This window comes from Endoryza foliicola (assembly GCF_050589245.1).
Classification (GTDB): domain Bacteria; phylum Bacteroidota; class Bacteroidia; order Chitinophagales; family Chitinophagaceae; genus Endoryza; species Endoryza foliicola.
Genome location: NZ_JBOBEW010000006.1, coordinates 1 through 57,671, shown reverse-complemented (window position 1 = coordinate 57,671; position 57,671 = coordinate 1). Strand labels below are relative to the sequence as shown.

Annotated in this window: 51 protein-coding genes (1 of these 51 running past the window's edge); 28 read left to right on the top strand and 23 right to left on the bottom strand. The window is 41.7% G+C overall.

Annotated features, from left to right (window positions below; all coding sequences use genetic code 11):
• On the bottom strand, positions 1-146 hold the 5' portion of the coding sequence (locus ACQ2HE_RS14355; protein WP_430900249.1) for a c-type cytochrome domain-containing protein. The gene continues 568 nt to the left of window position 1, outside the view; only the first 146 of its 714 coding nucleotides appear in the window; the start codon lies at positions 144-146; its stop codon lies off the left edge, out of view.
• A 1,119-nt stretch (positions 147-1,265) separates the two neighbouring features.
• Entirely contained in the window at positions 1,266-1,760 is a 495-nt protein-coding gene (gene bcp / locus ACQ2HE_RS14350) for a thioredoxin-dependent thiol peroxidase (protein WP_430900253.1), read from the bottom strand.
• A 324-nt stretch (positions 1,761-2,084) separates the two neighbouring features.
• Between bcp and ACQ2HE_RS14345 the strand changes: the two genes are divergently transcribed.
• The 15 genes from ACQ2HE_RS14345 (at position 2,085) to ACQ2HE_RS14275 (ending at position 19,987) form a co-directional block, all read left to right on the top strand.
• Positions 2,085-2,300, top strand: coding sequence for a hypothetical protein (locus ACQ2HE_RS14345; protein ID WP_430900255.1), 216 nt, complete (start codon positions 2,085-2,087; stop codon positions 2,298-2,300).
• A gap of 570 nt (positions 2,301-2,870) precedes the next feature.
• Positions 2,871-5,693 carry a carbamoyl-phosphate synthase large subunit gene (carB, locus tag ACQ2HE_RS14340; RefSeq protein ID WP_430900257.1) on the top strand — a complete coding sequence of 941 codons (2,823 nt, stop codon included), beginning with the start codon at positions 2,871-2,873 and terminating at the stop codon, positions 5,691-5,693.
• Between the two features lie 281 nt (positions 5,694-5,974).
• Entirely contained in the window at positions 5,975-8,044 is a 2,070-nt protein-coding gene (locus ACQ2HE_RS14335; RefSeq protein WP_430900259.1) for a ComEC/Rec2 family competence protein, read from the top strand.
• A gap of 55 nt (positions 8,045-8,099) precedes the next feature.
• On the top strand, positions 8,100-9,611 hold the full coding sequence (gene purH, locus ACQ2HE_RS14330; protein ID WP_430900261.1) for a bifunctional phosphoribosylaminoimidazolecarboxamide formyltransferase/IMP cyclohydrolase: 1,512 nt from the start codon (positions 8,100-8,102) through the stop codon (positions 9,609-9,611).
• Positions 9,612-9,682: 71 nt separating this feature from the next.
• Complete coding sequence (locus ACQ2HE_RS14325) at positions 9,683-10,057, top strand: hypothetical protein (protein ID WP_430900263.1); 375 nt, start codon at positions 9,683-9,685, stop codon at positions 10,055-10,057.
• Between the two features lie 76 nt (positions 10,058-10,133).
• Positions 10,134-11,759 carry a SulP family inorganic anion transporter gene (locus tag ACQ2HE_RS14320; protein ID WP_430900265.1) on the top strand — a complete coding sequence of 542 codons (1,626 nt, stop codon included), beginning with the start codon at positions 10,134-10,136 and terminating at the stop codon, positions 11,757-11,759.
• An 18-nt stretch (positions 11,760-11,777) separates the two neighbouring features.
• The gene (locus tag ACQ2HE_RS14315) at positions 11,778-12,413 is read left to right on the top strand and encodes a carbonic anhydrase (protein WP_430900267.1); all 636 of its coding nucleotides are present in this window, start codon (positions 11,778-11,780) and stop codon (positions 12,411-12,413) included.
• 92 nt (positions 12,414-12,505) lie between these two features.
• Positions 12,506-13,609 (top strand): glycoside hydrolase family 130 protein, encoded by a 1,104-nt coding sequence (locus ACQ2HE_RS14310; RefSeq protein ID WP_430900269.1) that lies wholly within the window; start codon positions 12,506-12,508, stop codon positions 13,607-13,609.
• A 23-nt stretch (positions 13,610-13,632) separates the two neighbouring features.
• Positions 13,633-14,544: a gliding motility-associated ABC transporter ATP-binding subunit GldA gene (gldA, locus tag ACQ2HE_RS14305; protein ID WP_430900271.1), complete on the top strand. Its 912-nt coding sequence runs from the start codon at positions 13,633-13,635 to the stop codon at positions 14,542-14,544.
• 2 nt (positions 14,545-14,546) lie between these two features.
• Positions 14,547-15,026, top strand: a complete 480-nt coding sequence (locus ACQ2HE_RS14300; protein ID WP_430900273.1) for a GNAT family N-acetyltransferase — start codon at positions 14,547-14,549, stop codon at positions 15,024-15,026.
• 112 nt (positions 15,027-15,138) lie between these two features.
• On the top strand, positions 15,139-16,431 hold the full coding sequence (eno, locus tag ACQ2HE_RS14295; protein ID WP_430900275.1) for a phosphopyruvate hydratase: 1,293 nt from the start codon (positions 15,139-15,141) through the stop codon (positions 16,429-16,431).
• 64 nt (positions 16,432-16,495) lie between these two features.
• Positions 16,496-16,789 (top strand): FtsB family cell division protein, encoded by a 294-nt coding sequence (locus ACQ2HE_RS14290; RefSeq protein ID WP_430900277.1) that lies wholly within the window; start codon positions 16,496-16,498, stop codon positions 16,787-16,789.
• Positions 16,790-16,944: 155 nt separating this feature from the next.
• Positions 16,945-17,178, top strand: coding sequence for a hypothetical protein (locus ACQ2HE_RS14285; RefSeq protein WP_430900279.1), 234 nt, complete (start codon positions 16,945-16,947; stop codon positions 17,176-17,178).
• A gap of 42 nt (positions 17,179-17,220) precedes the next feature.
• Positions 17,221-17,874, top strand: coding sequence for an endonuclease III (gene nth / locus ACQ2HE_RS14280; RefSeq protein WP_430900281.1), 654 nt, complete (start codon positions 17,221-17,223; stop codon positions 17,872-17,874).
• 1,234 nt (positions 17,875-19,108) lie between these two features.
• Positions 19,109-19,987, top strand: a complete 879-nt coding sequence (locus tag ACQ2HE_RS14275) for a hypothetical protein (RefSeq protein WP_430900283.1) — start codon at positions 19,109-19,111, stop codon at positions 19,985-19,987.
• Here the strand turns inward: ACQ2HE_RS14275 and ACQ2HE_RS14270 are convergent, their stop codons facing one another.
• Together ACQ2HE_RS14270 and ACQ2HE_RS14265 are read right to left on the bottom strand one after the other, a co-directional pair.
• Positions 19,988-21,841, bottom strand: a complete 1,854-nt coding sequence (locus ACQ2HE_RS14270; protein WP_430900285.1) for a 2-oxoacid:acceptor oxidoreductase subunit alpha — start codon at positions 21,839-21,841, stop codon at positions 19,988-19,990. It abuts the gene before it with no gap.
• Positions 21,842-22,203: 362 nt separating this feature from the next.
• Positions 22,204-25,113, bottom strand: coding sequence for a glycoside hydrolase family 3 N-terminal domain-containing protein (locus tag ACQ2HE_RS14265; protein ID WP_430900287.1), 2,910 nt, complete (start codon positions 25,111-25,113; stop codon positions 22,204-22,206).
• A 104-nt stretch (positions 25,114-25,217) separates the two neighbouring features.
• Here ACQ2HE_RS14265 and mutL point away from each other — a divergent pair, with 104 nt between their 5' ends.
• Positions 25,218-27,068: a DNA mismatch repair endonuclease MutL gene (gene mutL, locus ACQ2HE_RS14260; protein ID WP_430900289.1), complete on the top strand. Its 1,851-nt coding sequence runs from the start codon at positions 25,218-25,220 to the stop codon at positions 27,066-27,068.
• 1 nt (position 27,069) lies between these two features.
• On the opposite strand, the gene ACQ2HE_RS14255 is transcribed toward mutL, so the two are convergent.
• The 4 genes from ACQ2HE_RS14255 to ACQ2HE_RS14240 form a co-directional block, all read right to left on the bottom strand.
• Complete coding sequence (locus tag ACQ2HE_RS14255; protein WP_430900291.1) at positions 27,070-28,578, bottom strand: porin family protein; 1,509 nt, start codon at positions 28,576-28,578, stop codon at positions 27,070-27,072.
• An 89-nt stretch (positions 28,579-28,667) separates the two neighbouring features.
• Positions 28,668-29,213: an RNA polymerase sigma factor gene (locus tag ACQ2HE_RS14250; RefSeq protein WP_430900293.1), complete on the bottom strand. Its 546-nt coding sequence runs from the start codon at positions 29,211-29,213 to the stop codon at positions 28,668-28,670.
• Between the two features lie 625 nt (positions 29,214-29,838).
• A complete protein-coding gene (dacB, locus tag ACQ2HE_RS14245; protein WP_430900295.1) occupies positions 29,839-31,161 on the bottom strand; it encodes a D-alanyl-D-alanine carboxypeptidase/D-alanyl-D-alanine endopeptidase in 1,323 nt (440 codons plus the stop codon).
• A 14-nt stretch (positions 31,162-31,175) separates the two neighbouring features.
• Positions 31,176-32,315, bottom strand: coding sequence for an arginase family protein (locus ACQ2HE_RS14240; protein WP_430900297.1), 1,140 nt, complete (start codon positions 32,313-32,315; stop codon positions 31,176-31,178).
• Positions 32,316-32,402: 87 nt separating this feature from the next.
• Between ACQ2HE_RS14240 and pheS the strand changes: the two genes are divergently transcribed.
• The 4 genes from pheS to ACQ2HE_RS14220 are packed head-to-tail and all read left to right on the top strand — an operon-like array spanning position 32,403 to position 36,544.
• Positions 32,403-33,434, top strand: coding sequence for a phenylalanine--tRNA ligase subunit alpha (gene pheS / locus ACQ2HE_RS14235; protein WP_430900299.1), 1,032 nt, complete (start codon positions 32,403-32,405; stop codon positions 33,432-33,434).
• 60 nt (positions 33,435-33,494) lie between these two features.
• Positions 33,495-34,343, top strand: a complete 849-nt coding sequence (locus ACQ2HE_RS14230) for a 3-hydroxyacyl-CoA dehydrogenase family protein (RefSeq protein WP_430900301.1) — start codon at positions 33,495-33,497, stop codon at positions 34,341-34,343.
• Between the two features lie 53 nt (positions 34,344-34,396).
• Positions 34,397-35,407, top strand: a complete 1,011-nt coding sequence (locus tag ACQ2HE_RS14225) for an NAD-dependent epimerase/dehydratase family protein (RefSeq protein WP_430900303.1) — start codon at positions 34,397-34,399, stop codon at positions 35,405-35,407.
• A 54-nt stretch (positions 35,408-35,461) separates the two neighbouring features.
• Positions 35,462-36,544: a carboxypeptidase-like regulatory domain-containing protein gene (locus ACQ2HE_RS14220; protein WP_430902461.1), complete on the top strand. Its 1,083-nt coding sequence runs from the start codon at positions 35,462-35,464 to the stop codon at positions 36,542-36,544.
• A gap of 36 nt (positions 36,545-36,580) precedes the next feature.
• Here the strand turns inward: ACQ2HE_RS14220 and ACQ2HE_RS14215 are convergent, their stop codons facing one another.
• Positions 36,581-37,519 (bottom strand): UDP-3-O-(3-hydroxymyristoyl)glucosamine N-acyltransferase, encoded by a 939-nt coding sequence (locus ACQ2HE_RS14215; RefSeq protein ID WP_430900307.1) that lies wholly within the window; start codon positions 37,517-37,519, stop codon positions 36,581-36,583.
• A gap of 496 nt (positions 37,520-38,015) precedes the next feature.
• On the opposite strand from ACQ2HE_RS14215, the gene ACQ2HE_RS14210 reads away from it, so the two are divergent.
• Genes ACQ2HE_RS14210 through ACQ2HE_RS14195 form a run of 4 tightly spaced genes read left to right on the top strand, consistent with a single transcriptional unit; the run spans position 38,016 to position 41,091 of the window.
• A complete protein-coding gene (locus ACQ2HE_RS14210; protein WP_430900309.1) occupies positions 38,016-38,891 on the top strand; it encodes a YicC/YloC family endoribonuclease in 876 nt (291 codons plus the stop codon).
• Positions 38,892-38,930: 39 nt separating this feature from the next.
• Positions 38,931-39,401: a gliding motility lipoprotein GldH gene (locus tag ACQ2HE_RS14205; protein ID WP_430900311.1), complete on the top strand. Its 471-nt coding sequence runs from the start codon at positions 38,931-38,933 to the stop codon at positions 39,399-39,401.
• A 2-nt stretch (positions 39,402-39,403) separates the two neighbouring features.
• The gene (locus ACQ2HE_RS14200; RefSeq protein WP_430900313.1) at positions 39,404-40,387 is read left to right on the top strand and encodes a sensor histidine kinase; all 984 of its coding nucleotides are present in this window, start codon (positions 39,404-39,406) and stop codon (positions 40,385-40,387) included.
• A complete protein-coding gene (locus ACQ2HE_RS14195; protein ID WP_430900315.1) occupies positions 40,384-41,091 on the top strand; it encodes a response regulator transcription factor in 708 nt (235 codons plus the stop codon). Before ACQ2HE_RS14200 ends, ACQ2HE_RS14195 begins: the two co-directional genes overlap by 4 nt.
• 59 nt (positions 41,092-41,150) lie before the next feature.
• On the opposite strand, the gene ACQ2HE_RS14190 is transcribed toward ACQ2HE_RS14195, so the two are convergent.
• The 3 genes from ACQ2HE_RS14190 to ACQ2HE_RS14180 are packed head-to-tail and all read right to left on the bottom strand — an operon-like array spanning position 41,151 to position 43,899.
• On the bottom strand, positions 41,151-41,348 hold the full coding sequence (locus ACQ2HE_RS14190; RefSeq protein WP_430900317.1) for a hypothetical protein: 198 nt from the start codon (positions 41,346-41,348) through the stop codon (positions 41,151-41,153).
• A gap of 38 nt (positions 41,349-41,386) precedes the next feature.
• Positions 41,387-43,144: a BatD family protein gene (locus tag ACQ2HE_RS14185; protein ID WP_430900319.1), complete on the bottom strand. Its 1,758-nt coding sequence runs from the start codon at positions 43,142-43,144 to the stop codon at positions 41,387-41,389.
• 53 nt (positions 43,145-43,197) lie between these two features.
• Positions 43,198-43,899: an SDR family oxidoreductase gene (locus tag ACQ2HE_RS14180; RefSeq protein ID WP_430900321.1), complete on the bottom strand. Its 702-nt coding sequence runs from the start codon at positions 43,897-43,899 to the stop codon at positions 43,198-43,200.
• Positions 43,900-43,963: 64 nt separating this feature from the next.
• Between ACQ2HE_RS14180 and ACQ2HE_RS14175 the strand changes: the two genes are divergently transcribed.
• Positions 43,964-44,671 carry a YjjG family noncanonical pyrimidine nucleotidase gene (locus tag ACQ2HE_RS14175; protein WP_430900323.1) on the top strand — a complete coding sequence of 236 codons (708 nt, stop codon included), beginning with the start codon at positions 43,964-43,966 and terminating at the stop codon, positions 44,669-44,671.
• A 247-nt stretch (positions 44,672-44,918) separates the two neighbouring features.
• Here ACQ2HE_RS14175 and ACQ2HE_RS14170 read toward each other — a convergent pair whose 3' ends face one another.
• The 3 genes from ACQ2HE_RS14170 to ACQ2HE_RS14160 are packed head-to-tail and all read right to left on the bottom strand — an operon-like array spanning position 44,919 to position 47,417.
• Positions 44,919-45,575, bottom strand: coding sequence for a phosphatidylserine decarboxylase family protein (locus ACQ2HE_RS14170; RefSeq protein WP_430900325.1), 657 nt, complete (start codon positions 45,573-45,575; stop codon positions 44,919-44,921).
• A gap of 31 nt (positions 45,576-45,606) precedes the next feature.
• The gene (locus tag ACQ2HE_RS14165; protein ID WP_430900327.1) at positions 45,607-46,503 is read right to left on the bottom strand and encodes a phosphatidate cytidylyltransferase; all 897 of its coding nucleotides are present in this window, start codon (positions 46,501-46,503) and stop codon (positions 45,607-45,609) included.
• A gap of 17 nt (positions 46,504-46,520) precedes the next feature.
• Positions 46,521-47,417: a CPBP family glutamic-type intramembrane protease gene (locus tag ACQ2HE_RS14160; protein ID WP_430900329.1), complete on the bottom strand. Its 897-nt coding sequence runs from the start codon at positions 47,415-47,417 to the stop codon at positions 46,521-46,523.
• 83 nt (positions 47,418-47,500) lie between these two features.
• Here ACQ2HE_RS14160 and dusB point away from each other — a divergent pair, with 83 nt between their 5' ends.
• A complete protein-coding gene (gene dusB / locus ACQ2HE_RS14155) occupies positions 47,501-48,541 on the top strand; it encodes a tRNA dihydrouridine synthase DusB (RefSeq protein WP_430900331.1) in 1,041 nt (346 codons plus the stop codon).
• Positions 48,542-48,688: 147 nt separating this feature from the next.
• Positions 48,689-49,861 carry an IS4 family transposase gene (locus ACQ2HE_RS14150; RefSeq protein WP_430900333.1) on the top strand — a complete coding sequence of 391 codons (1,173 nt, stop codon included), beginning with the start codon at positions 48,689-48,691 and terminating at the stop codon, positions 49,859-49,861.
• 366 nt (positions 49,862-50,227) lie between these two features.
• On the opposite strand, the gene ACQ2HE_RS14145 is transcribed toward ACQ2HE_RS14150, so the two are convergent.
• The 3 genes from ACQ2HE_RS14145 to ACQ2HE_RS14135 form a co-directional block, all read right to left on the bottom strand.
• Positions 50,228-50,899 (bottom strand): glutathione peroxidase, encoded by a 672-nt coding sequence (locus ACQ2HE_RS14145; RefSeq protein WP_430900335.1) that lies wholly within the window; start codon positions 50,897-50,899, stop codon positions 50,228-50,230.
• A 308-nt stretch (positions 50,900-51,207) separates the two neighbouring features.
• Positions 51,208-51,360, bottom strand: a complete 153-nt coding sequence (locus ACQ2HE_RS14140) for a hypothetical protein (protein ID WP_430900337.1) — start codon at positions 51,358-51,360, stop codon at positions 51,208-51,210.
• Positions 51,345-52,727: an aldehyde dehydrogenase gene (locus ACQ2HE_RS14135; RefSeq protein WP_430900339.1), complete on the bottom strand. Its 1,383-nt coding sequence runs from the start codon at positions 52,725-52,727 to the stop codon at positions 51,345-51,347. Before ACQ2HE_RS14135 ends, ACQ2HE_RS14140 begins: the two co-directional genes overlap by 16 nt.
• A 55-nt stretch (positions 52,728-52,782) precedes the next feature.
• Between ACQ2HE_RS14135 and ACQ2HE_RS14130 the strand changes: the two genes are divergently transcribed.
• Complete coding sequence (locus ACQ2HE_RS14130) at positions 52,783-53,226, top strand: nucleoside deaminase (RefSeq protein WP_430900341.1); 444 nt, start codon at positions 52,783-52,785, stop codon at positions 53,224-53,226.
• Between the two features lie 124 nt (positions 53,227-53,350).
• On the opposite strand, the gene ACQ2HE_RS14125 is transcribed toward ACQ2HE_RS14130, so the two are convergent.
• From ACQ2HE_RS14125 to ACQ2HE_RS14105, 5 genes are all read right to left on the bottom strand, one after another.
• Positions 53,351-54,067 carry a 3-keto-disaccharide hydrolase gene (locus ACQ2HE_RS14125; RefSeq protein ID WP_430900343.1) on the bottom strand — a complete coding sequence of 239 codons (717 nt, stop codon included), beginning with the start codon at positions 54,065-54,067 and terminating at the stop codon, positions 53,351-53,353.
• A gap of 19 nt (positions 54,068-54,086) precedes the next feature.
• Positions 54,087-55,463 carry a Gfo/Idh/MocA family protein gene (locus ACQ2HE_RS14120; protein WP_430900345.1) on the bottom strand — a complete coding sequence of 459 codons (1,377 nt, stop codon included), beginning with the start codon at positions 55,461-55,463 and terminating at the stop codon, positions 54,087-54,089.
• Between the two features lie 117 nt (positions 55,464-55,580).
• A complete protein-coding gene (locus tag ACQ2HE_RS14115; protein WP_430900347.1) occupies positions 55,581-56,147 on the bottom strand; it encodes a hypothetical protein in 567 nt (188 codons plus the stop codon).
• 463 nt (positions 56,148-56,610) lie between these two features.
• Positions 56,611-57,195, bottom strand: coding sequence for a Crp/Fnr family transcriptional regulator (locus ACQ2HE_RS14110; RefSeq protein ID WP_430900349.1), 585 nt, complete (start codon positions 57,193-57,195; stop codon positions 56,611-56,613).
• A gap of 372 nt (positions 57,196-57,567) precedes the next feature.
• Positions 57,568-57,663 carry a Fe-Mn family superoxide dismutase gene (locus ACQ2HE_RS14105; protein ID WP_430902468.1) on the bottom strand — a complete coding sequence of 32 codons (96 nt, stop codon included), beginning with the start codon at positions 57,661-57,663 and terminating at the stop codon, positions 57,568-57,570.
• Positions 57,664-57,671 lie beyond the last annotated feature (8 nt).

Genomic DNA, 57,671 nt, shown 5'->3' with positions numbered 1-57,671 from the left:
CTACAACTTTGTCCACCTGTACTGGTGGGCGGTGTTGTTCCTCCTGTTCCGCCGCCTGAAATTGGGATCGGCAATTCATGCTTACACGACACGTATAGCGTCGCGGATAGGCACAAGAATGCCATAATGGAAAGTAGCTTTCTCATGGGTTGGCTTTTTTAGTTTTAGAAATTTGGTTTGGTATTAAAACAAAGGCTAATACCATACCAGAAAGACCAAACCCATCGTATAAGTGGATAAATGACTGATTAAATTTTATTTGTTGACATAAATCAACTGAGATTCAGTAGGTTTCTGTGACTTAGGTCACACATAACCGAGAGTTTGCACTTGTTAATTCAAAATGTTTGATCATCAATGTTTTCACATCAATGGTAGTCTTTTTTAAACAACCCATTCTTCACTGATCAGGATTTACAGGATTAAAGGATGTACAGGATTGTTTCTTTAACTTCTACATTACCTCTTGTTCTTCCCTCACTCCTTTCTACACCGCAGCGGCGCAGCGTTGGCAGTCACCTTGGATATCATTTCCACATTCAAGAGTTGGCTGCTTTCCTCGTCTCCTCTCATCCTCGTTCCTGCATTCCAGCTGTTCCATTATTAATTCTTACTTCTTAATTATTAATTCACTCCCCTTGCTCCTCCTCTTGTTCTTTCTTGCCCTCCTCGTTCCTCGTCTCCTCTTATCCTCGCTCCTGTATTCCAGCTGTTCCATTATTAATTCTTACTTCTTAATTATTACTTCACTCCCCTTGCTCCTCCTCTTGTTCCTTCTTGCCCTCCTCGTTCCTCGTCTCCTCTTATCCTCGCTCCTGTATTCCGGCTGTTCCATTATTAATTCTTACTTCTTAATTATTAATTCACTCCCCTTGCTCCTCCTCTTGTTCTTTCTTGCCTTCCTCGTTCCTCGTCTCCTCTCATCCTCGTTCCTGCATTCCGGCTGTTCCATTATTAATTCTTACTTCTTAATTATTAATTCACTCCCCTTGCTCCTCCTCTTGTTCTTTCTTGCCCTCCTCGATCCTCGTCTCCTCTCATCCTCGTTCCTGCGTTCCGGCTATTCCATTCTTAATTCTTATTTCTTAATTATTAATTACCTCTCTCTCTTTTTACAAAAAACAAACCCCTCCTCGACTAGCGGGGAGGGGAACCAAACCCTAAAACTAAAAATAACCCATTTCTGGGGACGGGAACTTTCGTTCCCCTTTTAGTATAGTTACGCAAATGTAACGGCTCGGGTTTCTTTAAATATCAAGTGACTGTCATCTTTTTTTGGGTTTTACAGGAGCGGTAGGTGCATCAGCTGCCAAAATTTCTTCTGCATGCATTTTACTTTTCGGCTTTAAGAATACTTGTGTGATCACTCCTTTTTCATCAATTACAAAGGTAGTTCGGAGTACTCCCATGTATTTACGACCGTAGAGTTGTTTCTCATCCCAAACTCCGTATTTATTAAGTATGGTATGATCATCGTCAGCGATCAATCGGAAGGGAAGTGATTGCTTGGTTTCGAACTTTTTATGGTCTTTAACTGAATCGGGGCTAACGCCTAAAATCTCGTAACCTGCGGCTTTTAAGGCACTAAAATTGTCTCTTAAGTTACACGCTTGAACGGTACAAGTGGGGGTTCCATCTTGAGGATAGAAATAGAGCACTAGCTTTTTGCCTTTGTAGTCTTTTAAACTAATCTTCTTCCCGTCTTGATCTACCCCGGAAAAGGCGGGCGCTTTATCACCTGCTTTGAGAACTACTGCCATAGAATTGTTTCTAGTAAAACATTGATTTCTTCAAATAGTTGGCAAAATTACGTTCTATTTTCCGGGTGGCTACTTGACAATTTCAAGATCCTTTATTAGTTTAACAGTGAACCTAGCCCAATACCCCCAGTCGCTCCTACCGATAACGAAAATCAACCAAAACTTCTCAAATCGTGCATGAATTAAAAATGAATTAATTCATGAGTAATTGTTAATTGTTAATAAATACCCACTTAAGGGTAGGGTATTTTTTGAACTCTGGAACAGCATTTGACGTATATACATTGTCTAATTAATAATTGCTCACAAGTAAAACTTTTTGTTATGAAAACTTTTTTGAATCGACTGATGTTTTTGACGGCCATTACCATGGGCGGAGTTGTTGGATTGTTTAAAGGAAACGAAGCCAAACAGAAATGGGCGTTTCGTGTCCGCAGTCGATTCAATGAGAAACAGCAAATGGCTGAGCAGAAAAAAATGAAAAAAGAAGGCGGCGTTGTTTTAGATGACATTGAACTCGCAGCTTTTCACCGCGTATAAATTTTTGGAACAAGAGCAATTCAGGCCCTCGTTGCAAAACGGGGGCTTTTTGTTTTCATGAATAACTATATTCACCGCTAAGATCGGGGCCGCTTCGCGGAAATACAGAACCACGGAGATACGGAGGCACAGAGTATATCTCTTCCTTCTCTGTATTTCATTCCCACATTCACAAACTTCCAAATTCACCAATCATCTCCCCGGCTGCTTCATTATTAATTATTAATTCTTAATTAACTCCCCCTCTTCTTTCCCGCAACGGCTTCGCCTGTCCCGTATAGTTCCTCACGGGACAAGCGGACTGAAATTTCCTCCGCTCCGCTTCGTAAATTTCAGCCTCCTTCTTGTATTCATCCTCGTTCCTCGCTTCCTCTCATCCTCGCTCCTCTCATCCTCGTCTCCTCCCTCCCGTCTTCCTAACACCCATTAGCACAACTTTTTTCCCCTGTATGCCCCGCCCATAGCGGCTTTTCAATTTAGTGACAAAATTGTTGATTTAATTGCCCGAAAATACCCTGCACAGCCTTACTTTTGCGCAATTTGTGATTTTAAAAAAACCCGCTCGCAACAATGCCTAAAGACACTTCCATTAAGTCAGTATTAATCATCGGTTCTGGACCCATTATTATTGGACAAGCTTGTGAATTCGACTATTCCGGTTCTCAGGCTGCCCGCAGTATTCGTGAAGAAGGGATCAAAGTGATCCTGATCAACAGCAATCCGGCTACCATCATGACCGACCCAATGATGGCCGACAAAGTTTACTTGCTGCCGCTCACCGTTGAAAGTATTGAACAAATCCTGGAAGAAAACCAAATCGACGCCGTACTTCCAACCATGGGAGGTCAAACCGCTTTGAACCTCGCAATGGAAGCCGACGAATTGGGTGTTTGGGAGAAATACAACGTGAGAATGATTGGCGTAGACGTAAAAGCCATTCAAACTGCTGAAGACCGCGAAAAATTCCGCCAACTAATGGTGAAAATCGGTGTTCCTGTAGCTCCGTCCAAAGTAGCCAACTCAATGTTGGAGGGTAAAGACTTCGCGCAAGAAATTGGATTCCCCTTGGTTATTCGCCCTTCATTTACCTTGGGTGGTACCGGTGGTGGATTCGTTCACAGCAAAGATGATTTGGATGCTGCCCTTGAAAGAGGTTTAACAGCTTCTCCTATCCACGAGGTACTGGTTGAAAAAGCAGTGCTCGGTTGGAAAGAATACGAATTAGAACTCCTTCGCGATAAAAACGACAACGTTACTATTATATGTACTGTTGAAAACGTAGATCCGATGGGGGTGCACACCGGCGACTCAATCACGGTGGCACCCGCCATGACCCTTAGCGATACCGCTTTCCAAGAAATGCGCAACAAAGCTATCTTAATGATGCGCAGCCTCGGAAACTTCGCAGGTGGTTGTAACGTACAATTCGCTTTGAACCCTGAAACAGAAGATATCATCTCAGTGGAAATCAACCCACGTGTGAGCCGCTCTTCTGCCTTGGCTTCTAAAGCTACCGGTTACCCCATCGCGAAAATCGCCGCTAAATTGGCAATTGGTTACACACTCGATGAGTTGAAAAACCAAATCACCAAAACCACTTCTGCCTTCTTCGAACCGGCGCTAGACTATGTGATCGTTAAAATGCCTCGTTGGAACTTCGATAAGTTCAAAGGCGCCAACGATACGCTCGGTTTGCAAATGAAGAGTGTGGGTGAAGTAATGGCCATCGGTCGTTCTTTTGCCGAAGCATTGCAAAAAGCTTGTCAAAGCTTGGAAAACAATGCTGTGGGCTTGGGTAACTACACCAAGAACATCATGAAGGCCGAGGAATTGATCGAATACATCAAAACTCCAAAATGGGATCGCATCTTCCGTATCAAAGACGCTTTGATGCAAGGTGTGTCTGTGAATACTATTTCAAAAGCCACGGGAATTGATAAATGGTTCGTGAATGAAGTTCGCAAGATCGTTGATATGGAAAACACGATCGCGAAATTCAAATTGAACAACTTGCCCGAATCACTACTCCGCGATGCAAAGCACCTTGGATTCAGCGATCAGCAGATCTCTTTGATCATGCAAGATGGAAGTGACGAACAAGTATACGAGAAGAGAAAAGCAGCCGGCATCACCCGCGTATTTAAAATGGTAGATACCTGCTCTGCAGAATTTGAAGCGAAAACTCCTTACTTCTACTCCACTTTCGAAAACGGCAATATCAACGAAAGCAAACCTTCCGATAGAAAGAAAGTAATCGTATTAGGCTCAGGCCCTAACCGTATCGGTCAAGGTATTGAGTTCGACTATTGCTGCGTTCATGGCTTGTTGGCGCTAAAAGAATGTGGTTACGAAGCCATCATGGTAAATTGTAACCCTGAAACAGTTTCTACCGATTTCGATATGGCCGACAAACTCTATTTCGAGCCGGTTTTCTGGGAACATCTTTGGGAAATCATTGAATTAGAGAAACCCTATGGTGTGATCGTTCAATTGGGTGGTCAAACCGCTTTGAAACTCTCTGAGCGTTTGAACGAAAAAGGAATCAAACTCATCGGTACAAGTTTCGATGATATGGATATTGCCGAAGACCGCGGTCGTTTCAGTGATATGTTGAAAGAACTCGGAATTCCTTACCCTGACTACGGAACTGCTTACGATGTAGATGAAGCAATTGAAGTAGCCAACAAAGTTGGATATCCTGTACTCGTTCGTCCGAGCTATGTATTGGGTGGTCAACGTATGCGAATTGTGATCAACGATGAAGAAGTTGAAAAGGCGGTAGTAAGTTTGTTGAAACACATCCCCGGAAACAAAATTTTGATCGACCATTTCTTGGATCGTTGTCAAGAAGCCGAAATCGACGGTATCTGCGACGGCGAAAGCTTCCACGTAATGGGTGTGATGGAACATATTGAACCCGCAGGTATTCATAGTGGAGACAGTAATGCGGTTCTTCCTCAGTTCAACCTCACTCCGTTGGTGGTAGAAACCATGGAAGAATATGCACGCAAAATTGCCTTCCGTTTGAACATCAGAGGCTTGATCAATATTCAATTTGCCATCAAAGACGGTAAAGTGTATGTAATTGAAGCCAACCCACGCGCTTCAAGAACCACTCCGTTCATTGCAAAAGCATATCAAATCCCTTACTTGAACGTAGCTACAAAAGTGATGTTGGGTGAATTGAGATTGAAAGATCAGAAATTCATCAAGCGCTTGAACGGTTACGCAATCAAAGAACCGGTGTTCAGTTTCAACAAGTTCCCGGGTGTAAGTAAAGACCTCGGACCTGAAATGAAATCAACCGGCGAAGCGATCCGCTTTGTGAAAGACTTGAGAGATCCTTATTTCAGACAACTGTATAAGGAAAGAAGCATGCACTTGAGCAAGTAAGAAGATTTAAGTTATAGGTTTTAAGTTTTTAAGTCCCGGCTGATAGCCGGGATTTTTTTGTTGCAAAGGGGAAAAAGGAATGGAAGTTTCGCGAAGTAAAGAAGCAAATAGTGCAGTGGATTTGATAAACCGAGAGGAAACACCAAAGCCTAATGCCTAAAGCCTTACAACCTTATAACCTAAAGATACTTGTGCCATACAAATCAATATCACCCGGAGCCTTGGAACATGACTTATTCTAACAGAACTTTACCTCGTTTATACGAAGTATTAAGATAGCCATGAAAAATCCAAGTGTTCCTGTATGGAAACCAATGCCTTTTTTGAGAGTACTGCCACCCTTTACGGGTGGCATTTTGTTGCAACACTATTTTGAATTGTCTGAGCTGTTTATACTCTTTGCATTCCTTCTTTCCATCTGCTTGTACTTTACAAGTTCTCTTTTTGCGGAGTATCTAAGATTTCGTTTTCCATTGATCAAGAGTTTGCCTCTTTTAACGACTGTGCTGCTAGCGGGAATGTTTATTAGAATAGTTCATGAAGAAACGAGCAACAAGAATCATATCTCACATCAACCAGAAACAGCTCAAGGATATTTGGTGAAGTTGACCTCAGATCCCGAGCAGAAACGAAAAACCTATAAAGCAGAAGCAACCATTCAATACTATATAAGAGAAAGAAAAAACTTGGAAGCCGGAACAGGAAAGATACTGTTGTACTTCAAAGAAAAACCTGAATTGAAAACTGATGATCAACTATTGATCTATACTTCTCTAGAGCCAATTGCTCATACCGGAAATCCGGGCACCTTTAATTATCGTGATTATTTGAATTCACAAGGAATCTACCGACAAGCATTCCTCGATCAAACGCAATTCAAACGTATTTCTGAAAGTAGACAAAGAGGGCTGCTTTATTCTTTAGCGCGCTTTCGGTTTTATTTGCTACAGCAAATCAAAACCTATATTCCGGATCGTTCATCGTATGGACTGGCAGAAGCCTTGCTGATAGGATACAAAAATGATTTAGACCCTACTGTAACTGCTGCTTATTCCAATACCGGCACCATGCACGTGATTGCAATCTCCGGTTTGCACCTTGGAATTCTGTATTCCATTCTCGAAATACTCTCCAACCTCATTCGATCAAAAAAATGGAATCGTTGGTTGCGACCAGTTTTTATATTAACAGGACTATGGATCTTCTCTTGGCTGGCCGGCGCCAATCCCTCTGTACTCAGATCTGCCGTAATGTTCAGCGGTTTTGTTTTGGCAAAAGCATTGAACAGAAACAGTCCTTCCCCTAACACGCTTTGCGCGGCAGCCTTCCTTCTTTTTTGTTATGAACCCAATTGGATATTCGATACCGGCTGTCAGCTTTCCTTTGCAGCGGTAGCAGGTATTCAGTGGACTTGGAAGCCCTTGTACACCTATTACGCACCTAGAAACTATTGGCTTGATCAGCTCTGGAAAATGACCAGTGTAACCTTGGCAGCACAAGTGTTTACATTGCCGCTCTGCCTTTATTACTTTCATCAATTCCCTACTTATTTCTTGATCACGAACTTGGTAGCTGTACCCTTGAGCAGTTTGCTCTTGATTGGAATTTTGATCCTTTGCATTGCAACACCCCTTCCTTGGGCATGCGTAAAAATTGGCTGGCTATTAAATTATGGAATTGCTTTTATGAATCAATTTGTGACGTGGATGGATCAGTTACCCGGAGCTACCATTCAACCCATTATGATTGATTATTGGGGAATGTGCTACTTGTTCGGATTAATGACAAGTACTTGTGCTGTTTTTCTTTATCGTTCCAAAGGATGGTGCTTAAGCGCCATCGTATTTGCAACAATATTTGCATTTCATTCAGCATCCATTTCCTTTTTATTCTCGCAACAACACAAATTAGTAGTAGCCAACAATCGAAAATTGCACCTCTTTTTAATTGAAGGGGACCGAGCCGCAGTATGGGCGCAAGGAGACAGCGGATATTACTACCATCAGAACATGAAACAAATGCTGCAACATTTCCGAGTGAAAGATACCGTGTTTCTTCCCGTATCAGACTCCGGAAACTTTTACATCCCCGCTATCAAGACAGCTTTTTTTTCGGGCGACTTCCGAAAGACAATAAAATTGGACTCCTCTTTTGAAATAGAGACCTTAGTACTCGGAAAAGCAACAGAAAAGCAAGTAGCTACATTATTAGAAATCTATCGTCCAAAACAGTTGATTGTGCTGAATTCCAACAACTTAGGAAAAACGAGAAGAATAGAGGCACTAAGTAAAAAAAATAAAATCAAGTGTTGGCTCATGGTGGACAAAGGTGCTTTTGAGAAGCCGTTGTAGAGGCGTACCTTTGCGCCTCCAAACAAGCAATCAATCTAATACACAATACTGCATCATGGACAAGAAAATTCAATCGGCGCTCATTTCTGTTTTTTATAAAGATGGGCTGGAGCCGATCGTTCGACTGTTATCGGAACTTGGTATCACCATTTATTCAACCGGAGGAACACAGAAATTCATTGAAGACTTGAAACTTCCTGTAGTGCCGGTAGAAAACCTGACCACCTATCCATCAATTTTAGGTGGACGCGTTAAAACCCTTCACCCTTCTGTATTTGGTGGTATTTTGGGAAGAAGAGATTTGGCCAGTGATGTAGCGGAAATGAAGCAATTCAACATCCCCGAAATTGATTTAGTTATTGTTGATCTTTATCCGTTTGAAGAAACGGTAGCGAATACAACTGAAGAAAAAGCGATCATTGAAAAAATTGATATCGGAGGGCCCTCTATGATTCGCGCTGCAGCTAAGAATTTCAAAGACGTACTGGTGGTTGCAGCAAAATCGGATTATACCCCACTTGAGAACTTACTTAGAGAGCAACAGGGTTCTACAAGTATTGAGCAGCGTAAACAATTTGCTGCGAGGGCATTTGAAACCGTAGCTCATTATGATGTGGCCATTGCCCATTATTTCAACGGCAACAGCGGCAATTATTTCTTTGAATCAGTAGCCAATGCCAAAGTAAACCGTTACGGCGAAAATCCGCATCAAACTGGGGTTTACTATGGTAATCTGGACGAACTGTTCACTCAATTAAACGGAAAGGAATTATCGTATAACAACCTCGTAGATGTAGATGCAGCGGTTGCCTTGATCCAAGAGTTTCAAGAAACAACCTTTGCCATCATCAAGCACACCAATGTTTGCGGTATCGCATCTCGTACTACCTTGAAAGAAAGCTGGGATGCCGCATTGGCGGGCGATCCTGAAAGTGCTTTCGGTGGTGTTTTGGTTTGCAATGCAGCGGTAGATAAAGCAACAGCAGAAGCGATCAATGAAATTTTCTTTGAAGTATTGATTGCCCCTTCTTTCAACGAAGATGCCTTGGAAATTTTGAAAACAAAGAAGAACCGCATCTTGCTTCAATTGAAAAAGCATCCTGCTTCTTCTCATCAATACAAATCGATCTTAAACGGTGTACTGGTTCAGGGTACCGATGCCGGCAACTACGATCAGTGGAATGAAGTAGGGGCGCGACCCAGTAACGATGTAGAAAAACAAGACCTAATTTTCGCGAATTTGGTATGTAAGCATCTGAAATCCAATGCCATAGCGCTTGTTAAAGGCAAGCAATTAATTGGAAAAGGTTGCGGCCAAACAAGTCGAATTGATGCCTTACGTCATGCAGTTGAAAAAGCACATCAGTTCAAATTTGATTTGAATGGAGCCGTAATGGCCAGTGATGCGTTTTTCCCTTTCAACGACTGTGTGCAATTAGGCCATGAGGCAGGAATTACTGCCTTTATTCAGCCGGGGGGCTCGGTACGTGATAAAGACTCCATCGAATACTGCCAGCAGAATGGTTTAGCGATGGTTATGACCGGTTTGCGTCATTTCAAGCACTAACTTGTAATTAATTGTGATAAAGACCACCTCTTATTGTTATAACGAGGTGGTCTTCTTATTTTTGTTACACTTTGAAACAATCCGCAGTCATAACAAAACAATTCAAAAAATGGGCTTGCCAAGTAAACGCAATCGCTTGTATAAGTCTATTGCTGTTTCTTACGGTTGCCAATTACTATGTTTATTCTAATGCCGAAACTAAAACCTATTCAGTTGTATTAGATGAGGATTCGGCGCCACAGGCAGAAGACAGCAACAGTGGCAATCCGGCCGGACCTGATGAAAAAGCACCCAATGGTCCAACACTTACAGAAGAATATTGTCACGAAGCAACTCAATACGAGTTTGATATAACCATCGATCACAAGCACAATTGGTTCTTTCTCCTTAAAAAAGACAAGCAATTGAGCTATCCTACGATTACTCCGCCTCCGGACCAAATTTGAGTTTCTATATTTAGCTACACGTCGTCTCTCGTTACTCTCTTATATTTTATTCCTTAACCAATTTCAAACTGGATAAATGAACAGTTTTCGCAACTATGTGCATTCATTAAAGAATGACATACCGGCCTCTATTGTAGTATTTTTAGTGGCCCTACCCTTGTGCTTGGGAATTGCCTTGGGCTCTCAAGCTCCTTCTCTTTTTAGCGGCTTAATTGCCGGAATTGTTGGTGGCGTTGTAATTGGCGTTGCCAGTGGCTCGCAACTCAGCGTTAGTGGTCCGGCTGCTGGTTTAACTACCATTGTGGCTGCTGCTATTATGAAACTGCCTACCTATGAAGCATTTCTTTTAGCCGTTGTAATATGTGGTGTATTTCAGATCGTACTCGGATATTTGAAAGCGGGTATAATTGGCAACTATATTCCCGTAAGCGTGATCAAAGGAATGTTGGCTGCCATTGGCCTCATTTTGATTTTGAAGCAGTTTCCCCACCTAGTAGGCTACGATAAAGACTATGAAGGCGATGAAGCCTTCTTTCAAGTTGATGACAACAACACGTTTTCAGAGATTTTCAAAGCATTGAACTACTTGACTCCACTTGCAGTGCTAATTGGTGTTGTTTCACTTCTTATTCAAATTATTTGGGACAAGATCGCCCTGAAACAAGGAGGAATATTCAAAATTATTCCGGCTCCACTGCTTGTGGTATTTGTTGGGGCGGGCATCAACTATTATTTTGAGAAACAAGGTTCCAGTTTTGCGATCGATCCTGAGCACATGGTAAACATTCCGATTGCAAAATCAACAGAGGAGTTCTTTTCCTTCTTTACGTTTCCAGACTTTAACATGTGGAAGAACTTCGATGTATGGATTACTGCGGGAACTTTGGCGGTAGTAGCGAGTTTAGAAAGTTTATTGAGCTTGGAAGCGATCGATAAATTAGACCCTTACAAACGTATTTCTCCAACGAACCGAGAATTAAAAGCGCAAGGCTTGGGAAACTTGGTGTCTGGATTGATCGGCGGCTTGCCTGTAACAAGTGTAATTGTTCGTTCATCTGCGAACGTAAGCTCTGGTGCAAAAACCAAAGTGTCAGCAATTGTTCATGGTGTGTTGCTACTCTTAAGCGTTGCTTTTATTCCAAACATTCTCAATTTAATACCAAAATCGGCACTGGCGGGTATCTTGATTTACACCGGATACAAATTAGCAAAACCTACATTGTTCGTTACCTACTTCAAAAAAGGTTGGAATCAGTTCTTGCCTTTTGTATTAACAATTGCTGCAATCCTTTTAACCGACTTATTAAAAGGAGTGGTTTTTGGCTTGGCAGTTGGGTTCTTCTTTGTACTGAGAAGTAACTTTAAAACGGCCATCTTATTTGTAAAAGATGAGAATAACTATCTGATTCGACTGAGAAAAGATGTTTCTTTCCTCAACAAGCCCATCATCAAGGAATATCTTTCAAACCTTCCCGACAATAGTAAATTATTGATAGACGCCAGTAAGGCAGAGTTTATTGATAAGGATATCGTTGAGGTAATTGAAGACTTCATGATTGAAGCTCCCACAAAAGACATTTCAGTGGCACTAAAGCCGAATTCGCAGCTCCAAGACAGTTTTGGCTTGCCTTTATTGGAAGTTGAAACAGGTGGATATGCCAAACTAGATAAAAAAACATGGAATCAACAAGTAAATAACTAACTCTCTTAACTTTGAATTATGAAAGCATACGAAAAATTACTCCTCGAGAACAAAGCATGGGCTGCTGAAAAGGTTCATGCAGATCCACAATACTTTTCACGTTTAGTAGACATTCAATCGCCAGAGTTCCTCTGGATTGGATGCAGTGACAGTCGCGTTCCTGCCAATGAGATTACCGGAACTCAACCCGGAGAAATCTTCGTTCACAGAAATATCGCCAATATGGTTGTACATACCGACCTCAACTTATTGAGCGTATTGGAATATGCCGTAAACTACTTGCATGTGAAACATATCATTGTATGCGGTCACTACGGATGCGGCGGTGTAAAAGCTGCGCTAACTAGAAACAGTTTGGGAATCATCAACAAATGGCTTCGCAACATTAAAGATGTGTACCGTTATCATAAAGACGAAGTTGACAGCATTCAAGACGAAACCTTGAAAGTGAACAAAATGGTTGAATTGAATGTAGGAGAACAAGTAATGAACCTAGCAAAAACCTCTATTATCCAAAAAGCATGGAAGGAAAGAAACTATCCTTATATTCATGGATGGGTTTATGACTTGCACGATGGCATTATCAAACCCATTAAAGAAGTGGCGCCGGGCGACCATTTGGATGATGAGATCTATGAATACAATAATCTATAATAAAACAGGAGGGCTTCGGCCCTCTTTTTTATTTCAACGGCTGTCAATTGACTTTGAAAAGACAGATATTTACGAATCAATTTTTGATTGCCATGAATAAGTATCTTTTGCCAATTAGCCTTTTTGTTTTGTTTTCCTGCAAAGAACCTCAAGAGAAAACACCTGGAATTGCGGCCGAACAAAACAGTTCATTTCTCATCCCTTTTGAAAAAGCCGACACTCTCAATCCGGTTTTGGAAAAAGGAAATGGATCCTTTGTTTGTCCCATACTTAACAAATCGATTCCATGGGAAAACAAAGATGTTTTCAATCCGGCTGCCATTGTTCGCAACGACACTCTTTTTCTCTTGTATAGAGCAGAAGACACGATCGGAAAATTTGCAGGCACTTCAAGAATTGGAATTGCGTGGAGCCTCGACGGTGAGCATTTCACCAAGCATAAAGAACCCGTATTGTACCCTCAAAAAGATCAAAATTATAGATGGGAATGGGAAGGTGGCTGCGAAGATCCTCGGATCATTGAAACGGAGGATGGGTCGTATATAATGACCTATACGGCATACGATGGAAAGCTCGCTCGACTATTGGTTGCAAAATCGAAGGACCTGTATCATTGGGAAAAGTTTGGATCTGTATTTAACGACAGTAGCAATAAAAAATACATTGATCATTGGAGTAAATCGGGAGCCATTATTGGCAAGATGAATCAAGGCAAAATAATTGCCACTAAAATAAACGACCGTTATTGGATGTATTGGGGTGATACCGATATTTTTCTTGCAAGTTCAGACGACTTGATTCATTGGTCGCCGGTTGAAAAAGATGGAAAACTCTTGACTGTATTTGGACCAAGAAAAGGCAAATTTGACAGCGATTTGGTTGAACCCGGACCTCCTGCAATGATCACAGATAAAGGAATTTTACTTATCTACAACTGCAGAAACGTTCCTTCAAAAGGAGATTCCAGCTTAGTAGAAGGCACCTATGCTCCGTCACAAATTTTACTAGATCCCAAAGATCCTACCAAAGTGCTGAGTAGAATGGATACCTATTTTATGAAACCTGAAAAGCCGTACGAAGTGAATGGTCAGGTGAATCGGGTTTGTTTTGCAGAAGGGTTGGTGTATTACAAAAATGCATGGAGACTCTTCTACGGAACGGCCGATTCGAAGATAGCGATGGCCGTAAAAAAATGATTCATATAACGTAAGTTTGCAGTATGTCAATATCCATTTCCAATCTCACTAAAACCTACGGCACTCAAAAAGCCGTAAATGATATTTCGTTTTCTGTTTCGAAAGGAGCCATTGTTGGCTTTCTCGGACCAAACGGTGCCGGAAAAAGTACCACTATGAAAATCATTACCGGGTATTTAAACCCCGACAGCGGTACAGTACTAGTAGGCGATACCAACGTATTGGAACAACCTTTAGCAACCAAAAAGAAAATTGGATACTTACCGGAATCAAATCCTCTGTATTACGACATGTACGTTCGCGAGTACCTTGGCTTCATTGCCGATGTGCACCAATTATCAAATAAAAAAGAGGCGGTTGAAAAAGCCATTACTCGTGTTGGGCTCAGTCCGGAATCATCCAAAAAAATAGGTCAGCTTTCAAAAGGCTACAAACAAAGGGTTGGATTGGCAGCTGCGCTCATTCATGATCCCGAGGTGTTAATATTAGACGAGCCCACTACCGGATTAGACCCCAACCAGATCATTGAAATTAGAGAAGTGATCAAGCAATTAGGCGAGAATAAAACGGTCTTATTCTCTTCTCACATTCTGCAAGAAGTAGAAGCAATTTGCGATCGAGTAATAATTATCAATAAAGGAAACATCGTTGCGGACAGCAATTTGAGTAATCTCTTAAAAGACAGCAAAGGGGAAGATCGAATTGTAGTTCGATTTAAAGAAGCAACAGCTCCTGCTGTTTTCTCCATGTTTGCAGATGTGAAGGCCTTGGATGAATATGCCCTCAGCATCGCAACTACGAATGCTGATGCCGACAGAAGAACGATTATGGAAACAGCCATTTCTCAGCAATTGAATATTGTGAGTTTGAGCCAAGAAGCAGATCGCAGTTTGGAAGACATCTTCCGCAGTCTTACGCAAAAAGCAAGTTCCTAATAGTGATAACCATCATTCAAAGCAAAGATGAACAATGGCTGATAAAAGCAGCAGAATTGATGGCAACATCAGAACCTTGGATCACACTCAAACGAAACTTTGAACAGGGATTGCTATTATTACAAGATCCTGAGAATACAGTTTTTATTGCGCTTGAGGGAAAGGAATTTGCAGGCTTTGCCATTGTTAAAATGACGGGAGTATTGAAAGGATACTTACAAACCATAGGAGTTGCGGCAAACAAAAGAAGTAAAGGCATCGGAAAACTCTTAATAGAAAAAGTGGAAGATTTTATTTTCGAGAAATATCCAAATGTTTTCCTATGTGTTTCTTCTTTTAATCTAAGAGCTGCTGAATTGTACTATGATTTAGGGTATTCCAAAGTGGGCGAACTAAAGGATTTCATTGAGAACGGGCATAGCGAGCTGATTTTGCGAAAATCAAAAGGCTGTTTAAACAACTATAATACTAACAAACTTTAGTTTAAAACTGCCTATTAGCAAGGATTTGACGCTTCGCCACATCAAAACTTTCAATACATTTGCACCACAGAAAAAGCAAACAACTTAAATCTTTCATTAAACACTCAAAATTATGAGCTACATCGCTGAAGTTCATGCGAGACAAATATTAGACAGCCGTGGAAACCCAACGGTTGAAGTAGATGTAATTACAGACAATGGCATTATTGGCCGTGCAGCAGTTCCATCAGGAGCTTCTACCGGCAAACACGAAGCCGTAGAATTGCGCGATAACGACAAATCTGTTTATATGGGCAAAGGCGTTTTGAAAGCCGTTGACAATGTAAACAATGTGATTGCCGACAAATTACTCGGAATTGACGTTACACTTCAAGCATATATCGACGATTTGTTGATCCAAATCGACGGAACAGAGAACAAAGGAAACCTCGGTGCAAATGCTACCTTGGCTGTTTCTATGGCTGTAGCGAAAGCTGCTGCAATTGAAAGCGATTTACCCCTCTACCGCTACTTGGGTGGAGTAAATGCAACCGTTCTTCCTATTCCTTTGATGAACATCTTGAATGGTGGTGTTCACGCCGATAACAAGATTGACTTCCAGGAATTCATGATCGTTCCGGTTGGAGCCCCTTCTTTCCAAGAAGCATTGCGTTGGGGTGTTGAAACCTTCCACCACTTGAAATCTGTATTGAAGAAAAAAGGATACAGCACCAACGTAGGTGATGAAGGTGGTTTCGCTCCAGAAATCAAGAGCAACGAAGAAGCGTTGGAAATTGTATTGCAGGCTATTGAAGCTGCCGGTTACAAACCCGGAACTCAAATTGCCATTGCAATGGATGCTGCCAGCAGCGAAATGTATGATGAGAAAACAAATACCTACCGCTTCTACAAGAGCAATCCTGATAAAGTAATCAGCAGCGATGAAATGGTTGCTTATTGGGCTTCTTGGGTAGAAAAATATCCTATCATCTCTATTGAAGATGGTATGGCTGAAGACGATTGGAATGGTTGGAAGAAATTGACAGAAGCTATTGGCGACAAGTGTCAGCTAGTAGGCGACGACCTTTTCGTAACCAATGTGAAGCGTTTGGGAGAAGGTATCAATAAAGGAATCGCCAACAGCATCTTGATCAAAGTAAACCAAATTGGTACGGTAACTGAAACCATCAATGCCGTTCAATTAGCTCAAAACAGTGGCTATACTTCCATCATGAGTCACAGAAGTGGTGAAACAGAAGACACTACTATTGCAGACTTGGCTGTAGCATTGAATTGTGGTCAAATCAAAACCGGAAGTGCCAGCCGTACCGACCGTATGGCGAAGTACAACCAGTTGCTCCGCATTGAAGAAGAACTGGGAAAGAACGCTATCTACCCCGGTGGAAAAATTAAATTCGGTAAATAAGCAAATATTTGAATCAGAGGTTTGATTTTTGCTGTAGAAGCAGGATCAAACCTCTTTCTTTTGTATGAACCTATTGTCACACATACCGGCTTGGATGAAAAACAAATACCTGTTAACGGGTGTTGTGTTTCTCGTTTGGCTATTGTTTTTTGACGATAGAGACATTCTCACCAATGTGCAACACCGCCGTGAGCTGAAAGCACTCGAAGCCAGCCGCGACCACTACAACGAGCTCATCAAAACCACTAAAACAGAGTTGGAACAACTACAACACAACCCAGCTGTTCTAGAAAAATATGCTCGCGAAAAATATAGAATGAAAAAAGACAACGAAGATTTATTTATTGTAACTAATTGATTTACATACCAATAAATATATTGTTGAATTTTTTATTTATATTTACCTAATAAAACCTCTGAGTACGCAATAAGAATAACAATTAGTCGTTTGTTAATTTGGACGGACACCCGAATTTGACTCATTCGGACATTAAAGGACATAAATGGATTCTTATGACTACTCTCATTACTCCTGAGGAGCTGGTGCGTTATATGTACCAAGAAACTTCTCCGGAACAAACTGAGCTGATAGAACGAGCATTGAACGAAGATTGGACGCTTCGCGAAAAGCTTGAAGTTCTAAAAGCATCTGCTTCTTCTCTCGATCAAAATCTTGTTTCACCACGCATGGAATCAGTAATGAATGTACTTCGGTACGCTCGTGAAACCGCAGTCGCGAATGTATAAACAAGCGCGCTTTCTTAGGTTTCTCTGATTTATTTTTGCGAAATGACGCGACAAGAACGGTATCGATTCATCATCGATTATTTCCAGCACCATGCCCCCGATGCGGAGACGGAACTGCTGTATGATAATCCTTTTCAATTATTAGTAGCGGTAATTTTATCGGCGCAATGTACCGATAAGAGGGTCAATATGACTACCCCGGCCATATTCGAGCGTTTCCCAACGCCTGAAGCTATGGCGGCTACCGATTTTGATACCCTCTTCCCCTACATTCGAAGCATTTCCTATCCGAACAACAAGACCAAGCACTTGATCGGAATGGCAAAGCTATTGCTTGAAAAGTTCAACGGTGAAGTACCACTCACAGTAGATGAGTTGGTAGAACTTCCGGGTGTGGGTCGAAAAACTGCCAACGTAATTACTTCGGTAATAGATCAACAGCCCAATATGGCCGTTGATACCCATGTATTCCGCGTATCTGCCAGGGTTGGTCTCACCGTTAGAGCCACTACGCCCTTGGCTGCCGAAAAACAACTCATCAAGTATTTCCCTCCTGAACTGGTGCACAAAGCACATCATTGGCTCATTCTTCATGGTCGCTACACTTGTTTGGCAAGAACCCCAAAATGCGAGCAGTGCGGGATCAAGGAAGTATGTGCGTATTTCCAGAAACAGCAGAAGAAGGTAAAGAAGTAAGCCGTTGAGAACAGCCGTAACGCAAAGGTTGGTGGTCTGAGGTTGAAGTGTCTGTTATTGCTTTAAGTTTTTGGTAGCTTGATTTTCGAAGAGCCGTTTACTTAAGGGCGCAAAGCCGCTGCGCGGGGGAAATACAGGGCAATGCAAGGAGTTCTAATTTAAGATATCAACTCGTTTGGTGCGCTTTGCGCTGGCCGAAGGCCTCCTTCCGGCGCAGCCCAACTAACTACAGGGTGCTGCACTCGATGCCTCAAAAACTTTGCGTTAAAATTGTATTCTCCGCCGAAGGCGGGGGAACAGCCGTAACGCAAAGGTTGGTGGTCTTAGGTCGAAGAGGCCGAGAGTACTTTAAGTTTTGGACAGTATGAGATTCAGAGACTCCGTACTTAAGATCGCAAAGCCGCTGCGCGGGGGAAATACAGGGCAATGCAAGGAGTTCTAATTTAAGATATCAACTCGTTTGGTGCGCTTTGCGCTGGCCGAAGGCCTCCTTCCGGCGCAGCCCAACTAACTACAGGGTGCTGCACTCGATGCCTCAAAAACTTTGCGTTAAAATTGTATTCTCCGCCGAAGGCGGGGGAACAGCCGTAACGCAAAGGTTGGTGGTCTTAGGTCGAAGAGGCCGAGAGTACTTTAAGTTTTGGTCAGTATGAGATTCAGAGACTCCGTACTTAAGATCGCAAAGCCGCTGCGCGGGGGAAATACAGGGCAATGCAAGGAGTTCTAATTTAAGATATCAACTCGTTTGGTGCGCTTTGCGCTGGCCGAAGGCCTCCTTCCGGCGCAGCCCAACTAACTACAGGGTGCTGCACTCGATGCCTCAAAAACTTTGCGTTAAAATTGTATTCTCCGCCGAAGGCGGGGGAACAGCCGTAACGCAAAGGTGGGTGGTCTGAGGTTGAAGTGTCTGTTATTGCTTTAAGTTTTTGGTAGCTTGATTTTCGAAGAGTCGTTTACTTAAGGGCGCAGAGCCGCTGCGCGGGGGAATACAAAAACACGGAGGCACGGTGGCACAGAGGGTTTATCCTCGTTCCTGTATTCCCCTTGTTCCTGCCCCTCCTCCTTTTCTATTTCTCCTCCATCCTGAATTTCATCACTCCTCTCATCCTCGTCTCCTCCCTCCAACATTCCGGCTGTTCCATTAGTAATTATTAATTCTTATTTATTAATTCCCCATTGTACCGCGTGTTTTTTCCCATTTTCCTCTCCCTCCCCCACACTAGTTTGCAGCATCATGAAAAACCTATTTTATTTGCTCACATTATTTGGAGTACAATCCTGTTTTGCACAATACTATTCCTACAACAATCAATTTAGTGACGCAACACCCCGTTTTAAAATCGCAGTAGCAGGTGGACTACAAAAAAGTGAAACCGACTTGAGCTCCGACTACGCACAAACCGGTTGGATCAACTATTCCAAAACCATTCATGGAACAACCGGCATTCAATTGGTTTATGAGCCTTCTTACTATTGGAGACTTGAGTTTGGTTATGAAAAGGGCAAGCTTAGTGATGCCGACAGCTTAGTAAATCCGCAAAAAGCAGCGTTGAGGTATAACCGAAATCTGTCGTTTCAAACAGAAACTCAACTCGTATTTTTAAATGCAACCTTTTCACCAAACGAATGGCTTAAAATCTGGAAGAACAATGCCATTGATTGGCAAATTGGAATGGGTGTAGGCTGCCTTAAATTCAATCCCAAAGCCTATTTCGAGAATGAATGGCATTCATTGCACTCGTATTCAACAGAAGGTCAAGGTTTCTTGTATGATAATGGCAAAGCACCGTATTCATTAACGCAGCCTGTTGTCATCGGCACCACATCTCTACAAGTAGATCTACATCCCAAATGGCAATGCCAACTTTCATTCAACTACTACTTTCTATTCACCGATTATTTAGATGATGTAAGTGGATCCTATATTCAAGATGACCTGTTCCATCGTTATTTCGATAGCAAGAAAGCTGCCATTGCCGCACAACTTAGCAACAGAAGAAGAGACGGTATTCGTGTGCTTTCAACGGAGAAAAGAGGCAATCCCGAGCACAAGGATGCCTTCGCCGGAATTCGGCTAAGCATCCTGTATGTCGTTAATAGAAAAAGATTTTGATTAAGAAAGACCCAACATTTGTTTGATCTTCATCACCATTTCAGATTTGGTGATGGGCACACCCATGATCTTGTTATAAGGCTTGGCGTCGATCAAATATTGATCACGAATGATTTTGATGAGCTGACCATTGTTGATTTCAGGAATCAACACTTGATCGAACTTCTTCATCAAATCGCCCAGATTTTTAGGGAATGGACGGATGTAACGAATGTGTGCATGACTCACCGCATGGCCCTGGGCTTGCAATTCGGCCACTGCACTTTTTATCGCACCGTAGGTACTACCCCAACCAAGAACCAACAGTTTGCCCGACTCAGGACCGCTGTCTAATTTCTGCTCAGGAATGTAATCTGCAATACGATCTACTTTTGCCTGACGAGTAAACACCATGTGTTGGTGGTTTTCAGGCTCGTAGTTCACGTTACCGGTAACGTCTTGTTTTTCGATACCACCAATACGGTGTTCCAAACCGGGTGTCCCGGGGATAGCCCAAGGACGTACCAATTTCTCATCTCTTTTATAAGGAAGGAATTTATCTTCGCCTTCAGCTAAACCATCCTTGAACTTCACTTTTAATTCAGGTAAATCATCACTCTTTGGAAATTTCCAAGGCTCCGCACCATTGGCGATGTAACCGTCACTCAACAACATAATGGGTGTCATGTGTTGAACCGAAATTCGGCAGGCTTCGAACGCTACATCAAAACAATCGCTCGGAGTAGAGGATGCAATAATGGGCATCGGGCATTCCCCATTTCTACCATAATAGGCTTGAAGCAAATCGCTTTGTTCCGTTTTGGTTGGCAAACCGGTACTAGGTCCCCCTCTTTGAATGTTCACCACCACCAAAGGAATCTCCAACATCACAGCCAAACCCATTGCTTCTGCTTTCAATGCAACGCCGGGACCCGAAGTGGTAGTAATTCCAAGTGATCCACCATAAGAAGCACCAATGGAAGCAGTTACGGCAGCAATTTCATCTTCTGCTTGGAATGTACGAACACCAAATGATTTGTGGCGACTCAATTCATGCAAGATATCAGAAGCGGGAGTAATTGGGTAAGAACCCAAGAACAGCGGCAATCCTGATTTTTGGCTGGCTGCAATCAAGCCATATGCAAGCGCTTGGTTCCCCATGATACTTCTATAAGTACCGGGTTCCATTTTCGCTCTTTCTACTTTATAGGTAGTTGTAAATGTTTCAGTTGTTTCTCCATAATAGTATCCTGCTTTCAAGGCTTTCAGGTTACTGTCCAATATTTCAGGCTTCTTTCCGAATTTATCGGTCAAGAATTTTTCAGTCATTTCTAAACTGCGATTGTACATCCAGTAAAGAAACCCTAGAACGAACATGTTTTTTGCACGGTCCTTTTCCTTCATACCCATGGTCACCTCTTTCAAGGCTTCACGAGTCATTTTCGTAACATCCATTCTAACTACTTCGTAGTTCGATAAACTACCATCTTCCAATGGATTCACTCCATCGGGGTAGTTGGCCAAACGAAGGTTCTTGGCATCAAATCCGTCGGTATTCGCAATAATTTTCCCACCCTTTTTAAGAGTCTTAAGGTTCGTTTTCAACGCAGCAGCATTCATTGCCACCAACACATCACACTCATCGCCCGGAGTAAACACACGTTCACTCGAGAAGTGCAATTGGAAACCGCTCACACCCGGTAAAGTACCTTGAGGCGCGCGAATTTCGGCCGGGAAATCGGGGAAAGTAGCTAAATCAATACCTAATAATGCAGTACTGTTGGTGAACTGAGAACCGGTCAATTGCATTCCATCACCACTATCACCTGCGAACTTGATAACCACGTCACTGAGGACTTCTTGCTTACGAGTCATGAGGGGGTCCGTTTATATGGCAAAAATACGTTAGTAGTGATGAATTTAAGGAATTTGTTTGAGAGTTGGATTTTACGCTTTAGGCTATAGGCTTTAGGTATTTAGGCTGTTAGGCGTTAGGTTATTAGGTGGTTAGGCTTTGGGCCATTTGTGTCGGGTACTAGTTTTTGGCAAATTAGGCATTAGAATTCAGGCCAAATGGTAATTACTTGGCAACTCCCAATGACTTTGTAGTTTTAAAATATGTTCATTCAAGAAATCTTAAGTTCTAGCAAGAGGGCTAAAGCCTAAAGCCTAACAACCTAAAGCCCAACAACCTAAAGCCTAACAACCCAAAGCCTAAACACCTAACCACCTAACACCTACTTCATCGCTTCATAAATCGCATCCAACACTTTAGGGCGCACATTCATTTTTAAGAAGCGATTGGCATCGCCGTTGTTATGAACACGGTTGCTTAACATGATGAATGTAAGATGAGAAACAGGATCAATCCAAATGCAGGTTCCGGTAAATCCGGTATGACCAAATGTTGCGGGTGAAGCATTCAGCGCCGGATAAGGTTCTTTACGAGTAGCATTGTCCTTTTCCGGCTTGTCGAATCCCAATCCGCGTCTACTATCATTTTTATACGAAGTAAATAACTCCACTGTTTCAGGTTTGAAATATTGCACACCATTCCATTTGCCCTTGTTTTGAAGCACTTCAGCTAAAATAGCTAAATCATAAGCATTGCTGAACAAACCGGCATGACCCGCCACCCCACCAAACATTGCGGCGCCCGGATCGTGCACATCGCCATGAATCAATTGTTGACGGAAGCCCAACTCTTCTTCAGTAGGAGCAATGGCATTCAACGGAAAACGCTCTCTTGGCTTGAAGCCCGTACTCGCCATATCAAGCGGATCATAAAATGTTTTCTTTACATATTCTTCCAAAGGCATTCCGCTAACAGCTTCTACCACTTTTCCTAAGAAGATAAAATCATTGTCGCTGTAAACATACTTACCTGCCGGAGTAAGTGCACTTGTGAGAATTCTGTTGTACATAGTATCTACCCAATCGGCACGCATGTACATATTCTCTGCAACGCGAATAGAATGAATAGAATCTTTCCGATAAGAATAGTACTTCGATAAAGGAATGCTTCCTAAGTTCGTATCTACTGTTTCTCGGTAAAAAGGAATGAAAGGGTTCAAACCTGCCTGATGCAATAAAATATCCCACAATTTCAGCGGAGCTTTATTGGTGCCTTTTGTCCACGACAAATAATCGCCCAAAGTTTTCTGTATGTCTACTTTACCCTCATCGTAAAACTTCATAATGGAAACCGTAGTGGCCATTATTTTTGTTACAGAGGCCAAGTCGTAGATCGTTTCAGGATACACGGCTTCGGTGCTATCGTAGGTTAAATAACCATAGCCTTTATCGTACACCACCTTCCCGTCTTTAGCTACTAGTACTACTGCTCCGGGGATGGCTTGCTTTCGTATCGCATCGTTTACAATTGAATCAACCCTTGCAAACTTGGCCGGGTCAATACCAACAGCCGTCAATGGTGCAACCGGAAGCGCTTTGTGGTTCAATATACCCGCGCCTAATTTAAAATCATCACTGATTGAAACAGGCAGGGTTCCATGCGCCATCACTCGTCCGTACAAAATATCGGCAGCCACCCCTTGAGTATAAGGATCATCTTCAAAGCAAGCCAATAAGCTGGCTGTATTGGTATACTTTTTCAATAAATATGGATTTCCAAACGCCAGTGTAATGGTCTTGTTTTGTTGCTGAACCAATTGAATCAAAGTATCTGCAGCGGCACTGATCCCAAATTGATTCATGGGTTTTCGTGCATAGCCATGAATGCCCACAACAACTACATCATAAGATTGCTTCAAATAACTAGCGAGTGCTTGCGCTTTATCTACCCCTCTCGCATAGTCGAAATAAAACACTTGCGCATCAAAGTCCTTTCTAACTTGTTTCGTGATCTCATTGTCTTGAGTGGTCCCCACCGCCAAATAAGCGATTTTTTTTCCTTTTGTAAGAGGAAAAGGGCCGTATTTTTCGGTTTTTAAAAGCGTGATGGCCTGCAATGCAATCTCTTTTGCGAGCTGCGGAACATCTTTATTCAGGTCTTCAGTTAAATGATACAGTTCTACCGGTTTCCATTCCGCCAATCCATATTTGTATTTGGCCATCAAAACCCTTTTAACGCGTTCTTCAAACTCTACTTTGTCGAGCTGCTTTTTTTTGAGGGCTTTTTTGATGAGCTTAATGCTTTCTGGGATATCAGCAGGCAAACACAACAGATCGTTGCCTGCTAAAATAGATTGTAATGAAATTTCGCCACCGGGATAGTATTTGGTGATGCCCTTCATTTCCAAGGCATCTGTGAAAGTAAGTCCCTTGAATCCCATTTCATTTCTCAATAGTTTTGTGATGGTATTGTAAGAAATGGAAGTAGGTCTATTAGCACCACTATCAATAGCAGGCACTGATAAATGAGCCGTCATTACGCCATCAATACCAGCATCAATTGCCGCTTTGAAGGGGAACAACTCAAAAGAATCGAGTTGCGCTTTGCTTTTATTTATTAACGGAAGATCTAGGTGAGAGTCTACGGCAACATCTCCATGTCCGGGAAAATGTTTGGCAACCGTCATAATACCCATCGATTGCTGTCCTTTCATGTATTGAATGGCCCAAGCACTAACTTTGTATTTATCTTCTCCAAAAGAACGGTCATTGATAACCGGATTCGCAGGATTGTTATTCAAATCGAAAACGGGTCCGTAATTCACTTGAATGCCGATTCTTTTGCACTGCGCACCAATCAAAGCTCCATATTTAAAAGCCAGGCTAGCATCTGAAGTGGCTCCCAACATCAAGGGGCGGGGCAAACTCATTACACTGTCCATTCTCATTCCTAGCCCCCATTCTGCGTCAATGGTCACCAATAATGGCACTTTGCTCATGGCCTGAAAGCGGTTGATGCGTTGGGCCTGTTGTTGAGGTCCGCCCTGAAAAAGGCAAATTCCTCCTACTTTATACTTTTGAATGGCCTCAACTACTTGACTATCAAGGAAAGTAGCAGAAAACGAACCGGGTAAAGGTGGCGCAGAAGACCTCACAATAAAGAGTTGTGCTATTTGTTCATCGAGGCTCAGGGTTTTGAAAACACTGTCGGCCCAACGCTGTGCATTCGTTTGAGCAAAAGAACTTTGTAGGAAACAACAAAAACCTAAAAAAAGGACCGCATACTTCTTCATGATAGGGTGAGTCTTACGATTATTCAATGTAAATTTGCCCTCTTCGCCCGGAGGCCCCGGCTTCGAAATTGGCGATAACTAATTAGCATTCAAATTACAACAAATTGGCCGATACCATTCAATTATTACCCGATCACATTGCGAATCAAATAGCCGCCGGCGAGGTGATACAACGTCCTGCCAGTGCTGTGAAAGAATTGCTTGAAAATGCAGTGGATGCCGGTGCAACGGAAATTCGCCTCATCATTAATGATGCAGGGAAAGCGTTGATTCAAGTAATTGACAATGGAAAGGGAATGAATGAAACAGACGCTCGCATGTGTTTTGAGCGTCATGCTACCTCTAAAATTGCCAAAATTGAAGACCTGTTTCAAATCAGAACAATGGGTTTTCGAGGAGAAGCATTGGCTTCCATTGCTGCGGTGGCTCAGGTAGAATTGAAAACCAAGAGAGCCGAAGACGAACTTGGAACCTATATAGAAGTTGAAAACAGTACGGTTATTAAACAAGAACCGGCTGCTTTAGGAAATGGCACCAGCATCGCCATGAAAAACCTGTTCTTCAATGTGCCCGCCAGAAGGAATTTCTTGAAAAGCAATGCTGCAGAAATGCGACACATCATCGATGAATTCATTCGAGTAAGCATGTCGTTTCCTGAAATTCAATTTACGCTTACTAGTAACGGTCAACAGGTTTTTTATTTAGAAAAAGGAACCCTCAAACAACGGATCGTACAGTTATTAGGCACGAATTACAATTCGAAACTCGTATCTGTTCAAGAACATACTGATTACCTAAACATTTATGGTTTTGTAGGAAAACCTGAAACAGCCAAAAAAACCAGAGGCGATCAATACTTCTTTGTAAACAATCGCTTTATCAGAAGTGGTTATTTACACCATGCTGTAATGCAAGCATTTCAGGATCTCATTCCGTCTGATGGATTTCCATTATACGTGTTGTTCATAGATCTTGATCCCGCACAGGTAGATATTAATGTGCATCCTACAAAACAAGAGATCAAATTTGAAGACGAGAAAATTGTTTATGCCTTTGTACAGGCTGCGGTGAAGCATGCTTTGGCGCAGTTCAGTGTAGCACCTAGTCTTGAATTTGATTTAGATCCTACCATCCAGCAATTGGATGCGGTGAACAAACCTTTTACCGAAAACGAACAGTCTGCTGCCACCAATTCTTCTCTCTTTCAATCGTTCACTCAACGCTTTCAGGCGCATGTGGTGAATCCCGGCAAGAGTAATATGCCCGGCTTTGAAAAGAAAGAGGAGCGATTTGAAAGCTTGATGGACCAATTGCGCAAACCGGTGGCCGATGAGTCGAGTGTTACAATCGGGCAATTCGACCATGCCAGTTTTCAACCAAAAGCAAGTACTCCTATTGCACACCTTCAGTTACATCAACGCTATATTATCGCCAGTACGGCATCCGGTTTCATTCTCATTCATCAAGGATTGGCCCATGAGCGAGTGCTGTACGAAAAATTTGCAGCAGCCAATCAACAAAGTCGCCTCCCATCACAAAGAAGTTTGTTTCCGGTAAGCATTGACCTGGCTCCGGCAGATGTTGCATTAATGACTGAGCTAACAGAGCCTTTGCAAGAATTGGGATACTTGATCGAACCATTTGGCAACAACAGTTTTGTAATTCAAGGAACCCCCGCCGATCTGGAGCAAGGCAACGAGAAGCACATCATTGAACAATTGCTAGAACAATACAAGCATTTCGCTAACGAATTAAAAGTTTCGAAACGCGAGCAAATCATGCGTCACCTTTCCCGCCAACACGCAATTAGAGCGGGCAAGAGTTTAAGTCAAAAAGAAATGCAGCAATTGGTGGATGATTTATTCAACTGTTCGCAACCGGGCACTACCGCCTCCGGCCAACCTACTTTTATTGAATACAATGGAAGTTATTTGGAGAAAATGTTCGGGCAATAATTTACTTCTTCTTTTTTGTATAGTAGGTCTCAAACAAGTTGTATCTCAAATAGAAATACAAGGTCTTATTTCTTGCAATTGTATAGGGATAATTCGAACCGGGTTGAAGGTTTGCGTAATTATTAAAGCTTTGATTGTAGCGAAGTCCGAACGAGAATTTATTCCAATAATAATTGGCATCTATCAATACGCGTGCATCGGTTCTATTGAGTTTTGAACCAATAGAATCGTTGCCAAAAGAAACGTATTTGAAGCTCACCAAAGAATCGCCACTCATCGAACTCAAAGGATTGGTAGAGCGCGTCTCTACAGAAGCTACTCCTCGCATCATTTGAGAGAATTGAATACCTGCACCCAAATAAAAATTCTTAAACGGACTATAATAAGCTGAAATGGGCAAGTTGAAATAATACAGTTTTTGGGCGTTGGTGTAAGTGTGTATCCAACGTAAAGTAGACGCTTGTGCAGTACCGGTTTCAACTCTCTTAACATTTACCAAAGTTGGCGCAATGTATTGTGGAGAGAGAACTTGAATCTCTGCTTGTAGAAATGACTTATCGTTCAAATGATACTGACCGTATACAGAGGGAAGATAATCGCCAATCTTATTTTGTCCGGCATTAAAATTCAAGGATAAGGCGCGTTGATCAGAGATCGGCATTATTAGAGGAATCGAAATACCGAATGCATACTTTTTATGATCGCCCGTACCTACCACTCTATTGCGCAGACTTTTGGTTTTGTCAGTTTCATATTTGAAACGTGAGCGAGGCTTGAATAATGCAGTAGCAGCTAAATTAGGTATGGTATAGTTGGGAATCAACTTTGGACTTGCGTTTCCATTCACCATGGTTTCAGCTCTCATCACATCAGAAATGGTTGCAGCAACCGGACCAATAGAACTTGGCTCAATAACATCCTCAACAGTTTTAGAATTAGAATTCACTACATCAGTTGTTCTCGAGCGGAAGCTTTTCTCAGTAGTTTTTTTAGCGGAAGTTTTAGAATACCCAAGACTATTTTTACTTTCAAATTTGTTTTTAGCGAGTTTGTCCTCTTTGGCCACCGCTGACTTTGACTCAACACTCACCAATTTCTCATTTTCCAAAACCGCTTTGTCGGAAGAAACGATGGCGCTTTCAGTGGTCGGTGTTTTTTTATCCAACAACTTTAGATCCTTGTTTTCTTTAGACGCATTAGGTTCCACATCATTTAAACCATTAGGCGAGACAGCATCGCGTTTGGTATCAGTATTTGATTTGTAGACAGAGGTATTGTTACTGCGCTCTAATTCTTTCGTTGAAGCAGAAGCATTGCCATCTGATGAACTTAGAGGTATTGACTCTTGCGTTTTTTTATCGGTTAGTTTTGCCAAAGAAGGCTGCGAGTTGTTACTAAGACCAAAATACAACCCAACACCAATGAGCAATACAGCAACTCCACCAAACCACCACCATTTAAAAGGCGATTTTGGCGAAACAGGCATTTCATTATCGAGCAGCTGTTTCATCTGTTCCCAATGCTTTTGAACCGAAGCCGGGGAGCTCAGATTGTTCAGTTGTTCGGATAGGTGCTTTTCGTATGGTTGTTGTTCTGGTGTCACTTAATGGGTGCTACCTTATTTAGTAATTTTTGTAACTGCTTTCTTGCTTCGCTCAAATGCCACTTACTCGTTCCCTCGCTGATACCTACCATGGTTGCGATTTCCCGGTGGTTGTATCCTTCTACGACATATAGATTGAAAACGGTTTGGGTGGCAGGGCTTAATTGTCGCACTAATTGTAATAATTCTCTTGTCGACAGTCGTTGCACCGCATCCGCTTCAATATTGGGTTCTTCTGCTTTCTCCAATTCCACTACGGTGAACTTACTTTTTGCGCGAATAAAGTCGATAGCTGTATTAACCATGATTTTGCGAATCCAGGTATACAGGGTTGCTTTAGCGGCATCGTAAGTATGTATGTTCTTGAAAACTTTCAAAAACCCATTGTGCAGCACTTCAATGGCATCTTCTTCATTACGGGTATAGCGTAAGCATAGAGATACCATGACCCCGTAATACTGCTTGTACAGTAATTCCTGGGCCTGTCGGCTGTTGTTGATACAACCGGTGACTAAGTCGATATCTTCGGCTGACCGCGTCAATTAGCTTCGCTTTTCTATCTAAGGCTACTCTCCAGCTTTGGAAGGTTGCCTTCGATAACCGTCCTTAAAATAGAAAACGAACGGCTGATTAACAACAAATGTATACGGCCAAACTGCGTAAAATCGTTGGGTTTTGCTTAAAAAAAAGTTAATTGGGTGGTTATTAGCTGAATGTAGAGAGTGGGATAATTGAATAAAATAGGTTTTTCTGAAAATGAGACCTAATTGTTTGAGATTAATGGGTTGATAATCTATGATTTAAGGTGAATACATTCAACGCGCGGAGATGTCGCGAAGGGTTTTTGAAACCACAGATAACACAGATTTTAAATATAGATACCACAGATTAGAGCCCGTTATTCGAAGTGTATAACAGAATACTCAGCCCCTAATCTGTGTAAATCTGTCATAATTTGTGCGAATCCGTGGTCAAAAAATATTCACCTCAAACATAGGAGTTCGGGAAGAAGTCGCAAAGCGTTTTTTCACCGCGGCGTCGCAGCGATCGCAGCGGTAACGCGGCGCTTTACTTTTGTCTTTTGAATCGCGGTGTCCTTCGACTCAACCTTTGGTTGGCTGCGGAACCAGAAGAACTTAAGAAGCAGGTATCAATTGATAAAACCCTTTAATTTTTAGCGATAATCTCGCTGAGAAAGTTTTCGAATTGCTTTCTTACCGCAGATGCTGAAGTTCTATGATTGTTAACCAGGAAAGAAAAGATCAAGGTTTTACCTTTTGATGTTGTCACGAACCCGCTGAGTGCAACCACACCGCTTAAGGTGCCCGTTTTCGCATACACCGATCCTGCGGCATTTTTATACAATCCGGACAGCGTTCCTTGTCCGGCTCCAGGGAAAATCGCCTGCAAGCGCTTCACATCGTACTCCTTTTTCATTTGAGAAAGAATGGTTACAAAGTCTTGCGGAGTAAACAAATTGTACCTACTCAATCCACTTCCATCTACCCAACGTGGCCTTTGTGGCAATATCTTAAGATTGTTCTTCAATACGTAGTCGATGATCTCCGATTCTGAGAAATAACCCAGCTTTTGTTGTGAAGCCATTAGCAATAACTGCTCGGCGAAAAAATTATCGCTTCTGTGCATCATCGGCTTCAAAAGTGAATCGAGTGGCTGCGAATATACTGTACCGGTAGCTTTCACCATTGAATCGGTTTCCACTAAATTGAATTCAGTAGTAACCGTATCTTTTAAAAGTTCGAGTGCGGCTTCCAATTGATTGGTTACAAAAGGCACCTGCTGCGACGCCTTCGGTTCTTTCCCCTCTGTTACATTAAAAACATTGGCGTCTTTGGCTCGCTCAACGTAAAACTTTTTAGTGGTAAGATCGGGTTTGAACTTCAATTTCCAGTTTACTTCAGGAATTGAATAAATAGTAGGACCCGCAGTACTATCGGCTGTATCGCGCTCTTGAACCCAGGTAACCACATTTCCGTAAACAGGCAAGGCCGAACGCTCGGGCTGATAGTCTTCATTGTAATCGTCCCAACTCCAGCCCATTCCAAATGGAGTGGTTTTAAAACTATTGGAAACAATTTTCAACTGCTGGGGTTGTCGCTTTAAGAAATCAATAACCGGTTGGTTCTTAAAATCGGGATGTAAAAAACTAGGATCACCGGTTGGAATGAGGGTTAATCCATCGGATCCTGAACGGTATTGAATTCCGGGAATACTGTCTTTTAACAATTGCATTGCCGTGAAGCAAGTAACAATTTTAATATTCGAAGCAGGAATGAAATATTTATCGCTATTGTATTGATATAAATAGGAGCCGGCTTCGGGATCGTAAACAGCCAATCCAATATGAGCGTGCTTCAAACTACTATCTGCTAAAATAGTAGCGTTGGCCTTTTTCTGAAAAGATCGTTGCACCGAACAAGAACTAAAAAGCGCTACGGCACTTAATAGGAGAAGCCATCTATTTTTCATGTATTCCATCTTTATTAGGCCGATCGCTCCTGAGCTCGGAACCAGCGTTCCGGAATTTCATTGTTGCTGGCCGTAAGGTAATCGGTATACGAACAAGGTATGAATTTTTCATCCGGTAATTGCATCCACCATCTTCCTGTTTTCTTACTCTGAAGAAACAATGCATCGATCTCACCAAAAGCAATTTGAAATTCTCTGAAAGAATCTCTCTTTGTTAAAGGCGCTTCTCTGAGTGCCCTGCTTCTTCCATCAATAAAATACCACAACATGTGGGCTATTTGTTTAGCCGACAGTTGATCTTTATCGTGCTCCGGAATATATCCATAGACGCCAACCGATTTCATTTCCATACTCATGCCTGCATATTGCATCAGTGTGCAAGCTTCTTCCCCATTAAATCCGTTCGGAGATACCCTAGAAGCGGGAGAGAAGGAATTTGCGAAAGCAGAAATATCAAAACTCATCAGGGAACAACTTCGAATCACCGGTTCCATTTCTTCAATTCGTTCTTTTACTGTACCAACGCGGTAACAATCGAAGCGCAACTTATCCATGGTTTCCAACATTCTTGGATGCACATAGTAACTTTGAAAACCGATATGATTGTAGTGACGAATATAATTCGGTTCTCCGGTGAGCATTTCCATTAAAAACTGCTCGCTCTTATTCGAAGATTCCAAGTTGAGATCTATCAATGCATCCACGCATACGGCTTCAATAATATTCTTCCTGTCTACAAAAACCTTGTATTGCGAGAGGGTTAGATCATGAGAACCACCCAAAACAATGACTGTTTTACCCGCATCATACAAGGCAGTGAGCACTTCTTTAAGCGCAAAATGGGTGTCGAGAAGGCCGGCCCCTCTTTTCACATTGCCGATGTCGGCAATCTTAATGTCTTGATGCCAATAATACGCTGCATAAAATTGATGACGAATTTCGTTGGCCGGGTTCAATTCGCTGAACAGTTGCCAACTCCCCCTGGTTTCGGGGCAGCCTACAATTACAATGTCCACTTCCGTTAAATCCGGAAATTCCTCTTCGTACATGGGCAAAACCTGACCTAATTGACCGTCTCGGTACCCCTCATCATTGGAAATTTCATAACGATTGATGGGGTCTAAATAATCCAAAATCTGTTCTAAATCAATCATGAATGCAAGATATATCTTAGCCTGAAACCCTCCATTGTCGTTTTAATAACAGGTGTGGATAGCGATCCATTTTGTATCTTTGCAGGCATGGAGCAACTGTTGGCTCAGATAGAGCAATTAAAGAAAGAAATTGCGGAAAGCGCAGTAACCGATGCGCCCTCCTTAGAGGCCTTCCGCATCCGTTTCCTCGGCACCAAGGGTATTGTCAAAAACCTGATGGGTGAGATGAAGAATGTAGCAAACGAGAAAAAACGCGAATTCGGCCAAATCATGAACGAATTCAAGCAGTTTGCTGAATCCCATTTCGAGCAATGGAAAGAACAATTGGAAGCCGGTAGCGCCGCTGCGGGACCTTCTATTGACAATACACTTCCGGGCGATAATCTCCCATTGGGCAGTCGTCACCCGATAAGCTTGATGCGCAATCATATTATTTCAATTTTCCAACGACTCGGTTTTGCGGTAGCAGAAGGTCCTGAAATTGAGGACGATTTCCATAATTTCACTGCCCTCAACCTGCCTGAACACCATCCCGCTCGCGATATGCAGGATACTTTCTACATCCAACAGAATCCTGATTGGTTGTTGAGAACGCATACCAGCAATATTCAAATCCGCGAAATGGAAAAAGGCGAATTGCCTTTGCGCATTATCTGCCCCGGTCGCGTATACAGAAATGAAACCATTAGTGCAAGATCGCATTGCTTCTTCCATCAAGTAGAAGGATTGTATATTGATGAAAATGTTTCCTTCGCCGATCTAAAACAAACCTTGTATTATTTCGTACAAGAGATGTACGGTAAGGATGTAAAAGTTCGCTTCCGCCCCTCCTATTTTCCATTCACCGAGCCAAGTGCGGAAATGGACATTAGCTGTCAAATTTGTGGAGGCTCCGGTTGTGCTATTTGTAAGAAAACAGGTTGGTTGGAAATTCTGGGTTGTGGAATGGTGCATCCAAACGTTTTACAAAACTGCGGCATCGATCCAAACAAATATACCGGATTTGCTTTCGGTATGGGTATTGAACGTCCGGCATTGTTAAAATACGGCATCACCGATATTCGTTTGTTCAGCGAAAACGATGTCCGATTCCTACGGCAATTTACAGCCGCCACTTAAGATATTTTTCTACCTTAAACGCTTCCTTCGGGAAGCGTTTTTTGTTTCTATCTTTACAGTATGAGTTCGATAACAACGATTGTAGTATGCGGTGCCGGCACCATGGGCAACGGAATTGCGCAGGTTTGTGCAAGCAAAGGCTACCAAGTAGTGCTCTTCGATTTGAACGAGCAAGTGTTAGAAACAGCAAAAAAAACCATTCAAAAAAACCTCGACTTTTTGACTTCAAAAGGAAAACTATCGAGTGAGGAAGCCAACACCATTCATCAGCGTATTCATTATACCGGCAGCCTTACTGATTGTATCGGGGATCTAATAATTGAAGCCATTGTTGAAAAACTGGAAATAAAGAGAAGTTTGTTCAGTCAATTAATGGATCAAAATAAGCCGACCACTATTTATTGCTCCAATACTTCTTCGTTGTCAATTAAAGCAATTGCGAAAGAATTGCCGTTCGAAAATCGAGTAGCAGGTCTTCACTTTTTCAATCCGGCACCTTTAATGCCCTTGGTTGAAATTGTGGTAGCAGAAAAGACCGATACAACAATCATAGAATCATTGGATGCGTTCACTCGCTCACTAGGCAAAACGCCGGTTCAATGCATAGATGCCCCCGGATTTATTGTAAACCATGTGGCACGTCCTTATTATATCGAATCATTGTTTCTTGCAGAAAAAACAGGTCTTGGTTTTGATTTATTAGATGAAGTACTCGAATCAACAGGTTTTAAAATGGGGCCGTTTAAATTGATGGATCTTATTGGCAATGATATCAACTACGCTGTAAGTTGTTCCGTATACGAACAATTGGGAAAACCCGAACGTTTAAAGCCATCTGATATTCAAAAAGAAAAGGTAGCTAGCGGAGAATTGGGCAAAAAAACCGGAAAGGGATATTACCAGTATTAAAAAGGGGTATCTTCGCAAGGCCAAAAATTATTCGAACATTAAGACGGCAAAGGTTGTACAAGAATGTATTTGTAACAGGCGGAACGGGGTTTATCGGTTCTTACATATTGGAAGAACTGATTCAAAGAGGTTATCAAGTAACCGCTATTCGCCGTAGTCCGAAAAAACCACTCTCTCTTTCTGAAGCTTCTTTTGAAAAAATAAACTGGATTGATTGCGACTTGTTCGATACCATCGGCTTATTAGAAGCCATGGATGGTTGTGATGCCGTTATTCATGCTGCCGCGATGGTGAGTTTCCATGGTAATGAACGCGAGCAACTTTACAAAACAAATATTGAAGGAACCGCTAATATCGTGAATTGCGCACTTGAATTGAACATCCAACGCTTGGTATACATCAGTTCTGTAGCAGCACTTGGAAGAACGAGTTCCGGAGAAGAAGTAGATGAAGAAAAAAAATGGGTCGACAGTAAGACGAATACTCACTATGCCATCAGCAAGTATAAAGCTGAAATGGAAGTGTGGAGGGGAATGGGAGAAGGACTATCTACCGTTATTTTAAATCCGAGTACAGTGCTTGGGTTTGGAGATTGGAATCAATCGAGTTGCGCCATCTTTAAAAATGTTTACAACGAGTTCCCTTGGTATACCAATGGGGTGAATGGATTTGTAGCCGTAGAAGATGTTGCCCTTGCTACTGTTCTTTTACTGGAAGATGCCGTTTCATCTCAGCGCTTCATAATAAACGGCGAAAACTATTCTTTCAAAAAGCTTTTTGATTCCATTGCGCAGTCTTTTCAAAAGAAAGCTCCAACAAAAGAGGCGACGCCGTTTTTAGGAGCCATTGCTTGGCGATTGGAAGCGATCAAAGCGCTGTTTACAGGAAAGAAACCCTTGCTAACCAAGGAAACCGCTAAGGTTGCGCAAAGCTTTACTTATTTTAACAATTCAAAAATCCGTCGTCATTTGAAGGATTTTACGCCTACTCCATTATCACAAAGCATTGATAATGCGTGTAAAAAATACGAGGAAGCGGTTCGTGCGGGAATTTTGGCAAAATAGTTGAAGCAGTAAGGTCTATAGGAAATTTCGAATAATCACTATAGTTTTCACCCCATGCAAAAAACAATCCTCTTATTCCTGTTAAACCTGTGCTCTTTTTTGGCGTGGTCGCAAGATGGCCCCATTATCGTAATTGGTAGAGCAGTAGACTCTGCTACCAAACAACCATTATCAGGTGCTTCCGCATTTTGCCCCAACACCTCTTACGGTGCCACTGCCACCAACGATGGCTATTTCTACTTAAAACTTCCTCCAGGCGGATACGATTTAACCGTTTCTTATACGGGTTATGAACGAAAAAATTTCAGAATCACTGCAAATCATATTGCCACAGACACATTGTTTGTTGAACTGGCTGCGGCAGAAAAAGTGATGTCGGAAGTGGCCGTTGTTGCCAGTAATGAAGTTCCGGATGGTTTTGCGAAGTATGGAAATTTCTTTTTAGAGAATTTCTTCGGCACTACCGAAAATGCCAAAAAATGTGTACTTAAAAACCCAGAAGCACTGCGCTTTTTCTACAACAAGAAAAGAAACCGCTTAAAGGTTTTAACCAAGGAAGACTTGCAGATCACCAATTATGCATTGGGATACAAAATCAAATACCAACTCGATTCTTTCATTTTCGAATACAATAATAATACGAGCCAATTTATTGGCTTCGCTCTTTACAATGAGATCGACACAACGGAAGAAGCCAGAATCCAATTCAAGAAGAACAGAGCCAGAACTTATTTGGGCTCACGTTTGCACTTCATGCGTTCGTATTATGAGAACAGAATAACGGAGGAAGGGTTTATGATTGAAAAGTTAGGACCCAACCCCAATGTTGATCAATCTGAAATCATAAAAGACCTCTACAATGAAGAATTCTATGCAAAAGATAGCGGAGAAGTGATCTTGGCATGGAAAGGAAGATACCGCGTTAGTTATAAACGTGTATTTCCGGATAAAAAATTCCTGGAACTCTACAAATTACCTGCGAATACAACTTCGCAGATCACTGCCATCACGATGTTAGACACCATTGTAATATCGGGGAATGGATTCTTTTACGATCAAACCGATATGGTCAATTTCGGCTATTGGGCTTGGAAGAAAATGGCCGAACAACTTCCCTACGACTATTACTACGAATAAATTAAAAACCCTCAGCAAATGCTGAGGGTTTTCTTATTACTTATTCTTTTCCCATAACTGCTGGATTCGTTTCACCCATACCACTTCTCTCATCTTTTCTCGATGATCGATCGCCGGAGTACCCCAATACACTTTATTACCCTCAATAGAAGAAACAACACCCGACTGTCCCATTACAATCGCATTATCACCAATGGTAATGGTTTTGTTTACTCCAACTTGACCCCAGAAAATAACGCCGCTTCCAATTTCTACTGCTCCGGCAATACCTACTTGTGCTGCAAACAAACAGTTAGGTCCGGTAACTGTATCGTGGCCGATGTGCACCATATTATCTGTTTTCGTACCTCTTCCAATAACCGTATTGTGTGTAACGCCTCTATCGATGCTACACTGAGCTCCAATTTCTACATCGTCCTCTAAAATAACCATACCACAGCTTTCCATTCGCTTATACCACACATCGCGATTCTTTTTAGAATTGTAATAGAACGCATCACTGCCAATTACAGTTCCACTTTGAATCACCACGCGATCGCCAATAACACAATGATCCATGATGGTAACATTGGGATGAATTCTGCAATCTTTTCCTATTTTAACATGGTGTCCTACATAAACATTGGGAGCGATGTATGTACCTTCTCCTATTTGAGCCGTTTCTTGAATCATACCATTTGCAGGCGTAAACGGTCTGAAATGTTGAACAATTTTCAGGTAGGCCTCAAAAGGTTGTTCTACTACCAATATTGCTTTGCCTTGTGGGAATTCTACTTCTTTGTTAATGATAATGAAGCTGGCAGCCGATTGTAAGCACTTGTCGTAATACTTCGGATGATCTACAAAAACCAAATCACCTGCCTCAACACGGTGAATTTCGTTGATTCCGGTTGCTTGTAAACTGTCATCGCCCAAAACTTTCGCTCCAATAAGCGACGCGATCCAAGAAAGTGAAACAGGTGCAGGAAACTTCATATCAGTAAAATTTTCACAAAAATAGAAAGGTTGAATGAACTCTAGATAAAATTATTGGGAGCGGTGTTTTTAAAATTGAAGGATGAAAATTGAAAAATTAAAATCGATAGAATACAGTATTCATCAATGTTTCGAAAGAATGAGATTTGTTTAACAAAACCAAGTTGCTAAACATTTAGCAGAACAAGAGCACAAGCCTTCAATTCATTTCGAAGGAAAGAAATTAAAAATGACTGCATTAAAAATCGAAGACAATCCATCCTTTTCCACAGAAAGCATCTTTAATGTGAATAAAAATCAAGAAATATTTTTTTACATAGTAGAAATTATATTTAATATTGTGAAGGGAAATTAATTTTTCCCGGTACTTACTAACCCATCCACATAATAATCTCCCGGTTCACCGGGAGATTTTGTTTTAAGCAAGTTCTCACGCTTACCAATTAAAACCACTTTAGAAAAAACTATTCATTACTTTGCATCAAATACATTTTGCATGTTAAAATCTATGACCGGATTCGGTAGAGCCGAACGCAATGTGGGAGACAAAACCTTTCTTATCGACATTAAATCACTCAACGGAAAGCAATTTGAACTTTCTTTGAAAATGCCCGCTTTCCTTAAGCCTTTCGAATTCGACATCCGTAGCATCCTTTCTTCGAAACTCGGTCGTGGTACTGTAGATTGTATCATCAGTTTGAAAGAAAGTGGACAGGCAAAACCCGTTAGCATCAATATCAATTTGGCGAAAGCATATTACCAACCCATCGCTGAACTTTCGAAAGAATTAAACTTGGATTCTTCTCAAATTCTAAGCAGCATCCTGAAACTTCCCGAAGTAATTACACCAACCGGAGAAACCCTCACCGATAAAGAATGGGAAGAATTTAAAAAAGTGATCGATGCCGCTATTGATGACCTTAGCCTTCACCGTGCAGAAGAAGGCAAGAGCCTCGAAGCAGATCTTTTGTTACGAATCGAGAATATTCGCACCCAACAAGACGAAGTGATCAAACTGGAGCCAATGCGCAAACAAAAAATCAAAGACGGTCTCGTAAAAGTACTCGAAGAGAATGTTGGGAAAGACAGTTACGATAAAAACCGCCTTGAACAAGAGATCATTTACTACATTGAAAAAATTGATATCAGCGAAGAACAAGTGCGCTTGAAAAACCACTGCGAATACTTCCGTCAAATTTTGGCTGAAGACGGCGAAGGAAAAGGAAAGAAATTGTCCTTTGTACTTCAGGAAATTGGAAGAGAGATCAATACTACCGGAGCCAAGGCATATGATAGCACCATTCAAAAAGCGGTTGTTATTATGAAAGATGAGCTGGAAAAAGCAAAAGAACAGGTCTTAAATGTACTCTAATTCCTTGCTATCCTTAATTTTGCAGAAAAATTGACTTCCTTGAAAAAACTAGTCTTCCCGATAGTGATCTTAATGTTGGCACTGGTTGGTTGCCGGCCCAATGGAGTATTTGAGAAAAATATTTCAATACCCGAGCACGCTTGGAACAGTCAATTCAAACCAAGTATTCAATTTACCGTAGAAGATACTACTTCATTGTACCGCATTTATGTAGTGTTTCGTCATACCGACGCCTATCGTTACAAAAATGTTTGGATGACCATCACTGTTCAACCCCCCGGTGATTTCGCATATGTGAATCGCAAAAACCTGACCCTTGCTACCGACGAACGAGGCTGGTTGGGTAGTGGAATGGATGACATCTTCGAACACCGAATTTTATTGGATGCTAGTCCATCTCGCTTCCCTAAAAAAGGCGTATATACCTTTACACTCGCCCAAATTATGCGTGAAGACCCGCTGGAACACGTGATGAATGCCGGTATCCGCATTGAAAAGGTGACTAATTAATAATGATAAAGTCGAAATTCAGGGTAATTACCTATGTATACTGGATCCTGCTGTTATATATTATAGCAGCACTGGTATGGTGGTTTATTTCCTTGGAGCGTCAAAATCAGCAGATGTATTTGTTTAAATACCAGCAACTGGTAGGACAAAACAATGGACTGGAAAACACCACTCGATTTGAGGAGGCAAAGCATCAACTGATCGACGAAAAAGAACGCAATTCTAAAAAATACATCGGCGAGGGGGCTACATTCCTTGCTTTAATATTATTAGGCGCTGCGTTTGTATACCGCTCTGTTCGCAAACAGTGGCAAATTCAACAGCAACAGCAGAATTTCATGATGGCCATTACACACGAACTTAAAACCCCCATCGCCGTAGCCAAGCTCAACCTCGAAACCCTTCAAAAACACCAACTCGAAGAAACCAAAAGACAAAAGATATTACAAATGACCATTCAGGAAACCAACCGACTGAATGCGCTCACCAACAATATCCTCGTTTCCTCTCAACTGGAAGGAAACAGCTACCGTGCTTCTAAAGAAGAAATCAATTTGACCGATCTAGTGAATGCGTGCATTCAGGACTTCAAAGTTCGATTCCCCAATAAAAACTGGACCTCCGTCACCGATGCTGATTGTGAAATTGAAGGGGATCCTTTGCTGATCACCATTTTAGTCAACAACTTGCTCGAAAACGCGAACAAATACACACCTAACAACCAAATTGTTAAGTGCGAATTAAAAAAAGAGGAACATCGATTAGTACTCAGCGTTATCGATCTAGGACCAGGCATTCCGAATGAAGAAAAAAGCAAGGTATTCGACAAGTTCTACCGAGTAGGAAATGAAGCCACTCGCACAACCAAAGGCACGGGCCTAGGACTGTACCTGTGTAAGAAAATTGCTGAAAGCCACCGAGCTACTATTCAAATACGCGACAATAACCCAACAGGCTGTATCTTTACAGTGACCTTCAAAATATGAGTCAAAAATTATCGATACTACTGGTAGAAGATGAAGAGAATCTTCATGAAGCACTCCGTCTGAATTTAGAATTGGAAGGCTATGAAGTTACTTCTGCTTATGATGGAGCACAGGCCTTGGAAAAAGTAGCGTCCGAATATTTCGATTTGATCATTTTGGATGTTATGCTACCAGAAGCCGATGGCATCCATGTTACGGAAACCATCCGTGTTCGCAACAATGAAGTGCCCATTCTCATCCTCAGCGCGAAAAACAATAGTTCCGACAAAGTATTGGGCTTGAAAAAAGGTGCTGACGACTACATGACCAAGCCTTTCAATTTAGAAGAACTGCTCCTTCGCGTTCATAAATTGATCGAAAAGAATAAAAAGCTGCAAGACAAAGAGACGGTTGGAAACACGTATTCATTCGGGAAAAACCAAGTCGATTTTAAGGCGCAAGAAGCAGTGAATAAAAACGGAGAAAAAATTCAGTTGAGTAAGAAAGAAGCCATGTTGCTGAAGTTGCTCATTGAAAACAAAAACGAAGTAGTTCCAAGAGAAAAGATTCTTCAAACGGTTTGGGGCTACAATGTTTATCCTACTACCAGAACCATCGATAATTTCATTCTCAACTTCCGGAAATACTTTGAAGAAGACAGCAGAAATCCGATTTATTTCCACTCGGTGAGAGGGGTTGGATATAAGTATACGGAAGAGAATTAATACAAGTTTTGAGTTATTGAGTTTTAAGTTATTTAGTTTTCGCGGCTTGGGTGTTCACCTCAAAACGCAGAGGAGCCGCGAAGATTGTATTTTTCTTTCACCGCGGCGGCGCAGCGATCACAGCGGATTCGCAGCGGTTTTCCTATCCTCGTATCCCCGCTCCTGTATTCCCCCCTGTTCTTCTTCCTGTTCCTTCTCTGTATTTCCTCGTTTCCTCGTCTCCTCTCATCCTCGCTCCTGTTCTCCGGCTGTTCCATTATTAATTATTAATTCTTAATTATTAATTTCTTCAGAACTAGCTCTCAGGAAATGACTCTATAAGATTTTGAGCAGTATGCAAGGCATTCATTGCTATTTCTTCATTGGTAGCAAAACCTGCATACAACACATTGGTATTAAGAGCTAACAATGCTGTCGCCTGTTTTATCTTTTCTTCTTGTACGCCGGCTGCTTGCAAGCAGCGTTCCATCCCTGCTTTCGTTTGATTGGTTGGATTCAACCGGAATCGCTCTTGAAGCTCCATCCAGATCCCCTTCTGAATTAATTCGTGGGTTTTTACAAAGTCGCCCTCATACAAACTCTTCTTAGCGGGCTCTAAATAATCAATTTTCTGAATAGGCTCTTGCTCCTTAGTTTCCATTTGCAGCGACTGCTTTTCTTTCTTAGACTTTCTCCATTGCACGGCTATTGAAACTAAAATAACAAGAGCAATGCCCGCAAAGTAATAATACTGAATAGGAGTACCGGCACTCACACCATCGGTTACATAGGCTTTTGTTGCCGTGTCTTTAACCAAGTTTGAAACAGCTATTTTAAGTTCGTTGGAGCGAGCTGTTTTGTACGACTTGGTTTCCGGATCGAAATATGAAAATGCAATAGCCGGGAGTGTAACAGCACCACTATCCGGCGCAGTAAATTGATATTGAAAAACCTTGTTTCCTTTCAATGGATATTGACCTCTTATCAGGTTTTCTTTTACTTCAGGCTCGGCAGTGTCTACACCTTTGGGCCAATTCACTTCAGGTGCTACAATCAAGGGGAAGTTACCGGTACCCATTACAACAAATCGCACGGGAATCAATGATCCCGGCGCTACAGTCACTTGATCGGTTTCCAATTTTACTTCGAACTGACCAACCGCACCCGTCTTGGTACTACCATTCGGTAAAGGCAATACGGTAAGATTAAGATCATTCGATTCAATCAAAACTTTTTCCTTTATAGGCGCTGCGTTTTTATTCATCATTCGCTCCAAGTTTGAAGCTCCGCCCGCTTTAGAAACCGTAATAACCGATTGTATACTCGCTTTTTCTAAATGATAGGATCCGGCCTGCAATGGGAATAACTGCACTTGCCGAAGATTCAATACATAGTAGTTCACTCCGTTTACTCGCTCAACCTCCGCATCTTTTTCGTAATCGTCTACCATTTCAACAACGCTGAAACCGGTGAATGAAGGGCGTTTCAATACAGAAGAGTTGGACTGCATTCTGGTATATTGCTTATAACTAACCATTACCGCCTCTCCTTCATAACAGGTTTTTTTGCTGCTGGTTGCTTTGATGAAATTATTGGTTGGAAGTAAACTCTGGATACTCTCTCCATCCCGAATAGTAGTAATGGTGCGAACAATTCTGTCGTCTGATTGCGACGACTTGAACTCATCACCCGAGCCCGGACGTTTGATCTCAAACTCAATGGGTTCAGAAATCAATTTCTTCCCGTCGACTATTGCGGTTGCGGCGCCGATCCGGAACACCCCTGAACTTTGGCAGGTAACCACCAATACTTTCGTCTTTACGTTTTGCAATCCTTTTCCGCCCGGTATGATCGATTGACTTTCATTTATATAACTATCGTACACCTCAACCATGGGCATTTTAGGTTCCGTAATTGCTTGAACCTTATCACCCCCCTCTACAATAAACTGAATTTGAAAACTAACTCCGGGAAGCAGTACTCCATCACTCACGGCAGCATAGAACCTCGGCTGGCCTATAGCCAGAAAGGCAGAAAGCGATACCAATAATGTGAGGAGTAGTCGAATATTCATACGAAAACGAAAAGTTCGGTTCTAATAGGTCGAAAAAATAGCAGGAAAGTTGCTTATAGATCTCCTAATTGTGGACGAAGTACAATTTCTTCTATACAAGCCTGCGGTGAAAGCTGAGCAGCGGCAAAGATCATCTTAGCTACATCATCCGCTTCCATGATCCGTTGAGGGTCTATCCCCGAACCACTCCAGGAATCAGAATAAGCGGCCCCAGGTAATACATGGGTTACTTTGATGCCATGCGGCTTCATTTCTTCTCTTAAATTTTTAGAGAACCCATAGAGCGCAAACTTAGAAATGCTGTAAGCTCCACCATTGGCATACGCATTCAAAGAAGCGATGGAGCACATATTGAAAACATGTCCTTGCTTGGCTTTGATCATATCAGGAATTAGTAAGCGCGTTAAATGATAGGCACTCATCAAATTCACTTGGAGAAGGGCATCCAAACTTCCTTCCGGCTCACTGTGCACACTGCCCGGATAAAAAATACCGGCATTGTTTACCAATACATCAACCGATTTCCCATCTTCCATCACCCATTTGCCAAAATTCTTTACTGCTGCCTCGCTCGACAAATCGACTGACTGAATATTCACGGTCGATTGAGGGAAGCGGGCTTGAATCGAGGCAGCTGTTTCTTTCAGTGCATCCAATCCTCTGGCACAAATAAACAATTGAACACCTAAACCGGCAAACTGTTCTGCAACGGCTCTTCCCAATCCTTTGGAAGCGCCTGTAATAACCACTTTCATATCAAATCAATTATTCCTGCAAATTACATCTTCTTTCTGTTCTCGCTTGTTCGTATTTTGCGGCATGGAACAGCCCTCTAAGTACACACATGTCTTTTTCGATCTAGATCATACCATTTGGGATTTTGAATCCAATAGTCGCTTGACCCTTCAACAATTGTACGACGATTTGAACCTCAGAGAAAGAGGTATCGACGATTTCGATCGGTTTCATAAGTGCTATTTACACCACAACGACAAACTCTGGGATCGCTATCGCAAAGGGTTCATGAAAGTGGATGAATTGAGATGGAAGCGATTTATGTTAGCCCTACTTGATTTTAAAATTGGCGACGAACCACTAGCGCATCAAATGGGAGTAGCCTTTCTAGAACACCTTCCTACCCGTACCATTTTGTTTGCCGACGCGAAAGAAGTGCTGGAATACCTTACCAATAAAGGCTACGAATTGCATCTCATTACCAATGGCTTCGAAAAAACACAACACAGCAAACTCAAGCACTCGGGCATTGATCATTTTTTTAAAGAAGTCATCACTAGCGAAGGAAGCAATGCGCTAAAGCCGCATAAAGAAATATTTGAATACGCCTTACAAAAAACAGGCGCCAGTGCCGGTACAAGCATTATGATAGGCGACGACCCCGAAGTTGATATCAAAGGAGCACAAAATGCCGGCTGGGATCAGATCTATGTGAATCATATCAACAAAGAAATCGACTTTACGCCTACCTATACGGTTTATGAGTTGAAGGAGTTGATGGCAATATTGTGAGAAATTAAGAGTTAAGAATTAAGAATTGAACAGCCGAAAGTAACTACTAACCAATTGCTGCTCTCAACGCGATAAATCGCATTGCTTCGAGTATCATCAATAAAAAAGACCACCGCGATAAATCGGCGGTGGTCCTGAAGTTTAATACAAAAATTTCAATACAATTAGACTGCCAAGCTCTTCTCAAGTCGATTCCCTCTATGGTCTCGCAACTTCAACCTGCCCCAATTATTAATTATTAATTACCTCAGATTTCCGCCAACACCGTTACCCCGCCTTTCACTACCTGATTCAATTCTACTTTAACCTTGGTGCCAACGGGCAACAATACATCAACACGACTACCAAACTTAATGAAACCATATTCATCGGTTTGGTTTACTTTCTGACCCACGCTCAAATAGTTAACGATTCTTTTTGCGAGCGCACCTGCAATTTGTTTTACCAAAAATTCTCCGTGTTCATTTTTCAACACCACAGAGTGGCGTTCGTTTTCGGTAGATGATTTGGGATCCCAAGCCACCAAATATTTTCCTTTGTGATATTTATTGTACACTACTTCACCTGAAACCGGATTGCGGTTTTGGTGAACGTTTGCCGGACTCATGAAAATGGATACTTGCAATCTGCGATCGTTGAAGTATTCTACATCAGTGATCTCTTCAATTACCACCACTTTTCCGTCTGCAGGACAAATCACCAAATTATCACCTTTGGTCAACACGCGATTCGGCACACGGAAAAAGGATATAATGAAGAGGAGTAGTCCTATTGTAACAACGAAAATCATCCAACTGATGATGGGCCAATTGAAACTCAACCAATTAAATGAGGCCAAATTGATCAGCGCGAACAAAACGGCCGTAATTAAAATACTCTTGTAACCTTCCTTGTGAATTGTCATGTTGTAAATTTTCAGGCTGCAATTTAGGGTTTTAGGCGTTATATACTACCAAAACCAAGTAAAGCCACACAAATGGCACAGTAAGAATCAATGAATCGAATCGATCGAGAAAACCTCCATGTCCGGGCATAAAACTTCCACTGTCTTTCACATCGGCCATGCGTTTTATTTTGGATTCCAATAAATCGCCCAAAGTGCCAATAATGGCACCCATAGAAGCAATCACCGTCCAATGCTGCCATTTCATGATATTAAATGGCGCTACGCTTGCTCCTAACCAACTGATCAAGGCAACCGCCAACAAAACTCCTCCAATGGTTCCTTCCCAGGTTTTCTTAGGCGATATTTTCGACAACGGCGTTTTTCCAATCAGGGAACCAACAATATAGGCCATGGTATCATTGATCCAAATAGAGAAGATCACCCCCATTGGAATAATGACTCCTTTCGGCAACCAACCGCTGTATGATGAAAACAATTGGCTCGACAATGTCCATGTATCCATCATCAACGCCCAACTCAATGAAATGTAAAGAAGGCCAAGTGATGAAATCCGAATATTTTGTAACTGTATGGTTCTCGCAAATAGAAGTTCAACAATTGGCAATACAAAGAGAAAACTAATGCCCATCCAAAGGCCGAGTGAATGCAAGTTGAGGCTTCCGATAGAAAACATACTACCGGTAAAAAAGAGCATCAAACTCCAGCCTGCCAATCGTACTCCATATTTGTGAAAAGGCGTAATATCAGCGTAGGCAGGATCAATTTTGGCAAAGAGTTTTTGATATTCCGACCAAGCCCCAAAATGAATAATGGAAAAAAGTAAAAAGAAAGTCCAATGATTCACACACAATCCCAGCATCATCACTACTACAAAAACTGCTGCAGTAAGACTTCTGGTTTTTAAAGTAGAAATGTTTAATGCCATAATAGGTAATTTCTAGATCAGGCTATGAACTCACTTTTTTCATGAAGTGTTTCCGGTTCGTATACCGACTCGTAAGTAACCTTGCTTTGTTTGTAATATTGATAGAGCAAAGCTGCTCCGCCTAAGCTGGCAGCAATTAACATGGTTTCCGGCATGTTTGGATTTGCTTTCACGTATTCCGGATAAAAAGAAATCACTAGTACTTGCAAAGCATTGTTAGCAAAGTGAGCCGCAATGCTTGGCCACAAACTTCCACTGTACCAATAGAAGAACCCGAGAAGTATGCCTAAGAAAAATCTTGGCAAGAACCCGGCAAACTGCAGATGTAGGGTTGAGAATATAAATGAAGCGGTGATTATTCCTACCCATGGGTTTTTGAAGTAGTGTATGAGCACACGTTGAAGCGCGCCTCTGAAAAACAACTCCTCGCATATAGCAGGAAGAAAGGCAATGATGAAAAGATTTACCAAAATGTCCCATTTCGAATTCACTTTCAAAATTGCTTCCAATTGATTGCCGGTTGAGCTCTCCATTTTCTTCATCCACTCAGGCAAATTCACTCCGCTGTTTAATTGTCCCAAATAAAAAACCAAGGGCAGCATAAACAAAATGCCAAGCACTGCAAATATGTAGTTGTTTAATTGCTGCGCTTTCTTCAATCCTAAGAAATAGAAATGTCGGCCTTTAAAAGTGAACAAGGAAAACAAGTAGGCAGGAAGAAAGAAAAACAGTACCGACGACAGGGCTTGCGACCACTTAATCTGTTGAATATTAGAGGCATCGATCTTTTGAGAAGCACCAAGATCGTTGCTCATAAACAATCCCACAATCAATAAAAACAACTGGGGCGAAAACACCAGAAACAATACCCCTAATTGCTTTCGGGGAGAGCTTATCCTTAAATGTCCCAACATGACTGGAAATTACAATTTTTAGTGCGTAAATTTGCAGGCTGCAAGATACTAATAAGCGTATTGCAAAACTTTTAATTTTAGCTATGGCGGTTACCATTGGTGATATACAACTCCCTGATTTCCCGTTACTACTGGCTCCAATGGAGGACGTAAGCGATCCCCCGTTTAGAGCCGTTTGTAAGGACAATGGTGCCGACCTCATGTATACCGAATTCATCAGCAGCGAAGGACTTATCCGTGATGCCATCAAAAGCAGACACAAATTGGACATCTTCGATTATGAACGCCCTATTGGGATTCAAATTTTTGGTGGTGATGAAGAAAGCCTTTCTTTAGCAGCTAAAATTGTAGAAGTTACCAATCCTGATTTACTAGATATCAATTTTGGATGTCCTGTAAAAAAAGTGGCCCTGCGTGGTGCCGGCGCGGGTGTATTGAAAGATATTGACTTAATGGTTCGTCTTACAGATGCTGTGGTAAAAGCAACTTCTTTGCCTGTAACGGTAAAAACAAGATTGGGCTGGGATGATGAAACCAAAAACATTGAAGAAGTAGCAGAACGTTTACAAGACGTGGGCATCAAGGCACTCGCCATTCACGGAAGAACCAGATCGCAGATGTATAAGGGCGAAGCCGATTGGACCTTGATTGGAAAAGTGAAAAACAATCCAAGAATAAAGATTCCCATCTTCGGCAATGGCGATATCGACAGTCCGGAGAAAGCAGTTGAATATAAAAACAGATATGGTGTTGATGGAATCATGATTGGAAGAGCTGCCATTGGTTATCCTTGGATCTTCAATGAAATCAAACACTATCATCAAACCGGTGAACACTTGGCTGCGCCTACTTTGGAACAACGCGTGCAAGTAGCTAGAAAGCATTTGCATAAGTCGGTTCAATGGAAGGGACCTATTGTGGGCATTAATGAAATGCGTCGCCATTATGCGAACTACTTGAAAGGACTACCTAACATCAAAGAATACCGTAATAAATTGGTAACGTTAAAAGAAGTAGAAGAAATTGACGCGGTATTAGATGAAATCAGTAAAGTGTACGCAGGCTTTGAATTCCAACCGAATAAGATTGAGTTGGTGAATTATCATGAGAAATGCCCTGTTTAATTAATAAGTAATAATTAATCACTAGTGTCCGGTAAAAATAATTGTAAGTTCTTTGAAAATCTTGGTGGGCTTGAGTTTGGGACGATTTTAGTACGGTGACGATTTGAATTGACCTTGTTTTATAACTTGCTGAAAATCAGCCATTTTATGAATCAGGGCAAGTATGTTTTTTCACAGATTGTCACTTTTCTTCCTGCACGCATATTTGATCGTTGTGTCAGCAACTTTCAAGGCGATAAATGGGTCAAGCATTTTACTTGTTGGAACCAATTAATGTGTATGATTTTTGGCCAGTTAAGCAATCGTGATAGTCTCAGGGATTTACTTGTTTGTTTGACGGCACATAAATCAAAGCATTATCATTTAGGTTTTGGAAAAAGTATATCAAGATCAAATCTTGCTGAAGCAAATGAAAAACGGGATTGTCGTATTTATGAAATGTTTGCTTTTGAGATGATTGCAGAAGCTCAGAAAATTTGCATTGCTGATAATGATCTTGGCTTCACTATTAAAGGAAACGTTTATGCTTTTGACTCTACTACAATAGACCTTTGTTTAAATGTATTTTGGTGGGCTAGTTTTAGAAGAGCAAAAGGTGCGATTAAATTACATGCTTTACTAGATGTTAAGACTTCTATTCCAGTATTTATGTATGTCACTCCTGCAAGTGTTCATGATGTGAATGCCTTAGATCTTTTAGTATATGAAACAGGTGGCTATTACATTATGGACCGCGGCTACATTGACTTTGAGCGACTTGCGACCATCGATCAACACAATGCATTTTTTGTAATACGCGCAAGAAATAATCTTCAGTTCACTCGACTGTCATCTGAATCATCAGACAAATCAAAAGGTATTGTGTGTGACCAAAAAATCACACTGAAGACTTTTTATCCAAGTAAATCTTATAATAAAGAAATCAGGCGAATCAAGTTTTATGATGCAGAACAAAACAGAACTTTTGTTTTTCTGTCGAACAACTTTGAGTTGCCTGCAACAGAAATTGCAATGCTGTATAAAAATCGTTGGAAAATTGAATTGTTCTTCAAATGGATAAAGCAGCATCTTAAAATAAAATCATTTTGGGGTGCTTCCGAGAACGCCGTAAAGACTCAAATCTATATTGCAATCATCACTTATACTACTGTTGCTATAATAAAAGCAAAGTTGAAACTGAAACAATCACCTTATGAAATACTTCAAATTATTGGAGTCTCATTACTTGATAAAGCACCTTTATCTTGTCTTTTTGAAGACGACCTAAACCAAGATATCAAAGAACAAAATGCTACTCAATTGAAAATCAAGCTAATTTAACCGGACACTAGTGATAATTAATAATTAATAATGGAACAGCCGAAAATAGGAACGAGGATGAGAGGAGACGAGGAACGAGGAGGCAGAGAGAAAGAAGAGGGAGAGGAACAGGGGGAATACAAGAGGGAGGAGGTAGACTGTCCATCCTGCAAATCTATTAATCCTGTAAATCCTGATCGCTGTCGGGCTGATTAAATATCGGAGTCTAATCTGTGAGAATCTGTACTAATTTGTGCATTCTGTGGTCAAAAAAAAGCGACTCAAAGAAACTGCCAGCGATGCGGAAAATAAAAGTTTATTGAGTCTGAGGTATATAATTTATCACATCTGCAACTCAACCCCGCAAGCAGCCAAACTATTAATCATTTAATTCTTAATTATTAATTCCCCCGGTTTCACACTCGAATCAAACCATCCCACAAGCGCGCCGTTTTCATCAATCAAGTATTTATTGAAATTCCATTTAGGGTCTTGAATGTTCCAGCCATTTTTTTCGCGGGTGCTAAGCCATTGAAAAATTGGATTCTGGTTTGTTCCTTTTACAACTGCTGATTTTGCAGCAATGGGGAAAGTTACTCCATAGTTGCGTTGACAAAAAGTTACGATATCAGCATTGCCCGCTTTCTCTTGCTCTTTGAAATCATTCGCAGGAAAAGCGATGATCATTAGCTTCCCTTCATTTGCTTTGTACAATTCTTGCAGTTCAGTGTATTGAGGTGTATAGCCACAATCGGAAGCGGTATTCGCAAGTATCAGTTTCTTTCCTTTGAAATTCGATAATGGCAGTTTAGAACCATCGGCTAACTCCACAGTAAAATCATAAATTGAAACAGGTGGTTGCATGGCTGGCTCATGGGTGAGTTGCTTGTAATTTTTAGATTTATTGCTTCCCCACATGATCAACGGGTACAAGGTGCGAATTACTTTCTGTCTGAATGATAAGTTTTCCATATTTCTGTTTTCAATTAAAACCAATGCAAAGAACGCTACAAGTAATGTAACTAAACCAATGAAACTATATTTTAAGAATTTTTTCATGATTGTTTTTTACACAAAGGCCGCGAAGAGCGCAAAGGGTTCGCAAAGCCCCCCTGTTCTTTTTCACCGCAGCGGCGCAGCGTCCGCAGCGATTATGCAGCGCTGGCAGTCACCCTGTATTTCATTCTCACATTCACAAATCTTCACATTAACGAATTGGCTGCTTTCCTCGTCTCCTCTTATCCTCGTTCTTGCTTTCGGTTATTCAATTATTAATTCTTACCTCTTAACTCAATTCCCCCTGCTCATCTTCCTATTCTTTCTTGATCTCACCGGCTGTTTAATTATTAATTCATAATTCTTAACTCTTAATTCAACTCCCCCTCTTCTTTCTCTGTATTTCCTCTATCCTCGTCTCCTCTTATCCTCGTACCTGTATCCCCCTGTTCCTCCCCCTCTTCTTTCTCTCTGCCTCCTCGTTCCTCGTCTCCTCTCATCCTCTTTCCTACTTTAACAACCACCTCCACAATTTTGTTTTCCCCTCACTATAAGGAGGATGCCTAAAAGCCGGTTCAAACCACGTGGCGCGCTTTAACACCCCTTTTTGATGACTGAATGTGTCGAAACCGAACTTGCCATGATACCTGCCCATACCACTGCTTCCTACACCACCAAAAGGAAGTTCTCCATTCCCCAAATGCAATACCGTTTCATTGATGGCGCCGCCTCCGAAACGAACATTGTCCATGAAAAAGCGGCTGGTTTTGGAGGAAGAAGTAAACACATACAGTGCCAATGGATACGGATTCTGCTCTATGATTTTTAGCACATCCTCCTCCTTTTCATAAGTAAACACAGGCAAAATGGGACCAAATATCTCTTCTTTCATCAAGGGCGCTTCCATTGGAACAGCCTCCATAATGGTAGGACCTACATATAGTGACTGCTCATCGGTTTGACCACCGTATAAAACACTGCCTTGATTCAAATAGCTCGTTAATTGCTTCCATCTTTTAGCAGAAATGATCTTACCAAAGCCATTTTGCAAAGGATTGGTTCCATAAGCTGCTTCAATTTCTTTTATGAGCAAATCAATAAACGTTTGCTTAATACTAGCATGCACCAATAAGTAGTCGGGTGCTACACAACTCTGCCCCGCATTCAATAACTTTCCCCATACAATGCGCTTAGCCGCTACCGTTAAATTTGCGTCTTTGGAAACAATGCAAGGACTTTTCCCGCCTAGTTCGAGAGTAACCCCACTCAAATGCTTAGCGGCCTTTTCCATTATGATCTTACCTACCGCTGTACTGCCGGTGTAAAACACATGATCGAAGCGGAATTGATCCAACAATTCGCCAACAACAGTAGCTCCATCACCTTCCAACACATGTAGGTATCCCAAATCAAAATGATCGTTGATCATATCGGCCATCACTTTACTGGTAGCAGGCGCCAATTCACTCGGCTTTAAAACAATAGTATTTCCTGCGGCAATGGCTGCTACCACCGCTCTGAAACTCAGCAACACCGGATAATTCCAAGGAGAAATGATCAATACATTGCCCAAAGGTTCGGGATAAATAGTGCCGTGAGAAGGAAACAAGAAGAAAGGCGCACCTGTTCTCACAGGTTTCATCCAAGTTCCCAAGTTCCTCATGGCAGTATTGATTTCTTCGTATACTGCACCAATTTCTGTTGTATATACTTCTTGCGGGTGCTTTCTTAAATCTGAATATAAAGCATCATTGAACTTTGATTCATAGGTTTGTAGTAGATCTTTTAACTTTTTCAATTGATCCATTCGGAATGAATAGGGCTTTGTCATTCCGGATTGGAAATACTGCTTTTGCAGTTTTATCAAGGGGGCATAAACAGATTCGCTCATAACGTGCTTTCAAGCCTTTTGGCTAATTTTACAGTAAGTTAATCAAATCTAAGTTATGCAGGAAAGTCATGAGTTTTATATGGGGCGAGCTTTAGTGGAAGCAAGAAAGGCTTTTGAAGAAGACGAAGTTCCTGTAGGGGCCATTGTTGTGATGAAAAACAAGATCATCTCCAAAGGCTACAATATGGTGGAGAAGCTGCAAGACCCTACCGCTCATGCTGAAATCATCGCACTAACGGCTGCATTCAATTTTTTAGGAAGTAAATATTTACCGGAAGCTACCCTCTACGTAACAGTGGAACCCTGCTTAATGTGCAGTGGTGCTCTTTATTGGAGTAAAATTGGATCTATTGTATGGGGCGCAAACGACGAAAAAAATGGTCATCGCCATTTCACCAATGGCAGCCCCTTTCATCCTAAAACCACGCTCATCACAGGTGTGATGGAAGAAGAATGTGCGGGATTGATGAAGGAGTTTTTTAGGAGCAAGAGAAACTAAAACAAGTTATTAAGTTTTTTAGTTCTTAAGTAGAGGCTTCGGCACCTGTATCATAAAATGGTAAAGCGCTAAAACTCATTGAAGCACCAACGAAAGAACTAAAAAACTCAATAACTTAACTACTCTATTTTATTACTTTAATCTTAATATTCTTAAACGCCACTCCACCACCATGGTCTTGGAAAGCAATATGTCCTTTCTTGCTCATGCCATAAGGCTTCACATCTCTCCATTTGCTGTTCGATTTGTTCTTTTCCCATTCCGGAGTCCAGAACTCATATTCCACCACTTTAGTGCCGTTTAACCAATGTTCTACTTTGGCGCCATTCACTACAATTTTAGTATGATTCACTTCTCCTGCAGGCTTCGCCACTTTGGCACTCGGTGCATTCATGTCGTAATTAGCTCCTGACAATTGCTTATCGGAAAGTTTATCGGGATATCCCAAATCATCGATCAATTGATATTCGGGACCTGATTCATAAGAAGCACCGTTTTCTTCGGTAGAATGATAAATGATACCGCTATTGTGTGCTTTCTCAATTTTCCAATCCAATTCAAGAATAAAGCTCTCGTATTGGTCAGCCGTAATCAAATCAGCTCTATTTTTTACACCTTCCATTTTGCATACCAACCAGCCATTCTCAACTGTCCATCCATCGGTAGGTTTGTTTTTATAGGCGCGCCATCCATTGGTGCTAGATCCGTCAAACAAAAGTTGCCAACCGTCTTTTTTCTCTTTGGCAGAAAGCTGGTTGTCGCCCTTTTGTGAAGGTGCAACAAAGGCTGCAAGCCCTAGTATAATTGAAAGCGCCAATACGCTCCATCCTATTTTTTTCATATTTGGTTGTTTAGTTGAATTAAGAAAGAAGTTTTAAGTTAACAGGATCCCATTTAATGATCTTCTCTTGGAAATAACTATCGTTACACAAAACCGCAGGAGCCGCTGCTCTGTAACCAAACAGTGCATCTTCTACAACGGGCTTTCCGCCTCTAATAGCGCGCATCCAATTGTAATGGTGATCGTAGTGAGCTCCTTTGTATCCCGGCTGCACCGTGTAAACCGTTGTTTCAGGTTCGGGCATTTTTTTACGATCGTAATCGGGAGCATATTGTTGCGATTTCAATACCTGCGCATAGTTATCCGGTGGATAAGAGAAGTTACGGGTAAGCGTTACTTTCTCCCAATCTACGATCATAGAACCTTCGTTTCCAACGAGGCGCATATAAGAACTGTCTCTCGTACTATCAACAAAGTTCACACGTAAACTCAGATTGAAGGCCGGATGTTTTTCGGTTTCGTTGTAATCGAACATTCCCAACAACACATCTGGTACATCACGACCATCTTTCCAATAACGCAAACCGCCGGTAGCCATAATTTTGCTTGGACCAATTGCGCCCGTGATAAAATGCATGGAAGAAAGCAAGTGAACGAATAAATCGCCCGATACACCTGTTCCGTAATCACGGAAACAACGCCAGCGAAAGAAACGGCGAGGATCCCAAGGACGATCGGGAGTATTTTTCAAGAATCGTTTCCAATCTACATTACTGGTAGAAGCATCAGCCGGCATATCGTATTGCCAAGCACCACCCGGCGTATTTCTTGCCCAAAACCCTTCTACATAATTCAATTTACCAATAGCACCCGCTTCCAATAAAGCCTTTGCTTTTTCATTTCCCAAAGAACTCATTCCCTGACTACCCACTTGAAGCACCATTTTGGTTCTTTTCTGTGCTTCAATTACAGCAGGGCCTTCGGTGATATTCTGAACCATTGGTTTTTCTACATACACATGTTTCCCGGCGTTCATTGCATCAACGGCAATGTCTTTGTGCCAATGATCGGGTGTTGCTACAATTACGGCATCCACATCTTTACGAAGTAAGATTTCTTTGTAATCGCGTGTAGTAAAAATATCGCCACCGTATTTCTTTTTTGCATCAACCAAACGTTGATCGTACAAATCGCAAGCGGCTACAATTTTTACCCCCGGAATGCTAATGCAGGTATCTGCATCGGCATTGCCCATGCCGCCGGCACCAATCAAGGCAATTTGAACTTGATCATTGGCGCTGTATTTCTCTTTTAAATCGCGCACCATTCGCTCTTCATTGGGAGCGATCTCTGATGCTTTTGCAACGGAAGGAATGAGTCCGGCGCCGGCCACTGTTTTGGCAACATTGCCTAAAAACTTTCGGCGAGAATTTCCGGAAGAATGTTTACTGCTCATAGCAAGTCGTATTAGATGGATGATTGTTTGTTTTGGGAAGATAAGTTAAAAAACAAAGAGGGCAATTGCCGTTAATAACAATTGCCCTCAAATAGCTTACGCAAACGTTTTACTTATTTATTGAAGCTTCTTTAATTTTTCAATAAGTTCTGCGATCTCCTTATTGGTGGAGAATTTATACACTTCCAACTCCTTACCGCCTTCGAAAGAAGAAGGCAGTTTCAAGAATGGACCAACCACTTGTGAAGCAGTGTTACCGGAAATTTTCTGGATCTTACCCGGTGCAATGCAGAAATTTCTATTTGCCGCCGTTACATTCATTCCGCGGGTCAGTTGATCAAGACTATCAATTTTTGTTTGCAATTGTTCTTGTGAAATTTTAGACACACCCGCTCCCTCACCTACATTTTGATACGCACCTACCAATGTATCTGTTTTTAAATTCAATACATACAATCCATCTTCAGGAACGGCTACTGTTGTTTTACCGGAACCATTATCAACGGTTATTTCTGTTCCTGAAACGCTCATGTCTTTGTCTTCATGACTCGTTCCTGGTTCAAGTGTGATGTTATTTCCTTCAATCTTAACTTTCCCGCTCGCATACACTTTCACTTTCTTTTCTCCACCACAAGCAACTAACATTACCGCACAAGCGAACACTGGAAGAATGGCTTTTTTCATATACGTTTTTTTTGAGAGGGTGAAAATAAGAAAAATTGGAGAAAGAACTGAGAGAGGGTGAATTAAGAATTAAGAGTTAAGAATTAATAATTGAAAAGCCGAAAACAGGAACGAGGATGAGAGGAGACGAGGATAGAGGAAATACATAGAAAGAACAAGGAGAGGAACAGGGGGGAGGGATGAGGCTAGTTTTGCGAAGCAAAAGCAGTGGAGTCTATCCCGTGAGGAACGATACGGGACAGGCGATAGCCGTTGCGGGAAGGGAGGAAATACATAGAAAGAAAAGGGAGATGAGCAGGGGGAGTTGAAACTTACAGAGACTGCCGGCGCTGCGAAAACGTTGCGATCGCTGCGCCGCCGCGGTGAAAAAGAAAAATGTTGAGTCTGGAAGACGGAAAAGATGATGAATGCGAAACAACTATTCTTAGCGAATCCTCTGCGCTCTTTGCGGTGTACCTAACTCCTACCCCCTCTTCTCACTAATCGCCCTTCTAATTCTACTCAAACTCTCCGGAGTAACTCCCAAGAAAGACGCGATTTGATTTTGCGGCAATCGACGATCCATTTCAGGGTATTTCTTTCGAAAATTCAAATAGCGTTCTTCTGCAGTTTCACTCAAATTTGCCAAGATGCGTTCTTGTGCACTCACAAATGCATTTTGCAATAGGTTTCTAAAGAAACGTTCGAACTTGGGGATCTTCGCGAATACATCTTCTTGAACTTGTCGGTCGAGTACTAAAAGATCAGAGTCTTCCAATGCAATCACGCTTATTTTGGAAGGTTTTTGGGTGATGAAACTGGCCATGTCGCCAGCCCACCAATCTTCTATTGAGAATTGGATATTGTGTTCAACACCGTCTTTATCGGTATAATAAGAACGCAAACATCCTTTGTTTACAAAGTAGGTGCTTCTACAAACATCGCCCTCTTGCACCAGAAACTGTCGCTTTTTCAATTTCTTCTCTTTCAAGGTTGAAGTGAAGTATTGAATTTCTTCGGGTGTGAGAGTTACAAATCGGCTGATATTTTTGAGGATAAGCTCGTACATGGGATGAAGATAGGATTTTTAGGTGTTAGGTATTAGGCTTTAGGGTTTTAGGCTTTAGGCTTTGGGTTCACCGCGGAGGGCGCAGAGGATTCGCTAAGTTTTTCGTTGCGAACCGTTGCGTACTTTGTTTCTTTGCGGTAAAGGGAAAAGACTGAATACTTGGAGTGCTTCATTACCGCAGCGGCGCAGCGGTCGCAGCGGAAACGCAGCGCTGGCAGCCTCTCTGTATTTCCTCTATCCTCCCTCCTGTACTCTGGCTGTTCAATTATTAATTATTAATTCTTAATTATTAATTATTCTTCGCCTCCTCGTTCCTGAAAACAAAAAGCCGCTTCGATTACTCAAAGCGGCCTATAAAAAAGAATTCATCTCTTATTTAGCTGCAGCAAAACGTGCACTTACTTTTTCCCAGTTTACAACATTCCAGAAAGCACCCAAGTAGTCGGCACGACGGTTTTGATACTTCAAATAGTACG

What these genes read in the sequence shown, in the direction of transcription:
- ACQ2HE_RS14115 (WP_430900347.1), bottom strand. Translation starts at nt 56,147, where the DNA reads ATGAAAAAAGCCATTCTTCCAGTGTTCGCTTGTGCGGTAATGTTAGTT.
- ACQ2HE_RS14255 (WP_430900291.1), bottom strand. Translation starts at nt 28,578, where the DNA reads ATGAAACAGCTGCTCGATAATGAAATGCCTGTTTCGCCAAAATCGCCT.
- ACQ2HE_RS14190 (WP_430900317.1), bottom strand. Translation starts at nt 41,348, where the DNA reads ATGGAACAGCCGGAGAACAGGAGCGAGGATGAGAGGAGACGAGGAAAC.
- ACQ2HE_RS14240 (WP_430900297.1), bottom strand. Translation starts at nt 32,315, where the DNA reads ATGATTGATTTAGAACAGATTTTGGATTATTTAGACCCCATCAATCGT.
- ACQ2HE_RS14195 (WP_430900315.1), top strand. Translation starts at nt 40,384, where the DNA reads ATGAGTCAAAAATTATCGATACTACTGGTAGAAGATGAAGAGAATCTT.
- carB (WP_430900257.1), top strand. Translation starts at nt 2,871, where the DNA reads ATGCCTAAAGACACTTCCATTAAGTCAGTATTAATCATCGGTTCTGGA.
- ACQ2HE_RS14110 (WP_430900349.1), bottom strand. Translation starts at nt 57,195, where the DNA reads ATGTACGAGCTTATCCTCAAAAATATCAGCCGATTTGTAACTCTCACA.
- ACQ2HE_RS14120 (WP_430900345.1), bottom strand. Translation starts at nt 55,463, where the DNA reads ATGAGCAGTAAACATTCTTCCGGAAATTCTCGCCGAAAGTTTTTAGGC.
- ACQ2HE_RS14220 (WP_430902461.1), top strand. Translation starts at nt 35,462, where the DNA reads ATGCAAAAAACAATCCTCTTATTCCTGTTAAACCTGTGCTCTTTTTTG.
- ACQ2HE_RS14185 (WP_430900319.1), bottom strand. Translation starts at nt 43,144, where the DNA reads ATGAATATTCGACTACTCCTCACATTATTGGTATCGCTTTCTGCCTTT.
- ACQ2HE_RS14135 (WP_430900339.1), bottom strand. Translation starts at nt 52,727, where the DNA reads ATGAGCGAATCTGTTTATGCCCCCTTGATAAAACTGCAAAAGCAGTAT.
- ACQ2HE_RS14285 (WP_430900279.1), top strand. Translation starts at nt 16,945, where the DNA reads ATGACTACTCTCATTACTCCTGAGGAGCTGGTGCGTTATATGTACCAA.
- ACQ2HE_RS14160 (WP_430900329.1), bottom strand. Translation starts at nt 47,417, where the DNA reads ATGTTGGGACATTTAAGGATAAGCTCTCCCCGAAAGCAATTAGGGGTA.
- gldA (WP_430900271.1), top strand. Translation starts at nt 13,633, where the DNA reads ATGTCAATATCCATTTCCAATCTCACTAAAACCTACGGCACTCAAAAA.
- ACQ2HE_RS14320 (WP_430900265.1), top strand. Translation starts at nt 10,134, where the DNA reads ATGAACAGTTTTCGCAACTATGTGCATTCATTAAAGAATGACATACCG.
- eno (WP_430900275.1), top strand. Translation starts at nt 15,139, where the DNA reads ATGAGCTACATCGCTGAAGTTCATGCGAGACAAATATTAGACAGCCGT.
- ACQ2HE_RS14130 (WP_430900341.1), top strand. Translation starts at nt 52,783, where the DNA reads ATGCAGGAAAGTCATGAGTTTTATATGGGGCGAGCTTTAGTGGAAGCA.
- ACQ2HE_RS14200 (WP_430900313.1), top strand. Translation starts at nt 39,404, where the DNA reads ATGATAAAGTCGAAATTCAGGGTAATTACCTATGTATACTGGATCCTG.
- pheS (WP_430900299.1), top strand. Translation starts at nt 32,403, where the DNA reads ATGGAGCAACTGTTGGCTCAGATAGAGCAATTAAAGAAAGAAATTGCG.
- bcp (WP_430900253.1), bottom strand. Translation starts at nt 1,760, where the DNA reads ATGGCAGTAGTTCTCAAAGCAGGTGATAAAGCGCCCGCCTTTTCCGGG.
- dacB (WP_430900295.1), bottom strand. Translation starts at nt 31,161, where the DNA reads ATGAAAAATAGATGGCTTCTCCTATTAAGTGCCGTAGCGCTTTTTAGT.
- ACQ2HE_RS14345 (WP_430900255.1), top strand. Translation starts at nt 2,085, where the DNA reads ATGAAAACTTTTTTGAATCGACTGATGTTTTTGACGGCCATTACCATG.
- ACQ2HE_RS14180 (WP_430900321.1), bottom strand. Translation starts at nt 43,899, where the DNA reads ATGAAAGTGGTTATTACAGGCGCTTCCAAAGGATTGGGAAGAGCCGTT.
- ACQ2HE_RS14170 (WP_430900325.1), bottom strand. Translation starts at nt 45,575, where the DNA reads ATGACAATTCACAAGGAAGGTTACAAGAGTATTTTAATTACGGCCGTT.
- ACQ2HE_RS14150 (WP_430900333.1), top strand. Translation starts at nt 48,689, where the DNA reads ATGAATCAGGGCAAGTATGTTTTTTCACAGATTGTCACTTTTCTTCCT.
- nth (WP_430900281.1), top strand. Translation starts at nt 17,221, where the DNA reads ATGACGCGACAAGAACGGTATCGATTCATCATCGATTATTTCCAGCAC.
- ACQ2HE_RS14230 (WP_430900301.1), top strand. Translation starts at nt 33,495, where the DNA reads ATGAGTTCGATAACAACGATTGTAGTATGCGGTGCCGGCACCATGGGC.
- ACQ2HE_RS14145 (WP_430900335.1), bottom strand. Translation starts at nt 50,899, where the DNA reads ATGAAAAAATTCTTAAAATATAGTTTCATTGGTTTAGTTACATTACTT.
- ACQ2HE_RS14335 (WP_430900259.1), top strand. Translation starts at nt 5,975, where the DNA reads ATGAAAAATCCAAGTGTTCCTGTATGGAAACCAATGCCTTTTTTGAGA.
- ACQ2HE_RS14265 (WP_430900287.1), bottom strand. Translation starts at nt 25,113, where the DNA reads ATGAAGAAGTATGCGGTCCTTTTTTTAGGTTTTTGTTGTTTCCTACAA.
- ACQ2HE_RS14210 (WP_430900309.1), top strand. Translation starts at nt 38,016, where the DNA reads ATGTTAAAATCTATGACCGGATTCGGTAGAGCCGAACGCAATGTGGGA.
- dusB (WP_430900331.1), top strand. Translation starts at nt 47,501, where the DNA reads ATGGCGGTTACCATTGGTGATATACAACTCCCTGATTTCCCGTTACTA.
- ACQ2HE_RS14310 (WP_430900269.1), top strand. Translation starts at nt 12,506, where the DNA reads ATGAATAAGTATCTTTTGCCAATTAGCCTTTTTGTTTTGTTTTCCTGC.
- ACQ2HE_RS14290 (WP_430900277.1), top strand. Translation starts at nt 16,496, where the DNA reads ATGAACCTATTGTCACACATACCGGCTTGGATGAAAAACAAATACCTG.
- ACQ2HE_RS14175 (WP_430900323.1), top strand. Translation starts at nt 43,964, where the DNA reads ATGGAACAGCCCTCTAAGTACACACATGTCTTTTTCGATCTAGATCAT.
- ACQ2HE_RS14215 (WP_430900307.1), bottom strand. Translation starts at nt 37,519, where the DNA reads ATGAAGTTTCCTGCACCTGTTTCACTTTCTTGGATCGCGTCGCTTATT.
- ACQ2HE_RS14125 (WP_430900343.1), bottom strand. Translation starts at nt 54,067, where the DNA reads ATGAAAAAAATAGGATGGAGCGTATTGGCGCTTTCAATTATACTAGGG.
- ACQ2HE_RS14165 (WP_430900327.1), bottom strand. Translation starts at nt 46,503, where the DNA reads ATGGCATTAAACATTTCTACTTTAAAAACCAGAAGTCTTACTGCAGCA.
- ACQ2HE_RS14270 (WP_430900285.1), bottom strand. Translation starts at nt 21,841, where the DNA reads ATGACTCGTAAGCAAGAAGTCCTCAGTGACGTGGTTATCAAGTTCGCA.
- ACQ2HE_RS14275 (WP_430900283.1), top strand. Translation starts at nt 19,109, where the DNA reads ATGAAAAACCTATTTTATTTGCTCACATTATTTGGAGTACAATCCTGT.
- purH (WP_430900261.1), top strand. Translation starts at nt 8,100, where the DNA reads ATGGACAAGAAAATTCAATCGGCGCTCATTTCTGTTTTTTATAAAGAT.
- ACQ2HE_RS14315 (WP_430900267.1), top strand. Translation starts at nt 11,778, where the DNA reads ATGAAAGCATACGAAAAATTACTCCTCGAGAACAAAGCATGGGCTGCT.